The organism is Massilia horti, from assembly GCF_004614195.1.
GTDB classification, from domain to species: domain Bacteria; phylum Pseudomonadota; class Gammaproteobacteria; order Burkholderiales; family Burkholderiaceae_D; genus Telluria; species Telluria horti.
Window position 1 is genome coordinate 1 of the sequence record NZ_SPUM01000137.1, and the last position, 51,655, is coordinate 51,655.

36 protein-coding genes and 1 tRNA gene are annotated in these 51,655 nt (G+C 63.2%); 19 read left to right on the forward strand and 18 right to left on the reverse strand.

What is annotated here, in order from left to right; all coding sequences use genetic code 11:
* Window positions 1-66: 66 nt before the first annotated feature.
* Window positions 67-1,341 (reverse strand): amidohydrolase family protein, encoded by a 1,275-nt coding sequence (locus E4O92_RS21040; RefSeq protein WP_135191625.1) that lies wholly within the window; start codon window positions 1,339-1,341, stop codon window positions 67-69.
* A gap of 199 nt (window positions 1,342-1,540) precedes the next feature.
* Here E4O92_RS21040 and E4O92_RS21045 point away from each other — a divergent pair, with 199 nt between their 5' ends.
* From E4O92_RS21045 to E4O92_RS21060, 4 genes are all read left to right on the forward strand, one after another.
* Window positions 1,541-2,179, forward strand: a complete 639-nt coding sequence (locus E4O92_RS21045; RefSeq protein WP_167759850.1) for a phasin family protein — start codon at window positions 1,541-1,543, stop codon at window positions 2,177-2,179.
* A 186-nt stretch (window positions 2,180-2,365) separates the two neighbouring features.
* On the forward strand, window positions 2,366-4,117 hold the full coding sequence (locus tag E4O92_RS21050; RefSeq protein WP_135191627.1) for an ABC transporter ATP-binding protein: 1,752 nt from the start codon (window positions 2,366-2,368) through the stop codon (window positions 4,115-4,117).
* Window positions 4,107-5,888: an ABC transporter ATP-binding protein gene (locus tag E4O92_RS21055; protein ID WP_135191628.1), complete on the forward strand. Its 1,782-nt coding sequence runs from the start codon at window positions 4,107-4,109 to the stop codon at window positions 5,886-5,888. Before E4O92_RS21050 ends, E4O92_RS21055 begins: the two co-directional genes overlap by 11 nt.
* 145 nt (window positions 5,889-6,033) lie before the next feature.
* A complete protein-coding gene (locus E4O92_RS21060) occupies window positions 6,034-8,100 on the forward strand; it encodes a tetratricopeptide repeat-containing diguanylate cyclase (RefSeq protein ID WP_135191629.1) in 2,067 nt (688 codons plus the stop codon).
* A gap of 186 nt (window positions 8,101-8,286) precedes the next feature.
* On the opposite strand, the gene E4O92_RS21065 is transcribed toward E4O92_RS21060, so the two are convergent.
* The 5 genes from E4O92_RS21065 to E4O92_RS21085 are packed head-to-tail and all read right to left on the reverse strand — an operon-like array spanning window position 8,287 to window position 16,070.
* Window positions 8,287-8,991, reverse strand: coding sequence for a hypothetical protein (locus E4O92_RS21065; RefSeq protein ID WP_135191630.1), 705 nt, complete (start codon window positions 8,989-8,991; stop codon window positions 8,287-8,289).
* An 8-nt stretch (window positions 8,992-8,999) separates the two neighbouring features.
* The gene (locus E4O92_RS21070; RefSeq protein ID WP_135191631.1) at window positions 9,000-12,605 is read right to left on the reverse strand and encodes a tubulin-like doman-containing protein; all 3,606 of its coding nucleotides are present in this window, start codon (window positions 12,603-12,605) and stop codon (window positions 9,000-9,002) included.
* 20 nt (window positions 12,606-12,625) lie between these two features.
* Entirely contained in the window at window positions 12,626-13,087 is a 462-nt protein-coding gene (locus tag E4O92_RS21075) for a hypothetical protein (protein ID WP_135191632.1), read from the reverse strand.
* A 17-nt stretch (window positions 13,088-13,104) separates the two neighbouring features.
* Window positions 13,105-14,595, reverse strand: a complete 1,491-nt coding sequence (locus E4O92_RS21080) for a hypothetical protein (protein ID WP_229483637.1) — start codon at window positions 14,593-14,595, stop codon at window positions 13,105-13,107.
* Window positions 14,592-16,070, reverse strand: coding sequence for a hypothetical protein (locus tag E4O92_RS21085; RefSeq protein ID WP_135191633.1), 1,479 nt, complete (start codon window positions 16,068-16,070; stop codon window positions 14,592-14,594). Before E4O92_RS21085 ends, E4O92_RS21080 begins: the two co-directional genes overlap by 4 nt.
* Window positions 16,071-16,283: 213 nt before the next feature.
* Here E4O92_RS21085 and E4O92_RS21090 point away from each other — a divergent pair, with 213 nt between their 5' ends.
* The 6 genes from E4O92_RS21090 to E4O92_RS21120 all read left to right on the forward strand — a co-directional run bounded on the left by E4O92_RS21090 (window position 16,284) and on the right by E4O92_RS21120 (window position 21,866).
* Window positions 16,284-17,345 carry a M29 family metallopeptidase gene (locus E4O92_RS21090; RefSeq protein WP_135191634.1) on the forward strand — a complete coding sequence of 354 codons (1,062 nt, stop codon included), beginning with the start codon at window positions 16,284-16,286 and terminating at the stop codon, window positions 17,343-17,345.
* 15 nt (window positions 17,346-17,360) lie between these two features.
* Window positions 17,361-18,278, forward strand: coding sequence for a prolipoprotein diacylglyceryl transferase (locus E4O92_RS21095; RefSeq protein WP_135191635.1), 918 nt, complete (start codon window positions 17,361-17,363; stop codon window positions 18,276-18,278).
* A 14-nt stretch (window positions 18,279-18,292) separates the two neighbouring features.
* On the forward strand, window positions 18,293-19,126 hold the full coding sequence (locus E4O92_RS21100) for a phytanoyl-CoA dioxygenase family protein (RefSeq protein WP_135191636.1): 834 nt from the start codon (window positions 18,293-18,295) through the stop codon (window positions 19,124-19,126).
* Between the two features lie 209 nt (window positions 19,127-19,335).
* Window positions 19,336-20,424: a S41 family peptidase gene (locus E4O92_RS21105; protein WP_167759851.1), complete on the forward strand. Its 1,089-nt coding sequence runs from the start codon at window positions 19,336-19,338 to the stop codon at window positions 20,422-20,424.
* A gap of 414 nt (window positions 20,425-20,838) precedes the next feature.
* Complete coding sequence (locus E4O92_RS21115) at window positions 20,839-21,330, forward strand: Hcp family type VI secretion system effector (RefSeq protein ID WP_135191638.1); 492 nt, start codon at window positions 20,839-20,841, stop codon at window positions 21,328-21,330.
* Between the two features lie 11 nt (window positions 21,331-21,341).
* Entirely contained in the window at window positions 21,342-21,866 is a 525-nt protein-coding gene (locus E4O92_RS21120; protein ID WP_135191639.1) for a penicillin-insensitive murein endopeptidase, read from the forward strand.
* A 729-nt stretch (window positions 21,867-22,595) separates the two neighbouring features.
* On the opposite strand, the gene E4O92_RS21130 is transcribed toward E4O92_RS21120, so the two are convergent.
* Both E4O92_RS21130 and E4O92_RS21135 read right to left on the reverse strand, forming a co-directional pair.
* The gene (locus E4O92_RS21130; RefSeq protein WP_167759852.1) at window positions 22,596-22,769 is read right to left on the reverse strand and encodes a DUF2158 domain-containing protein; all 174 of its coding nucleotides are present in this window, start codon (window positions 22,767-22,769) and stop codon (window positions 22,596-22,598) included.
* A 171-nt stretch (window positions 22,770-22,940) separates the two neighbouring features.
* A complete protein-coding gene (locus tag E4O92_RS21135) occupies window positions 22,941-24,116 on the reverse strand; it encodes a Swt1 family HEPN domain-containing protein (protein ID WP_135191641.1) in 1,176 nt (391 codons plus the stop codon).
* A 1,286-nt stretch (window positions 24,117-25,402) separates the two neighbouring features.
* Between E4O92_RS21135 and E4O92_RS21140 the strand changes: the two genes are divergently transcribed.
* The 5 genes from E4O92_RS21140 to E4O92_RS21160 all read left to right on the forward strand — a co-directional run bounded on the left by E4O92_RS21140 (window position 25,403) and on the right by E4O92_RS21160 (window position 33,834).
* Entirely contained in the window at window positions 25,403-27,742 is a 2,340-nt protein-coding gene (locus E4O92_RS21140; protein ID WP_229483639.1) for a M1 family metallopeptidase, read from the forward strand.
* Between the two features lie 137 nt (window positions 27,743-27,879).
* On the forward strand, window positions 27,880-30,270 hold the full coding sequence (locus E4O92_RS21145; RefSeq protein ID WP_135191643.1) for a M1 family metallopeptidase: 2,391 nt from the start codon (window positions 27,880-27,882) through the stop codon (window positions 30,268-30,270).
* On the forward strand, window positions 30,267-30,803 hold the full coding sequence (locus tag E4O92_RS21150; protein ID WP_229483641.1) for a DUF6702 family protein: 537 nt from the start codon (window positions 30,267-30,269) through the stop codon (window positions 30,801-30,803). The genes E4O92_RS21145 and E4O92_RS21150 overlap by 4 nt, the downstream gene beginning before the upstream one ends.
* Window positions 30,804-30,979: 176 nt before the next feature.
* The gene (locus tag E4O92_RS21155) at window positions 30,980-33,025 is read left to right on the forward strand and encodes a TonB-dependent receptor (protein ID WP_135191644.1); all 2,046 of its coding nucleotides are present in this window, start codon (window positions 30,980-30,982) and stop codon (window positions 33,023-33,025) included.
* A gap of 56 nt (window positions 33,026-33,081) precedes the next feature.
* Window positions 33,082-33,834, forward strand: a complete 753-nt coding sequence (locus E4O92_RS21160) for a 2OG-Fe dioxygenase family protein (RefSeq protein WP_135191645.1) — start codon at window positions 33,082-33,084, stop codon at window positions 33,832-33,834.
* 433 nt (window positions 33,835-34,267) lie between these two features.
* Here the strand turns inward: E4O92_RS21160 and E4O92_RS21165 are convergent, their stop codons facing one another.
* Window positions 34,268-35,503, reverse strand: coding sequence for a DUF1501 domain-containing protein (locus E4O92_RS21165; protein WP_135191646.1), 1,236 nt, complete (start codon window positions 35,501-35,503; stop codon window positions 34,268-34,270).
* A gap of 15 nt (window positions 35,504-35,518) precedes the next feature.
* Window positions 35,519-37,132 (reverse strand): DUF1800 domain-containing protein, encoded by a 1,614-nt coding sequence (locus tag E4O92_RS21170; protein ID WP_135191647.1) that lies wholly within the window; start codon window positions 37,130-37,132, stop codon window positions 35,519-35,521.
* Between the two features lie 172 nt (window positions 37,133-37,304).
* On the opposite strand from E4O92_RS21170, the gene E4O92_RS21175 reads away from it, so the two are divergent.
* The 3 genes from E4O92_RS21175 to E4O92_RS21185 are packed head-to-tail and all read left to right on the forward strand — an operon-like array spanning window position 37,305 to window position 41,931.
* Entirely contained in the window at window positions 37,305-37,655 is a 351-nt protein-coding gene (locus E4O92_RS21175) for a DUF3147 family protein (RefSeq protein WP_135191648.1), read from the forward strand.
* A gap of 15 nt (window positions 37,656-37,670) precedes the next feature.
* Complete coding sequence (locus E4O92_RS21180; protein WP_135191649.1) at window positions 37,671-38,804, forward strand: efflux RND transporter periplasmic adaptor subunit; 1,134 nt, start codon at window positions 37,671-37,673, stop codon at window positions 38,802-38,804.
* Between the two features lie 10 nt (window positions 38,805-38,814).
* Window positions 38,815-41,931: an efflux RND transporter permease subunit gene (locus E4O92_RS21185; protein ID WP_135191650.1), complete on the forward strand. Its 3,117-nt coding sequence runs from the start codon at window positions 38,815-38,817 to the stop codon at window positions 41,929-41,931.
* Window positions 41,932-42,133: 202 nt separating this feature from the next.
* Here E4O92_RS21185 and E4O92_RS21190 read toward each other — a convergent pair whose 3' ends face one another.
* The 8 genes from E4O92_RS21190 to pepN all read right to left on the reverse strand — a co-directional run bounded on the left by E4O92_RS21190 (window position 42,134) and on the right by pepN (window position 50,731).
* A complete protein-coding gene (locus E4O92_RS21190) occupies window positions 42,134-42,478 on the reverse strand; it encodes a hypothetical protein (protein ID WP_135191651.1) in 345 nt (114 codons plus the stop codon).
* An 8-nt stretch (window positions 42,479-42,486) separates the two neighbouring features.
* Window positions 42,487-42,825, reverse strand: a complete 339-nt coding sequence (locus E4O92_RS21195; protein ID WP_135191652.1) for a DUF4339 domain-containing protein — start codon at window positions 42,823-42,825, stop codon at window positions 42,487-42,489.
* Window positions 42,826-42,836: 11 nt separating this feature from the next.
* A complete protein-coding gene (locus E4O92_RS21200; protein ID WP_135191653.1) occupies window positions 42,837-44,225 on the reverse strand; it encodes an SPFH domain-containing protein in 1,389 nt (462 codons plus the stop codon).
* Between the two features lie 35 nt (window positions 44,226-44,260).
* Complete coding sequence (locus E4O92_RS21205) at window positions 44,261-45,268, reverse strand: zinc ribbon domain-containing protein (protein ID WP_135191654.1); 1,008 nt, start codon at window positions 45,266-45,268, stop codon at window positions 44,261-44,263.
* 402 nt (window positions 45,269-45,670) lie between these two features.
* Entirely contained in the window at window positions 45,671-46,321 is a 651-nt protein-coding gene (locus E4O92_RS21210; protein WP_135191655.1) for a hypothetical protein, read from the reverse strand.
* Between the two features lie 410 nt (window positions 46,322-46,731).
* Window positions 46,732-46,807 (reverse strand) — tRNA-Thr (locus tag E4O92_RS21215).
* 76 nt (window positions 46,808-46,883) lie between these two features.
* The gene (locus E4O92_RS21220) at window positions 46,884-47,885 is read right to left on the reverse strand and encodes a class 1 fructose-bisphosphatase (RefSeq protein WP_135191656.1); all 1,002 of its coding nucleotides are present in this window, start codon (window positions 47,883-47,885) and stop codon (window positions 46,884-46,886) included.
* A 200-nt stretch (window positions 47,886-48,085) separates the two neighbouring features.
* Window positions 48,086-50,731 (reverse strand): aminopeptidase N, encoded by a 2,646-nt coding sequence (pepN, locus tag E4O92_RS21225; RefSeq protein ID WP_135191657.1) that lies wholly within the window; start codon window positions 50,729-50,731, stop codon window positions 48,086-48,088.
* Between the two features lie 185 nt (window positions 50,732-50,916).
* Between pepN and E4O92_RS21230 the strand changes: the two genes are divergently transcribed.
* A complete protein-coding gene (locus tag E4O92_RS21230) occupies window positions 50,917-51,552 on the forward strand; it encodes a DUF4136 domain-containing protein (RefSeq protein ID WP_135191658.1) in 636 nt (211 codons plus the stop codon).
* The last annotated feature ends 103 nt before the right edge of the window (window positions 51,553-51,655 follow it).

Below are 51,655 nucleotides of genomic sequence, written 5' to 3' on the forward strand. Positions count from 1 at the left end.
ACCGCGTGCGCACAGGTGCGCACCCTACGAATTGCATAAATTTTAGCATCCGCCTCCCGCGCACACTCATCGCCCCAGCCGGAAATCCGTGGCCCCCGGCCGCCCCGGCAATTCGAGCTTGACGCGCATGCGCGGCGACTCGGCCACCACCTTTCCTCGCCGCAGCACCAATCGCCGCGCCGCGCGCAGCCGGATCGCCTCGACCGGATCGGCGGCATCGAGCAGCACCAGATCAGCATGACACCCCGGGGCGATGCCATACCCTGCGAGACCAAGGATGCGCGCAGGGACTTCGGTCACGGCCATGAAGCACTGCCGCATCGCGGCCTGCCCCGTCATCTGCGCCACGTGCAGCGCCATGTGCGCCACCTCCAGCATATCGCCCGAACCCAGGCCATACCACGGATCCATCACGCAGTCGTGGCCGAAGGCGACATCAACGCCCGCCGCGATCAGCTCCGGCACCCGCGTCATGCCGCGCCGCTTGGGGTAGCTGTCGTGCCGCCCCTGCAGGGTGATGTTGATGAGCGGGTTGGCAATCACCGCCACCCCGCTGTCAAAGATCAGCGGCAGCAGCTTGCTGACGTAGTAGTTATCCATCGAGTGCATCGAGGTCAGGTGCGAGCCGGCCACCCTGCCCTGCAGCCCGAGGCGCCGGGTTTCGCAGGCGAGCGTTTCGATGTGGCGTGACAGCGGGTCGTCGCTCTCGTCGCAGTGCATGTCGACCGGCAGGCCACGTTCGGCCGCGTACTCGCACAGCAGGCGTACTGACTGCGCGCCCTGCTCCATGGTGCGCTCGAAATGCGGTATGCCGCCGACCACGTCGACGCCCATCTCGACCGCGCGCCTGAGGTTGGCGAACGCGTTCGGGCTGCGCAGCAGGCCGTCCTGCGGAAACGCGACCAGCTGCAGATCCAGGTAGGGCGCGACGCGGCGCCGCACCTCAAGCAGGGCCTCGACCGCGAGCAGCCGGTCGTCGCAGATGTCGACATGGGTGCGGATCGCGAGCAGGCCGCGCGCAACCGCCCAGTCGCAGTACTGGAGCGCGCGTTCGACGATGGCGTCCTGGGTCAGCTGCGGCTTGAGCTCACCCCACAGCGCGATCCCCTCGAGCAGGGTGCCGGAGCCGTTCACGCGCGGCAGGCCGTAGCTCAAGGTGGCGTCCATGTGGAAGTGGGCGTCGACGAACGGCGGGCTGGCGAGCATGCCGCCGGCGTCGATCTCGCGCCCCGCCGCGACAAGCAGGCGCGCGCCCACCGCGGCGATGCGCCCGCTGGCAATTGCGATATCGATCCCTTGCTGGCCATCGGGCAGGTTGGCATTGCGAATCACGAGGTCCATGCGCGCTCCTCTATTGTGGATGGAGTAATTGTAGTGATTTCACGACATGTCAACGAAGACAATAGTGCAACAAGACAAATAATGTTGCGATGCAAGATTTCCCATGCAAAGCGCGGCAAATAATGCTTTCCAACACTGGCAATCACAGCTACACTCACTTTTATTGCAGCGCGTCATATTCAAACTCCAAGGAAATCCCATGACTTCACTTCCCGAACAGTTTTCCGCAGCACGCAAGACCCAGGTCGAACTCCAGTTCGATTTCTTCCGCGCCGTGACCAGCCAGGCATTCGACAGCGCCGGCAAGCTCATCGCGCTGAACCTGAACACGTCGCGCGCGGCGGTCGAACGCTCGACCAAGACCATCGGGCGGTTGTTCTCGATCACCGATCCGCGCGACCTGTTCGCACTCGGCTTGCAGCCTCAGGAACAATTCCAGAATATGGTCGCCTACGGGCGCGAACTGATCAACATTGCCACGGCCGCCAGCATCGCCGTGCCGCGCGCCGCCGCGCCGGCTCCGGTGCGGACCGAGATGCAGGCACAGCCTGAATCCGCCCCTGCCGCCGTCTTCCCCGAGGAGGCCGCAAGCGGGCAGTTCGCCAAGACCAGCGCAAAGCCCGAGGCCGCAAACGCGGACGAGCCGGTCGCCACGATTACCGAAGCGGTGAGCAAGGTGGTGCCCAAGGCGGAAGTTGCCGAGCATCCGGCTGCGGCGCCACTGATGGTGAGTCCCCAGCACGAGATCGCCCTGCCGTCGATAGCGCCCGAGCAGACGCCGGCACCGGTGCGGCGGACGAAGCAAGCGGCGTCGGCCAAGACCAGCCGACGCAAGTAGACACAGCGGCCTGAGCGCCGCTCGTGCAAAAAAAGTAAACTAGCGGGCTTCGGCCCGCTTTTTGTTTTTACGTCGTTCCCGCCAGGCGGGAATCCATAGGCAGCGTGAAATGACGTTCAGCATGGGTCCACTCCACGGGGACGACGATTGCCTGGGCCAACAGGATTAATTGATGAAGGATTGCGAATGAGTCTGGCAAGGCTGGTAGGCGACTTTGTACGCCGCAATTGGCGCGCCTATGGGTCGTCGGCGGTGATGCTGTTCGGCGTGGCAGCATGCACGGTATGGGTGCCGCGCAAGGTGGGCGAGATGATCGACGGCCTGGCGTCGCACCGCCTGGCCGGCTCCGACCTGCTGCTGCCGCTGGCCGAACTGCTCGCTCTGGGCCTGGCCATCTACGTGCTGCGCGTGGGCTGGCGCATCCGCCTGTATTCAGCATCCTACAAGCTGGGAGTCGAACTGCGCACGCGGCTGTACGCGCGTCTGGCCGCGCAGGGCCCGGCCTTCTACCAGCGCCAGCGCACCGGCGACCTGATGGCGCTGGGCACCAACGACATCGACGCGATCGAGCAGGCGGCCGGGGAAGCGATGCTGGCCGGCTTCGACGGCACGCTGACGCTGGTGATGGTCCTGGCGATCATGTTCCTCGGCGTCGACTGGCGCCTGACCCTGATCGCGCTGCTGCCCTTCCCGTTCATGGCGCTCGCGTTCTGGTACATCTCGCGCCACATCCATGCGGCGGAAGTCGATTCGCTGCAGCGCTTTTCGAAACTGAACGACCATGTGCAGGAGTCGCTGTCGGGCGTACGCACCTTGCGCGCGCTCGGGCTGGAGCAGCGCAGCGCGGCCCAGTTCGCGGAGCTGACCCAGCGCGCGGCCCAGGCCAGCCTGTCGGCCCAGAAGTGGGAGGCGGCCTATGAACCGGCGGTCGGCCTGACCCTGACCGCCGCCAGCGCGCTCACGCTGGGGCTGGGCGGCTACCTGGTCTGGAACGGCCAGCTGACCATCGGCGCGCTGACCAGCTTTACGATGTACCTGGGCCAGCTGATCTGGCCGATGTTCGCGGCCGGCTGGGTGCTGTCGCTGATCGAGCGCGGCCGCGCGGGCCTGGCGCGCCTGCAGCCGCTGCTCGACACCCCGCTCTCGGTGGTCGACGAAGGCACGGTCGAGAAGGTCGGGCACGGCGCGCTGACGTTCTCGAACGTCAGCTTTTCGTACGGCCAGGACGAGCGGCGCGCACTCGACGATGTCTCGCTCACGTTGGGGCCCGGCCAGACGCTCGGCCTGGTCGGCCCGACCGGCGCCGGCAAATCCACCCTGCTGCGGGTGCTGCTGCGCCAGGCCGAGCCGCAGCATGGCGGCGCATCCTGGGGCGGGCATACGCTTGAACAATACCGGCTGGCGGCGCTGCGCGCGGCCATCGCATGGGTGCCGCAGGAGCCGTTCCTGTTCTCGGCAACGGTGGCCGAGAACATCGCACTGGCGCGCCCCGACGCCACCCGCGCCGACATCGAAGACGCCGCGAAGATGGCCGCGATCCACGACGACATCCTGCGCTTCCCGCAGGGCTACGACACCCCGGTGGGTGAACGCGGCATCACGCTGTCCGGCGGCCAGCGCCAGCGCGTGGCCATCGCGCGCGCTCTGCTGGCACACAGTGCGCTGCTGCTGCTCGACGACGCTCTGTCGGCGGTGGACACCGGCACCGAGACGCGCATCCTGGAACACCTGGACCAGCTGCGGCGCACGCGCCCCGAACTGTCGGCCATCATCGCCAGCCACCGCCTGTCGGCCGTGATCAAGGCCGACCTGATCGTGGTGCTCAAGGGCGGCCACATCATCGAACGGGGCACGCACGACGAACTGCTCGCCAGGGACGGCTGGTATGCCAGCCAGTGGCGCTATCAACAACTGGAGGCCAGCCTCGATGCAATCTGAATCGACACCGATCCGCGACCAGGCGAGGCAAGCGATTGCGCTGCTGCGCCGCGCCGCCCACCCCGACCGCATGCACCTGGTCTGGGCCACCGTGTGGCTGGTGGTGGCGGCCGGACTGGAAGTGCTCGGCCCGCTCCTGGGCAAGAAGCTGATCGACGAGCACCTGCTGCCGCACCGCGCCGACTGGCCGCGCATGGCGCTGCTGCTGGCCGGCGTGCTGCTGACCGGCTGGGCCGCGACCTGGCTGCGTTTTCGCCAGCTGATCCGCCTGTCGGGCATGGCGATGCGCGCCGTGCAGCGCCTGCGCGAATGGGTCTACGGCCACGTGCTGCGCCTGCCGATGGCGTTTTTTGATCGCGCCATCACCGGCCAGCTGGTCAGCCGCGTGACCAACGACACCGAGGCCGTCAAGCGGCTATACATCCAGGTGCTGTTCGTGATCCTCGACAGCAGCATCGTCTTGATCGGCACCACGGCAGCCATGGCCTGGCTCGACTGGCGCCTGATGCTGATCGTGCTGACGCTGGTGCCGGCGGTGCTGGGCATCGTGTGGCTGTACCAGCGCCTGTCCAGCCCCGCGGTCACGCGCGCCCGGGCGCTGCGCAGCGAGATCAACGGCCAGATGGCCGAATCGATCGGCGGCATGAGCGTGCTGCAGGCGAATAACGCCGAGTGGCGCTTCGGCGAACGCTTCGACGCCACCAACCAGACCCACTACAAGGCGCGGGTGGCCGAACTGCGCGCCAACGCCTTTTTGCTGCGCCCCGCGCTGGACCTGATCAACGTGGTGCTGCTGGCGGTGGTGATCTTCAGCTTTGGCCAACGCACCATCAGTTCGGTCGAAGTCGGCGTGCTGTACGCGTTCATCAGCTACATCGCGCGGGTGGTCGAGCCGCTGATCCAGATTACGATGCAGTTTTCGAGCCTGCAGCAGGCGGTGGTCGCCACTTCGCGCGTGGCGGCGCTGCTGGAGGAAGCGGGGGCGCCGGAGCATGCGGCAGCGCGCACGCCAGGCGCACGCTTGGCAAGCGCCCACAACCGCCCGGCCGTGCGCGTGCGTGACGTGAGCTTTGGCTATTCTCCGGGGCAGACCGTGCTGCACCACCTGTCGCTCGACGTCCCGAACGGCGCCTTCTTCGGCATCGTCGGCCACACTGGCAGCGGCAAGTCGACCCTGCTCTCGCTCCTGCTGCGCTACTACCCTATCGATACCGGCGCGATCGAGATCGACGGCGAGCCGCTGGCGGCGATCGACAACGAACGCTTCCGCTTTGATATCGGCCTGGTGCCGCAGGACCCGTTCCTGCTGGCGGCGTCGGCGCGCGAGAACATCGACATGGGCCGCGGCCTGCCGCAGGAAAGGATCGAGGCGGCCGCGCGCGCCGCCCACGCGCACGACTTCATAGCAAAGATGGAGAACGGCTACGACACGCCGCTGGGCGAAGGCGGCTCGCGCCTGTCGTCGGGCCAGAAGCAGCTGATCGCAATCGCCCGGGCGCTGGCCGGCCAGCCGCGCATCCTGCTGCTGGACGAGGCCACCTCGCGCATCGACAGCGCGACCGAGCAGATCGTGCAGCAGGCGCTGGACGAGTTGCGCGGCACGGTGACGATCATCGCGATCGCGCACCGGCTGTCGACGATCCGCGATGCCGACCGCATCATCGTGCTCAACCACGGCCGCATCGCCGAAGCCGGCGCGCACGAGGAGCTGATGCAGGTTGAGGGCGGGATCTACCAGCGACTATACCTGCTGCAGCAGCTGGCGGCGTGACCCGGGCAGGCGCGAAATTTGCAACCGTTGCTTCCATGTGACTTTTTAGTAAAAACCAGAAAAAACACAATTTCTTAGTTGCAACAGGGATATAATTCCAAGTCCACGCCCCCCGCAGGGGTTTCCCGACCTTCTTGAGGGACCTATGTTCGCAGCATTGAAGGAGACGTTGCAGCGCCGCCGCCAATTTGGCTTGCTGGTCTCCCTGTGCCTCGCCATTCCCGCCACCTGGGCCGCCGCGCCGTCGCTTTCCGCGAGCCTTGCCGAGGCCCGCGAACTCAATCGTTTCTTTCCCGAGCGCGCGCTGCCGATGCTGCTCGAGATCGAGCCGCAGGCGCGCGCCGCCCCCCCCGCCGAACGGGCCGAATTTTTGGCCCAGCTATGCTCGTCCTATCTGGGGGCAGGCAAGCATGAGCATGCGCTGGCCACCTGCGACGAGCTGATCGAATACGGACGCGCGAACAAGGACAAGGTCGCCCTGGCAAAGGGACTGTTGCGTAAAGGATACGTCGAATTCGCGCTGAACGAGCTGCCCCTGTCGCACAAGCTGATCTGGGAAAGCGAACAGCTGGCCAACACCACCAACGACATCGAACTGCGCGTGCGCGCCATCATCTCGTCCGGCCAATCGTACGCGGAAGACGGCAATTTTCCGCTCGCGCTGGCAAAGTTGCAGGCGGCGGCCCTGCTCGCCCGTGAAAACGGCGATCCGATCCAGATCGTCATGGCCCAGAACGCGCTGGCGAAACTGTATCGCCAACTGCGGGAATACAACAAAGGCTTCGAAGCGCTGGCCGAAGCGCATGCCGCGGCCGAGCGCAGCAGCTCCCCGGGACGCATGTCCACCCTGCTCAACACCGAATACGGGCTGGCAATGGACTCGGGCCAGCAGCAGCGCGCGCTCAAGGCGATGCTCAGCTCGCTCGCCCTCGAACGCAAGATCGGCTCGCCCTCGCGCATCGCGCATGCGCTCGCCAACCTGTCCAACTGCTACCTGAAGCTGCACAATTACACCAACGCCGCCTCCTACGCCCAGCAGACCATTGCCGCCGCCAAGGAAATGAACAACGAGCGGCTGGTGGCAGTCGCGCGCATGAATCTGGGCCTGGCCTACCTTGGCAAGGGCCGGCTGGCCGAAGGAAAACGCAACATCGAGGCCGGCCTGGCGCTCTTCGAAAAGGCTGGCAGCAAACCCGACCTGCAAACGATGCTGGTCGATTATGGCGACGCCCTCGAACGCGCCGGCGACCTGAACGGCGCCCTGACCGCCTACCACCGCGAACGCGCGCTGTCGAACGAGCTGTTCGAAACGCGGCGCCAGAAAGCCATGCTTGAACTGCAGGAAAAGTACGAGGCCGACAAGAAGGAACGCCAGATCGAACTGCTGATGCGCGAAAACCAGGTCAATTCGGCCGAGATCAAGAACCGGCGCCTGCAGCTGCGCGTGTGGGGGCTGGTGGTCGTGGTGTTCGCGCTGACAGCGATCATCGTCTGGTTCCTGTACCGCAAGGTGCGCCATGCGAACGCGAGACTGCACGAAAAGAACCTGGAACTCAAACAGCAGAGCGTGCGCGACCCGCTGACCGGCCTGTACAACCGGCGCCACTTCCAGGAATTCATCCGCAACTACCACCACACGGAAAAACGCGGCAGCGGCACCACCGGCGAAGACGTGGTCGGCGCGCTGTTCCTGCTCGACGTCGACCACTTCAAGAACATCAACGACACCTGGGGCCACGCTGTGGGCGACGTGGTGCTCAACTCGATTGCGCAGAACCTGCGCGACATCCTGCGCGAGACCGACATGATCGTGCGCTGGGGCGGCGAAGAATTCCTCGCCTTCCTGCCCGCCATCCCGAGAAGCGGACTGGATGAAGTGGCACGGCGCCTCTTGAGCGGGATCGCCTCCACCCAGATCGAGGTCCAGGGCGAAAAGCTGGCGGCCCAGGTCTCGATCGGCTTCGCGCCGTTCCCGCTGGCGCTACGCGGAGAAGCGCTGTCGTGGGAGCGCGCGGTCAACCTGGTCGATATGGCGCTGTACCTGGCCAAGGGGCACGGGCGCAACCGGGCTTACGGCGTGCGCGCGTTCTCCAACTTCGAACAGACCTCGCTGGAAGAGATCGAGCAGGACCTGGAGCGTGCGTGGCGCTCGGGGTACGTGGACCTGTCGATCGTGTTGTGCGGGTGGCAGGAACTGAGGGTGATGGCGTAGAAAACCAGCAGCGCTTCCATGCACACGCGGCCGCGCGCATGGGCGTAGGGTGCGCACCTGTGCGCACGCGGTACGTTTGCGTTGAGTTGGCGGTTCGCTCGGCTCACGGTCAACGCCAACGCGGCGCTAACGTCCGCGTGCGCACTGGTGCGCACCCTACGAAACCCGCAGGCGTTCGCACATATTTCACTGTTCCTCGCTACGCCGAGAGCCGCGACGATTCAACTTGACGCGCGGACGGGCCACACCGTCAATCGCCCCCGCCAGCGACCTTGCATCCCCAGCATCACCCGTCGATTTGCCACGCTGCCGCATCCGCCTGCACTCACCCGCAGCCTCGTCGAGTGCCTCCTGCAGCCGCTGGAGCTTCGCCGGCGTCGCCCCCTTTGATCGCAACGCTGCCAGTTCAGATTGCGCTTCCCGTGACTTGCACTGCTCGGCCAACACGATCGCACGTTCAATGCGCGCATCCAGCTTTCGAGTCGAGGAGTGCTTGGCGACGAACCAGGTCATCCACAGGACGAGAAGCGCGAGCAGCCACCAGCGCAGCCGAATCGGCTGACGTTGCGGCAGACGCGGCGCAACAGGAGCGGCCGACTTGCCGGATGTCGCTGCCCAGCGCGTAGGCCCCCGCGATCCATCAGCAGCATTCCTTCCGCGCCCATCGTTGCCCACCTCACCTGCAGCAGCACGCACCCGCTCCTGCGCCAATGCCGGCGGTCGTTCGTCGGCCTTCGCATCCGCCACAGCGTCACCGGGCCCGAAGACGGCTTGCTGACTGTTCGGGCGAGCACGCTGATCCAGACCGCAGTACGGACAAAACTCCACACGCCGCGGCATCGTGCGCGCGCACGAAGGCTCGATGCAGCGGTAAGCAACTTGGTCCGGCACTCAGAGCCTCACTCCGGATCCGGTATTTCGTCTTCAGGATCCGGAACCACGGCATTGAGCAGCGCCACCAGCTCAGGAATCTCGCCCACGGTCTTCCACTTGTCGGCCCTTGGATTCCACTGCATGTTCCAGGCACGCGTGTCCGCATCCACCTCGCCGCGCGCGATCTGCTGCGCGATTTCGCTCATCGAATGCGGCCCACGCTGCACGCCGTTCAGGTACAGCCTGTAGCGCACCGGCGAATCGGGCGTGATCCGACGCTCGAGCACCTGCGCCGCGCGCTCGTCGCTGGCCAGGAATTCGGGCCGCACGACCAGCTTCTCGACCGGCCGCCCCACCTCCCAGCTGTAGGCATCGCCGGCCGAATCGGGCACCGGCTCGCTCCATTGGTCGATGCTCGCCAGCGCCGCATCGACCTGCGCCTGCGAAATCGAAGGGTCGAGCGCACGCGCGCGCTCAAACCAAACCTCGAACAGCCTGCGCGCGGTAATGTTCGGCAGCGAGGGCGACGGCAGCTGGACGCCAGTCTCGTCGACTTCAAGCCGCGGTTCGTACACGCGCAACTGGTAGTACCGCATCAGCGCCGCCAGCAGCACGAACTGGTGCGCGCCGATCTGCGCAAGCCTGCTTCTCGCCGCAGCGATCACCTGATCGCGGTAGTACGGTGGCAGGCCGTTGGAGCGGATCGCGAACTCGTTGCCGATCTGGAGCCATTCGCCCGACCCCGGCTCGACCTCGAACAGGTACTGCCCACGCGGCTGGAATGACGCCTCACGGTCGCCCTGGTCCGGTTTGCGCCGGATGACGCCGAGCGCGTTCGCCGCAAGGAACCATTCGTAGTCGTCGGCCAACCGGTTGAGTTCATCCATTGAAGGCGAGATCGGATGGCGGAACCGGGTCGAGTCGAAGTGCAGGTGCGTGGGAATCTTGGGATTCTCGATCTGGTACGACGCACGCCAGGTCGGCAGGCCGCGCAGCACCGTCATCGGATAGCCGGACAATTCGACATAGCACACCGCCCTGCCGGGAATGCCGGTGTTGACGATCGAAAGCTGGTCCCCGTGGAAGAAGCCGCTCGGTACCGCGGCCCGGATCTCGGCTTCCATCTTGCGCCACGCATTGACATCGCCCACGCCAATGAAGGCCTTGAACTGGTCGGCGGCGGGCGTGAACTCGGCCGAGAAGCGCACGTTAATCCAGGGCATGGCGCTCCGGATCCATTCGCCGAACACGCGATGGCGCTCCGGCTGCGACATCGCCGACAGGCGATCGAGCAGCGGATCGGGCGGCTCCGCACCCGCCTGCCAGTCACCGGAAAGCTGGGTCTGCGCACGCCGGAACAGCTTGAGCAGCAGGTCCGACCGCAGGCGCTCGTCAGCCAGTTGCGGGAACAGCCGCGCCGAGCCGCCGAATTCGAGGAGCACCTCTTCGCTCCATGCGGGGACTATGCCAGCCAGCTTGACCTGCTCGGGCAGCACGTCGCTGGCCAGCTTGACGCAGGTGGCGTGCTCATGGCGCGCATCGGCGCGCAACTGGCCGATGCGCTGGTCGCAAACGGCCAGCATCGCCTGCACGTGGCGCCGCCCTTCCTGGAATTCGCCGGCGATGCCGCTCCATTGGGCCTGGCCATGTTCGTCAGTCGATTGCGGCTCGCCCAGCCAAGCCGACATTGCGCTCATGACCTCGATCGCCTGCCCCGCGGCCACAGCCAGCAGGTGAAAACGCAGGTAGTCGGCCACGTCGCGCTTAAGGTGGTTCATCACTTCGCGCGCCTGCGCCTCCTTGCCGAACAGGCGCCCCGCCGCCTGCGACAGGTTGCTCAGCGATTCCTCCACCTGGCGCGTGCGCAGCGCGTCGCGGATCTCGCGGTAGCGGCGCGCGTTGCGCTCGGCATTGGCCAGGTCGCGCTGCTGCAGGCGCGCCTTGACCTGCTCCAGCAGCGACAGCACGAACTCGAGGCCACCCTGCTTGCGGTCGTCCAGCAGCGCGAACAGGCGATTGCGCACGCGCGCCTGCAGCTGGCTGGTCAGCTCAAGGGTGCGCCGCTTGATGCGGTCCTCGCTCGTTTCGGCCGTGGCGCCGGCCTCGCGGATCGCGTCGCGCTCCAGGTTGGGCAGAAGCTCCGCCACCTTTTCGCGCCACAGCTTCAGATCGTAGCCGGCCAGGATGCGATCGATTTCGAGCTGGACCTTGCTCTCGACCCGTTCCAGCATCGAGCGATGGTCCTTGTCCATCAAAAGCAGGCGGGTCAGGCCATATTCCTGGAACGGCGTCACGTCCACGGTGCCCTTCTTAAGATCGGGGAATTCGCCGAACGGGCGCTCGGTCATGTCGAGAAAATCGCGCATGAAGGCGTCGCGCTCCTGGTCGCCGGCGCGCCGGGCGGCAGCGCCGTCCGTGCCAGCCAACCCGAAGAAGTCCTTGACCATCAGCGCGGCCAGCTCGTAGGCGCGGATGTCGTCGTGCAGGCTTTGCTGGGTGTCGAGCACCGCGTTGCCGAAGGCAGAGTAGACCTTGGAGAACGACAGGCGCATGTCGCCGAAGCGCTGCTCCGGCACCTTCGGGTTGTACGGCCCGAGCTTGTGCTGCTGCTGGTTGACCGCCACTGAGCGCTTGCGGTTGGCGAAGTCGGCGGAGGCGAAGTCCTCGAACAGCGTGTCGGCGACCATCTGGTACACGTCCTTTACGTCGAGCGTGGCCTTGTTGGCGATGTTGGCCGTGTCGACGAAATAGACGTCGTCGAACGGCGCGCCGCGCCCCACCACGCTGTCCGGGTCCATCCAGCGCACCTGCGCGTTCATGTCGCGCATCGTGGTTTCCAGCTCCATCAGCGTTGCGTAGGCGTTCGCTTCGGTGCGCTCCTTGTTCGCCCATGCAAAGCCCGATGGCATGAACAGCACGAGATCGACCTGGCTGTCCGACACTTCCTGGCGCGCGATCGCTTTCGACAGCCAGCCCAGGTCGATCACGCTACCGGCGCCGGTGCCGCCGGCACAGGAAGCGATGACGACGATCCTGAACCGGGACGTGTCGACCTGCAGCCCGAGCCGCTTATCGTTCGCCTTGCGTTCGATGCCTGCGTTACTGCTCAAGAAATTCAGCGCACCCTTGATGCGGCCGCGCAGCTTGGGATATTTGTCGAACAGGTAGAGCCGCCCCAGCGCACGCACCTGGCCCGCGCCCTTGGACGGGTCGATGCCGAGCGAGCGCAGTCTTTTCGGCCGTAGCGGCATCCAGCTTTCGATCAGCGGAAAGCGCGCCAGGCTGTCGTCGGATTCGTGGTACTGCTGCAGGTCGATCGGCTCGACCAGCCGCTCCTCATCCGTGAGCTTGACCAGCTCGTACCACGGGTCGGTCCGCTGCGACTTGCCGTTATCGATGACCGCATCGCCGTCCAGATCGAAGTGCAGGAAGCGTGCCACCGGAAAGTCGGCGATCGATTCAACGCGGGTCGGATGGTGGCGGTTCCACACCGCCGAGAGGATGCGGCGCCGGATGCGCATCATCACTTCCATGCCGGTGCCGCCAGCGCCGATGAACAGCGTCGGCCGCAGGTCGACCTTCAGTTCAGCCGTTTTTTTGCCGAAGCTGGCGGGGGTGGAAAAATCTGCCATGTTCTGCCTTTCGTCGTCGATTATCTGCGTCCGATGAACAGCGCCGCCATCAGCGCCACAATGCCGACCGCGACCAGCGGCGCGGTCACGGCGAAGGTCAAGAATTTGCCGGCGTTGATCATCGCGAGGACCGCCGCCGCCGACATGAAGCCAAGGCCGACGAACAGCAGCCAGCCCGCGCTGCCGGCAGAGGACGGCGACACGCGGCGCACGACCAGGTGGTGTACGTAGGCGTTACGCGCAAAAAAATAAATGACCAGCAGGACCAGGAAGGCCGTCGCGCCGATCGCCAGGTCGCGGGCCGACGTATCGGTGGCCGGGTTGAGCGCCAGGCTTGGCGGGGACGCGACCTCGATCGGCTCATGCGCCGTCGGCGGTGTGGTCTGGGGCAGCGGGTCGTTCGGCTTGGCCGCCTCGGACGGTAGTTTGAAACCGGGATCGGCCGGGCTGCTCGAGGTTGGTGCCTGCGTGGTCTTTTGCATTTTTTATCCCCTTGGGTTCAACGGCCACCAAGGTGCACTTGGGCGCCTTCGCGTAGGTCAGTCAGATGGTGGCCAAACAGTGTGGTTTTGAGCTGGGCGACCTGGTTGCCCGCGTTGTCGAAAATTGGCTGGGTGGTGCCGGGGCGCGCGTGCAGCATGCGCACCTCGTCCCCGACGGTCACCCGCACCTTGCGCGGACGGGCAAACGCGTAGGCCGCGACAGCCGCGGCAAGCAGCGCCAGCAAACTGGCCCCGCCGATCAGCAGCAGCGGCTGGAGCGGGTAATGCATTCGTACTTCGATCGGCAGCATCGCATGGGACTCCTTGATTCGGTCCGGGGGCACAAAAATCTCCGGCAGCGGATCGCCCGGGAACAGCTGCTCCATCCGCTCGCGAAAGGCACGCGACAGTTCGAGCTTCTGGCCGGCCAGGTGCAGTTCGATCCGCCCGGGCAGCACGTAGGCCGAGCCTGCGGACTTGAGCGCTGCAATCGACCACCGCGCAGGAATGTGCGCGACCGGCAGCCGCATGGTGGAAGCCAGCGGTTCGGGCACGCCGGGCGCGAGCGACCTCACCTCGCCGCTGCCGAGGGTGATCGGCAGGCTTTCGCCGGCCAGCAGCGAACGCGCGCTGATCGACGCGCCCGCGATCGTGTACGGGTAAATCGTGTTCTCGAGGTACCAGCCGATCCTCGCCGCAGGTGCGCGCGCCTGTGGATCGACGTCGGCGCGCAACAGGCCGCCCTGCGCCATCGAAAACGACACGCCGGGCGAATCGTCCACGCGGCGCGGGACCAAGCGCACGGTGTCGCGGTCGAGGGGCTTCAACCGGGCCGGCGGTTCGGTGATCACCTGCCCCACGCGGCCCGCCGCCAGCATCTGATCGAGCGCGCGTGCGCCCTGCTGCCCGACCCCGAACGCATACACCATCAGCCCGTTGGCATGGTAGTGCGCGCCCTGCACCGGCATCCTCAAAGGGAACGCGAGCGCCTTGTCGATCGAACCGCCCTGATGGATCAGCTCATAGAATTCGCGATTGCGCGTGGCCGTCGCCTGGTCGTTGTTCGGGCTGTTACGGTTGTTCGTGACCAGCCAGATAATGCCGGGCTTGCCCGCCAGCGCCGTGTTGATCGCCGCGCCGAGCGCCTCACCCAGGTCGGTATCGGCCAGCGCGCTGCTGCCCGGCTTGCGTGCGACTTCCAGTCTGTCCAGCGCTCCCGACACCTGTTGTCGCAGCGCCGGTTCCGCCTTCACCGACAGCAGCCCCCGTGGCGAGGGCGCGCCCGGCAGCGCCTGGTTGAATGCGGCGAGCACCACCGGATCGCCCGGCTGCGCCGCCGCCACCACCAGTTCCGTCACCAGCGGTTTGAACTGCGAACGCGCGTCGCTGTAGAACGGCTCCATCCAGCCAGAGTTCTGGACCAGGAACACCTGCGGGATCGCGAACGTTGACGCTCCAGTGCACAGCAGCGCGGCGCCAGCCACGGTGCGAACGAATGCGCGGATCACGACAGCTCTTCCAGACGCCAGCCGCGGATCTGGTTCCAGTCAGGGTGATGCAGCCACAAGATGCTGTCGTACACGAAAGGGACGCATTCGAGCGGCCGTGACAGGCGCGCGACCTCGTCCAGGATCACGTTGCGCCTGCCGATCCATTCAATTGTGGTGCGGGCGATGACACGGTCGGCCAACGCATCCTCCGCGCGGCCGGTGTATTTGTGAAAGCGCAGCACCAGCCCGCTCGGCTGGCTGCGGTCGCTGTTAAAGCCGCGCAGCAGCGGCTGCACCAGCGATTCGTCCTCTTGCTGGTCCTCGACCTGTTCTCCGGACCACGGCTCGTCGACCACCGGATGCCCACGCCTGTACAACAGATTGGCAAAGCCCAGGCGCGCACCATCGATCGGCTCACGCTGCGGGCGGTCCGCGCCCAGTTCCAGGAACGAATAGGCCAGGCCATCGTGCCCGATGTGCCACAAGCGGCCGTCGCGGCTCTGCGTCGGACCGCCGAACGACAGGCGCGGCTGCCAGCCCTGCGGCCAGGGCATGAAGCGCGGCGCCTCGCCGGGACGCCATACAAGCTGGCCCTGCTCGTGCAGCCAGAACAGGCGGCCGTCGTAGCCGAAAGGTTGCGTCCACCCTGCCGCAGGCACATCGCCACAGTCGTAGCCCTGGCGCTCCGAATCATCGCTGCGCGCACTCCACAACCAAACGCCCTGCCCATCCTGATACAGGCAGGCGATATGGCTGCGCATCTGCCCCGGCGCGGCCACGATCCGGCCCTCGAGCACGGGTTCGGTGCGAAAGCTTTCGTTGACCGGGTTAACCCACAGCCGCCGCAGGCCGCACGCGGTCGGCACGATCGCGACCTCGCCGCGCTGGGGATGGAACGCCGGCAGCCATGCGTAGCCCGACTCGGTGAACACCAGGTCATCGTCCGCGCCTTCGGGCGCCATCACGTGCCACAGCTGCGCCATCGGATCCCAGTACTGCAGCACGCCGCGTGTGAACGCCAGCGCCAGCAGCCGCTGCACGGGAAAGCCGTAACCGGCTGCGGCAAACACGCAGTGAGCATTCGGCGGCACCCGCATCGCAACATCAAAACGGCCCACATGCGGCACGCTCTGGCGTTGTTCGAGGCTGTCGGCAAGTGGCACCGAGGTCACCGGCAGGCCGTGCGGCACGTGGCGCGGCAGGAAAAGATCCGAGTGTGGACCCCACCAGTCGGCCGGAGTGGAATGCGCGGTCATCCGGTCCAGCGGACGACCGCAATTGGGGCAGAACGCAAAACCTTCGGGATAGACCGGCGCGCAATCGCACGACGTGGGCAAGGAAGCGCCGAGCAGGCGGGCGACATCGGGCAGGCGGCCGCGCGCCTGGGCATGCCGGTCAATCCGGCCCAGCCCTTCGCTCGCCAGCAGTTCGAACTGCCCGCTGTGCTCATCCTCCAGCCAGACGCTGGCCGGTGTTTCCCATCGGTATGCCATTGCGCTCCGCCGTTGATGTCGAAAAACGCGACCCAGCCCGTCTCAACAGGGGCCGTGTTGCCAGTCGCATCATAGCGCCGCTGTTTTGCGTATGGCGCGCTGTACAAGAGGTAGCGCAAGGCGAGCCTTCACGGATCAACAGGCGAGCCAATCAAGGGAACTTTCCGGCGCACCTACGTATAATGTCGGGCTCAACGAACGACAAATTTCCCCATGTCATTGCTCGCTCAGCCTGTTCCAGAACTGTCGCCCGACCTGCCCGCGCACGCGGTCGACGAGGCGGAAAAGCACCTGCGCGACGTGCTGAACATCGCGATCGAACATGGTCCGTCTCATGCTGCTCTTGTTGTTTATGACAGCCGCACGGGCTTGTCGCGCGCGCTGACCGAAGCTTACCGGCGCAACCTGCCCGGCGCCGACTTCATCGACTTCGACAGCATGGCGCCGGACGACGTACTGGCCGCGTTCAAGCGCATGGCGCCGAAGGATCTCGTGGTGCTGGTCCAGTCGACCAACTTCCGGCTTGAGGCGTTCCGGATTCGGGTGGAGCTGTTCAAGCTTGGCCTGAAGGTGATCGAACACGTGCACCTGTCGCGCATGCCCGGTGCCCAGTCCGAGCATTACATCGAGGCGCTGTCCTACGATCCCGCCTACTTCCGCGGCGTTGGCAAGGCACTCAAGGCGCGCATCGACGCGGCGCCTTCTGGCCGCGTGTGCGGCGGCGGCGAAGAGCTTGTGTTTGCCTCGCCGTTCGAGCCGGCCAAGCTGAACGTGGGCGACTACAGCGAGATGAACAACGTCGGCGGCCAGTTCCCGATCGGCGAGGTGTTCACCGAGGCGCTGGACCTTGAGGCGGTCAACGGCCGCGTGCAGGTGCATGTGTTCGGCGACACCTCGTACCATACGAACCGGCCCGAAAAACCGGTCACGCTGGTGATCGAGCGCGGGCGCGTGGTGGACGCGATCGACGCCACGCCGGAATTCCAGCAGGTGCTCGACATCATCCGCCGCGACGAAGGCGAGGTGTGGGTGCGCGAACTGGGCCTCGGCATGAACCGCGCCTTCACGCGCGAACGCCGGGTGGACGACATCGGCACCTACGAGCGCATGTGCGGCATTCACCTGTCGCTCGGCGCCAAGCATGGCGTGTATCCCAAGCCAGGCTTCAAGCGCAAGGACGCGCGCTACCACATCGACGTGTTTGCAGTGACGGATGCGGTGTATCTGGGCGATGAACGCGTCTACGAGAACGGGGCCTGGACGGTGACAGACTAAAACGAGCGAGCGGCCATGTCATCCTACCCATACTTGAGCGACGTGATCAAGGGCATTACCGGCTACGATCTTCCCCTGCCCATCGCCATGTTTGGGCTGTTCGTGGGATTTGGGATGCTCGCTGCCGCTGCTTGCCTGCAAATCGAATTACGCCGCCTGCACGCCGCTGGCCGAATCGCCAACGCGCGCAGGCAGGTCAGGAACAAAAACGGCGAGAACATTATCGTGGAGGTGGCGCCGCACCAGATTGTGACCGACCTCGTCTTTGTTGTGATGCTCGCAGGCGTTATCGGCGCCCGCCTGTTCCATATTCTCGAACACCTCGACAGTTTTCTTGCCGATCCGTGGAGCATGATATTCAGCCGCTCGGGGCTCAGTGTGTTCGGCGGACTGATACTGGGGACCGGTGCGGGCATTATCTTCATCAAGCGCTGGAATCTGCCTGCGCGTCTGCTGCTTGACGCAGTCGCTCCGGCCATGATGCTTGGCTACGCAATTGGCCGCATCGGATGCCAGGTTTCCGGCGACGGCGATTGGGGCATCGCATCCAACATGTCGATCAAACCCAACTGGCTTCCGATGTGGGCGTGGGCGCAAACCTACGGCAACAACATTATCGGTGAGGTCATCGCGGCGCCAGGCGTTTATCCAACGCCGATGTACGAAACGCTGCTCGCATTGGCCTGCTTCGCTGCAATCTGGGCGCTGCGCAAGCATCCGTTCAAGGCTGGATGGCTGTTCTCGTTGTATTTGTTATTCGCGGGCCTGGAGCGACTACTGATCGAACAGATTCGCGTCAATCCGATATTCGATCTTGGCTTCGTCCACGCCACCCAGGCCGAAGTGATCGCGGCTGCGTTGATATTTTTCGGATTGGTCGGGCTGGCTTCCTTGAGTGGCCATCGGAATGCCGACCGATTGATCCCGACCTGATTCAGGAAAACCACATGCTCACCAACGAACAGCGCGCGCAGTACGAAAGCGACGGTTACATCGTCCTCCCCGGCTTCAAGAGCCTTGAAGAGATCGCGCTGCTGCGCAAGCGCGCCGGCGAAATCGTTGACGCCTTCGATCCTGACGAATCGCGTTCGATCTTCACTACCAGGGAACAGCAGGCGGACGAGTGGTTCCTCGGCTCGGACAATACGATCCGCTGCTTCTTTGAAGAGGAAGCGTTCGACGAAAAAGGCCAGCTTCGGCAGGCCAAGGCGCTCTCGATCAACAAGATCGGCCACGCGATGCATGACCTCGATCCGGTGTTCGAGCGCTTCACGCGAGACCCGAAACTGGCGGAGGTGGCACGCGACCTCGGCCTGGTGCAGGCGCAGGTGTGGCAGTCGATGTACATCTTCAAGCAGCCTGGCATCGGCGGCGAGGTGCGCTGGCACCAGGACGCCACCTTCTTCGAGACCACGCCGATCAGCGTGACCACGTTCTGGTTCGCGCTCGAGGATGCGACCATCGACAACGGCTGCCTGTGGGTCGAACCGGGCGGGCATCGCGGCCCGCTGCGCGAACGCTTCGTGCGCATTGGTGACCGCATCACGATGGAAAAGCTGGACACGACGCCGTGGCCGGATGACAGCGTCGCTGTGCCGCTGGAATGCAGGGCCGGCAGCCTGGTGTGCTTCCACGGCCTGCTGCCGCATTACAGCGCGCCGAACCGTTCGCCGGTGTCGCGGCATGCGTTCACCTTGCACGCGACTGATGCGCGCACCGAATATTCGCCTCGGAACTGGATCCAGCGCGACGCCGGCTTTCCAGCACGCGGCTTCGACTAATACTTCCCGTCTTCCTCTCGACCCGCAGGTTGCCTTCCATAGGCGGCCTTTGCACGCCCGTCGCATCGCCACTTTGGCAATAAAATTGCTATGCCATAGCAATTGATGTGCTATTCTCAATCCAATCTATTACCTCCGCAAGGAGGTAGTCGATTCGGATGAATTCACCACACACCAAGAACCCGCGTGCCGCAATCAGAGGAAAAGAAATGAAAAAGAAATGGATTGTCATACCGTCTTTGCTGGTGCTGACCGTGATCGGAGCATATGCCACCATGCCCGTGTGGTGGCCTTTTTGGGATGAATATAGGCCGCGGCAAAAGGTTGTCGTCGACAGCGCGATGCGGGTGGAGGCGGTCGATACGCTGGTGGCGAAGCTGAACGATCACTATGTCTTCCCCGACAAGGCCAAGCAGATTGAAGCAGTCCTGCGTCAGCGCCATCACGAGGGCAAGTACGATGGCATGACGGACGGCGAACAGCTGGCAAAACAGCTCACGGACGACCTTCACGGCGTAGCCCATGACCTGCATATGAAGGTGAGGTTCAGCCGCGGGCTGGTTCCGCCCGACGATGCAGTCGGGCCTCCACCGGCGTCGCAAGCGGAGTGGGAACAGCGCACCAACTTCGGCATGCGCCTGTTCTTCGGCGTTTACCGCCGCCTGTCAAACCTTGGCGTGGAAAAGGTCGATCACCTGAGCCCCAACATCGGCTACCTGCAGGTTTCCGGCTTCCCTCCACCTTTCTTCGTGGCCGAAAAGTACGCCGCAGCGATGGATAAACTCGCTGACACCGACGGCCTCATCGTGGACCTGCGCGAAAACCGCGGCGGCGGGCCGCAAACGGTGGCCTTACTGGTCAGCTATTTTGTCGACCAGCGTACCCGCCTCAACGACATCTGGGATCGCGATACCGGCATCTCTATCCAGCAGTGGACGGAAGATAAGCTCGACGGCAAACGCTATGGTGGCAAGAAGCCGGTCGTCATCCTGGCCGGCCCGGGCACGAGGTCCGCCGGCGAAGACTTCACCTACACGATGCAGGCACTGAAACGCGCCACGGTGATCGGTGAGAGGACCTGGGGCGGAGCCCACCCCACGCGCCCTTATCGCCTTGGCGACCATTTTTTTGCCGTGATACCCAGCCGGCGCACCATCAGTCCAATTACCCATACCAACTGGGAAGGAGTGGGCGTTATGCCAGATGTTGCGGCGGCGCCGGACAAAGCGCTTGAGGCGGCAAAGGAACTGCTGCAGCGTCAAATCCACGGGGCTGCTCCCCTTAGCGCTGCGAAGTGATTCAAGCTGGCGACACGCCGGTACGTTTCGGCACGAACGCGCTTGTCGCCAGCTTCTTCACTTCCGTTTTAGGCGGCGGCCGATACCGGTAGCCGTCAAATCAACTTGGTGTGCTTTCACGGCCTGCTGCCGCATTACAGCGCGCCGAATCGGTCGCCGGTATCGCGGCACGCATTCACGCTGCATGCCACCTATGCGGGAACGGTCTACTCGGCGGGCTGGATTCAACGCGATCCGGGCTTTCCGTTTCGTGGTTTCGGTTGAACTAGCCAGCCCGGCCTACCTAAACATCGTTCAGAAAACACTCTTCACACTGCTTGATCTTCCGCTTCACGTAGCTTGACGGTCGCCAACGCCCCTCTGCTAGGGCCAAGGAACAATGTTCGCTGGGTTCAACTTGGCATGGAGGAAGACATGGCGACGGACATTTATCTGAGCATCGATGGTATTAAGGGCGAGTCAGCCGACTCCACTCACCAAGGGTGGATCGAGCTTACTTCAGCACAGTGGGGCGTGAATCAGCCACGGAGCGCAACTGTGTCGACAGGAGGCGGGCACACCGCCGAACGCTGCGAACACCGAACCCTTGCGATCAGCAAGCTCGCGGACCTCGCCTCGCCAATCCTGATGCAGACCTGCTCGATGGGCAAGACAATACCGAAGGTCAAACTGGAGTTCATGCGCGCAGACGGGGATGGCAAGCGCGTGAAGTATTACCAAGTCGAACTGGAAAACGTCATGATCGCCAACATGGAGCAGATGGTTCATGGCGGAGGCATCCTGCACGACGAAATCGGGTTGCGATTCTCCAAGATCAAATGGACCTATACTCAGCAAAAAATCGGCGGCGGAGCTGGCGGATCGACTATGGGCGGATGGGACCTCGCCTGCAATAAGTGCGCCTGACGGAGGCTCCCATGTCAACCGAATGGGCAATCGAAGACGACGACAAGTGCCCCGATCCGCTCCGTCCTCGCCCGACTAAGGATTCGCGTGGCTTCTTCATGCTCCCGCAGGCCCCGATGGATTCTGGGTACTATGTCTACGGCGATCTCTACAAGAAACCGGCCAAAGGTGCATACCAGTACGCGCACCCAGCCATGATGACGGCGATTTTTCGCGTTGCGCTCGAGTGGCAAGCCCGCGACAACCGACGGATCGGGATTGGGGACATAAGCCTTCCGGGAGGCAGGGAGACTCCGGATCACGACTCTCACAGGAGTGGGCTGGAAGTGGATGTGCGGCCGTTGCGTAAAGACGGCCTCGAACTTCCGGTATTCTGGTGGGACGCGGAGTATGACAAGGAAGGAACCGAGAAGCTAATCGAGTTGTTCAGGACATTCGCTCCAGTCGTCTACATCTTGTTTAACGGCCCCGATATTCCGTTTGTAAGGAAAGCGAAGAAGCACGACCACCATTTTCATGTGAAGCTTCGAGGCTGAGATGCATAAATCTACCCTTCTGACTCTGGGCGCAGTTGCAATCGTGATTTCACTTGCGCATGCCGCCGATCCTTCGTCCGACCCTTATGGACTATGGAAACCACTCCAGGGTGCGATCTACAAAATCCATTCCGGCATAGTCGCAGATCGGACACCGCCAACCGGCACCGACCGAAAGCTGACTGTCCTTGTCGACGGCAAAACTGCGAAAGACATATTCGACTCGATAGGCCCTGACCTACCTGAAACGTGCAGCGGGGAGACAGGTGACCGGATGCGGGACAAGCAGGGCATTCATTGCAGCTATACCGCCGAACACAAGGGTACGAAGGACGGCCCTTATCGATGCTGGATCGGACTCGATCTTCGTACTGGTGAGAGCGTTGGGACCGTCAGTTGCTGAATCGCGCGGGAAAACGGGGGGCCGTTCCTGCAATCCGTCAAATCATAACTGACCCCGTGCCTCGGACGTGCCTCGACGGCGTTTCTCCGTAACTCTGATGGCGTTATGCCGGAATCGCGTCCCATGCGGCCTTGCCGATGACTCCCCAGTTGTAGAAGCCATCTGAGATAGCCTAGCTAAGGCCCTGCTTCTCTATCCATTCGATAGACAGATCAGGACGTAGCGATGAGAATTTGGAATGATGTTAGAGCCGATCTCATCATAGAACAACTGAACAGGAAACCCACTGTCGAGCGTTCGACAGCGGGGCCTGAGGCGCTATACAGTTACCAAGCCGGGGTGAACTTTTCGAGCGTAGCCCGCACAAACGTGTCCCGCATCACCTTCTTCTCTTGCATCCACACGCAAGTAACGGTTTCACTTTCCATCTTCTCAACCGTCATCACGTCGCCGCCGCTTTTCAGTTGCACCGTATCACCAACTTCGAACTCGCCTGCCATGACATTCTCCTTTGATGTTGCCTGAAAGACATTTTTCGGGTGCAGCATATATAGTTATTAACTACTGCAATTCAAGACCCTTCGTAACTAACTATTTACTGAGTCTTCTGTCTGGACAATGTGGTGTTTTCCCATAAAAGAGCTAGCCATCCTACCATCGAATGTGCTCCCTTAAAAACCCCAAGATGGATTCGAAACCGACGATGGCATCCAGGGATAATGAGCCGTCGCACTGACGAAATCGTGTGCGTATTGCGTACGCTCGCCCCAAAACTCAACCTCATCAACATCGGTCAAAGTTGTTTGCAACTGTTGCAATTGGACACTCCAATATCCTTGCCCATTCTGGGCCCGTTTGTACATTGCTGTGGCAGATTTTACTTCTACGAGATCTCCCCTCGCCAAACTATCCTGTGATACGAGTTCCGTTTCATTATCTATTTTTAAGGAAGCATCGCGGATTTCATTCGCGATTTCATTTAAGGCCGCTGTCAAGGTGGCGCGTGGAAAGATAAGACTTATCCGTTTTTTTGTAACAATATTATTCTGTTCATCAAGAGTGCCGTGAGTAGGTGCCTCGCATACATAGACACAGTTTTCTCTAATCGCTTTGCACGTGGCGAGAATTTGCGATGTTCTTATATTGCCAACAGAGTAGCTGAAATACTCCTCACCATACTGTGTTCTCTTGAGCACAGGCACCTTGTAGCCCAACTCCACTCTGATCCAGTTTTGATCCCTACTAAAAAACAAAGAAGTACTAAGATGCTCGTTCCCGATCGATTTTAACTCCTTGTACCACCCCTCGTCCGAATTTGACGGAACAACTTGGGAGAGCGAAGTTAGTTGCGTTAGGCAGTCCTCTATTTGAAGCAATACATGCTTAGAGTTTTGCTTGATCAAATCAATATCGTCCTCCTTCAACGGACGGAAATGTGCGAGGGAGTTCCTTACTGTACCAATCTCTTGCAGTTTTGTTAGTATGATCGACTTACTAGCTTTAAAATACGGTCCAAAATACTTCCAATAAGCTTCTGAAGTGATGATTTGTGTCAGCTCCCCGCTATTTAAGTAAAGCATCGGCGACGACACCTCATAGCCAAGGTAGCCATGCTCCCGTGCTTGCGCAATGCGTTTTTTCGTCTCCGTTCGTATCGTGGCACCTTCTGAAATAGCGGCTGAGTCCCATTTGCCCTGCAACTCTTTTTTAAGAATTACGTAGACAAAGATCCGTAGCGCGTTTTCAAAACGAAAAAGGATATTTAGCGCTTCGTAATAATATAGATGCAACCACCTATCAGGTATTTTCGTTGCACCCTCGTTGACTGTCGCACTCTTCCAGTCCATATTCGTTATGCTCCTTGTTCGCTCAAACAGTTCCTATTACCTGCGTTGCTTCTCGGCATCTCAACTGTTGCCGCATGCTTGTCGGAAATCCTTTGTATTTGAACAAGTTTAACAGAAAGATAAGACTGCCACGACGAAAAGTAAAAGTACCTTGCAGAAGACTTCGGCCCGCTGTGATGGGCTTAGGAGATGTGACTCATAGTTTCGCACTGAACGACTGGCAAAAGCGATTTTCGTGGCGTATTCCAACAGACGATCTACATCTTCAAGCAGCCGGGCATCGGCGGCGAGGTGCGCCGGCACCACGACGCGACCGATGCGCGGACGGTCTACTCGGCGGGCAACTGGCTTCAGCGCGATTCGAGCTTTCCGGTTCGTGGTTTTGGTTGAATTCGCCAGCCGGACGAGTACGAAGCGCGCCGCTTGTCTACTTGGTGGCCAGCGAAACCTGGCAAAGTGAATAGCGCCGCGCTCAGCAACTCACCAGCCCAAGGCTCGCGCCGGTCTTAATGTCGAGTCCTATCCAACACCGATACGGGCCGTCCTTCGTCCCCTTGTGGTGCGAGTGATATGAACAGAAAATGCCGCCCCTGTCCCTCGCCCGATCGCCTTTCTCGCCGCTGCACGTCATCGGGAGATCTGGACCGATCGAATCAAACACTTCCTTTGCCGCTTGACCGTCGAACAAGATCGAGAGTCTGTGATTCTTTGCTGTCACAGGCTGCTTGTCTGCAAGTGTGCCGCCGTGGATTAGATACACCGCACCTTTAAGTGATTCCCACCCTCCGAACGGTTCAGCAGAATGCACATATGCAAGCGAAAGTGAGCCAGCCGCTACAAGTAACCAAGTGATAGCGCGCATGTCAACCTCGCATGTTGAGTTGTACGTTGAACGGAGATTCTTGCTCGGCTGTGCGGCAACAACGTTGGCTGAGGTCAAGGGACAGGTCAACAGGCAAATTCCTACGACGCACGATCAGCCATTTTGACGCTGAGGGAGCTAATTGCAGCGTACGCTTCAGCGGTTGCAGCTCGCTCGACCTCAATTCGGTACTCGCTATTAGAACAAGAAATAGGGGTTTTTCCGTAACTATTAGTAGTGACACGCCAGTCATTCGGTTCGAAGACCCGCGCAGTCAACACATATGCCCCTTGTAACAACCCTGTTACAAATCTAACGAACACTTACAGAAGAGGTGCGTCTAGAATATTTTCTTCTTTTCAACCTCAAACTCAGGGTAAATATGATACGTTTGCCTCTCGGGCTAGCGACGTTGTGCCTCGCGATGTCCGCAATCGCCGCCGAACCGCCTCGTACCAACTTCGACGACAAGTTCCGCCAGCTCGAAGAACTGCTGCCCACTCCGAACACGATCCGCACCGCCTCCGGCGCGCCGGGTCACGCCTATTGGCAGCAGCGTGCCGATTACACGATCCGCGCCACGCTCGACGAGGCAAACCGCGCGATCACCGGCGCCGAGACCATCACGTATCACAACAACTCACCTGATACGCTGACCTATCTGTGGGTCCAGCTCGACCAGAACATCTACAAGTCCAATTCGGACTCGCGCACCAGCGCAACCATCAGGTCGAAGGATGCGTGGAGCCAGCCGCGCGGCCCGGAAGAAGGCATGAAGTTCGATGCGATGCGCACGTTGATGGAAGCGCGCACTTTTGACGGCGGCTTTAACATCAAGAGCGTCAAGGATGCCAACGGCCGCCCGCTCAACTACGTCATCAACCGCACGATGATGCGCATCGACTTGCCGCAGCCGCTCAAGCCCGGCTCGCGCGTGGCATTCTCGATCGAGTGGCACCACAACATCAACGAGCAGAAGGTGCTCGGCGGCCGCTCGGGCTATGAAAAATTCGACGACAAGAACGACCTGTTCGAGATCGCCCAGTGGTTCCCGCGCATGGCCGCGTACTACGACGTGTACGGCTGGCAGCACAAGCAGTTCCTCGGCACCGGCGAATTCACGCTCGAATTCGGCGACTATGACGTGCAGGTCACCGTCCCGGCCGACCACATCGTCGCCTCCACTGGCGAGCTGCAAAATCCAGACGCGGTGCTCACGCCAACCCAGCGCCAGCGCCTGCAGCAGGCGCGCACCGCGACCAAGCCGGTCGTGATCGTGACCCAGGACGAAGCGGAAGCAAAGGAAAAGACCCGCGCCGCCGGCACCAAGACCTGGCACTTCAAGGCCAAGAACGTGCGCGACTTCGCGTTTGCGTCGAGCCGCAAGTTCATCTGGGATGCGCAGGGCTACAAGAAGGACTCGACCAACGTACTGGCGATGTCCTACTACCCGAAGGAAGGCAATCCGCTGTGGGAGAAGTATTCGACCCAGGCCATCATCCATACCATCGACCAGTACAACAAGTACTCGTTCGACTATCCGTACCCGGTTGCGATTTCTGTGAACGGCCCGGTCGGCGGCATGGAATACCCGATGATCTCGTTTAACGGCCCGCGTCCGACCAAGGACAAGAAGACGGGCGAGATCACCTACTCCAAGCGCTCCAAGTACGGCCTGATCGGCGTGATCATCCACGAGGTGGGCCACAACTACTTCCCGATGATCGTCAACTCGGACGAGCGCCAGTGGACCTGGATGGACGAAGGCCTGAACAGCTTCGTGCAGTACCTGGCCGAGCAGGCGTGGGAAGAGAACTACCCGCTGTCGCGTGGCGAACCGCGCGCAATCGTCGACTACATGAAGAGCGCCAACCAGCAGCCGATCATGACCAACTCGGAATCGATCTCCGCGCTCGGTCCGAACGCCTATGCCAAGCCGACTGCCGCGCTGATCGTGCTGCGCGAGACGGTGCTGGGCCGCGAGCTGTTCGACTTCGCGTTCCGCGAATATGCTCAGCGCTGGAAGTTCAAGCGTCCGACCCCGGCCGACTTCTTCCGCACGATGGAAGACGCCTCCGGTACGGACCTGGACTGGTTCTGGCGCGGCTGGTTCTACACCACCGATCGCGTTGACGTGAGCGTGGACGGTATCAGCGAATACCAGATCAGCAGCAAGGATCCGGAGATCGAGAAGAAGTGGAAAAAGGCCCAGCGCGATGCCGAGCCGATTTCGATCACCGACCAGCGCAACAAGGGTACCTTGCCGCGCCGCGTGGATGCGCATCCTGAGCTGAAGGACTTCTACAACGAGCATGACGACTTCACGGTCACGAACAAGGACCGCAACAAGTACAACGAGGCGGTGGACGGCCTCGAAGACTGGGAGAAGGCGCTGCTCAAGGAAGGCAAGCACCTGTACCTGGTCGACTTTTCGAACGTGGGCGGGCTGGTGACGCCGCTGGTTCTGGAGATCCAGCTCGCGAGCGGCAAGAAGTACATCGAGCGCATTCCGGCCGAGGTATGGCGCTACTCGCCGCAGAAGATCACCAAGCTGATCATCACCGACGAGCCGATGGTGAGCCTGACCCAGGATCCGTTCTGGGAGACCGCCGACACGGACGTGAGCAACAACTCGTGGCCGCGCAAGGCAATGCCGTCGCGCCTGGAACTGTTCAAGACTCAGCGCGAACAAAGCGACATGATGAAGGACTTTAACGAGAAGCTCAAAGTCAAGGAAGTCAAAGAAGCCAAGAAGGCTGAGTAACCACCGTAGGGTGCGCACCAGTGCGCACGCGGTACGTTCGCATGCAGATGACTCGTGTATGCAAAGGTACCGCGTGCGCACAGGTGCGCACCCTACGTTTTTTTAAAGTCAGTATTACACTCCGCACCAACACCAAGATGAACCTCAAACGCCTGCCATCCAGCCTCGCCGCCCTGTCCCTGCTGGCCGCCGTCACCGCTTCCAGCTTTGCCGCTGAACCTTTTGACGATAAGTTCCGCCAACTCGAAGAGCTGCTGCCAACGCCGACGAGCGTGCGCACCGCCTCGGGTGCGCCGGGCCACGCGTACTGGCAGCAGCGCGCCGACTACAAGCTGCGCGCCACGCTCGACGAGGCCAATCGTTCGGTGACTGGCGCGGGCACCATCACCTATTACAACAACTCGCCGGACACGCTGAACTACCTGTGGATCCAGCTCGACCAGAACATGTTCCGGGCCGATTCCGACAACCGCAACATTTCGACCATCCCCTCGCGCGACGCATGGCGCACTGGCGCCGACGGCAAGGGCGGCATGCAGTTCGACGCTGCGCGCTTCCTGTTTGCCAGCCGCGATTTCGATGGCGGGTTCAAGATCAAGAGCGTGAAGGACGCCGACGGTCGCCCTTTGAAGCACGTGATCAACAAGACCATGATGCGCATCGACCTGCCGCAGCCGATGAAGCCGGGCACGCGCGTTTCGTTCAGCATGGAGTGGAGCTTCAACGTGCCCGAGACGAAGGTGCTGGGCCGCCGCATGGGCTTCGAGCGCTTCGACAAGGAAGACAGGAACGACCTGTTCGAGATCGCGCAGTGGTTCCCGCGGATGGCCGCTTACTACGACGTGGCCGGCTGGCAGAACAAGCAGTACCTGGGCGACGGCGAGTTCACCCTCGAATTCGGCGACTACGACGTGGAGCTGACCGTCCCGTCCGACCACATCGTGGCGGCCACCGGCGTGCTGCAGAACCCGAACGACGTGCTCACCGCTGCCCAGCGCGACCGCCTCAAGCAGGCGCGCACGGCAACCAAGCCGGTGGTCATCGTCACCCAGGCCGAGGCCGAAGCAGCCGAAAAGGCACGCGCCAACACGACCAAGACCTGGCGCTTCAAGGCCGCCAACGTGCGCGACTTTGCGTGGGCCACGAGCCGCAAGTTTATCTGGGACGCGCAGGGCTTCAAGAAGGGCAGCACCGACGTGCTGGCGATGTCGTACTACCCCAAGGAAGGCAATCCTCTGTGGGAGAAGTATTCGACCCAGGCGATCATCCACACCATCGACAGCTACAATAAGTACTCGTTCGACTACCCCTACCCGGTCGCGATTTCAGTGAACGGCCCGGTGGGCGGCATGGAGTACCCGATGATCTCGTTTAACGGGGGACGTCCGACCAAGGACAAGAAGACCGGCGAGCTGACGTATTCCAAGGCCACCAAGTATGGCCTGATCAGCGTGATCATCCACGAGGTGGGCCACAACTACTTCCCGATGATCGTCAATTCCGACGAGCGCCAGTGGACCTGGATGGATGAAGGCATCAACAGCTTCATGCAGTTCCTGGCCGAGCAGTCGTGGGAAGAGAACTACCCATCCAAGCGTGGCGAGGCGCGCGCGATCGTCGACTACATGCGCAGCAAGAACCAGGTGCCGATCATGACCAACTCGGAGTCGGTGCTCCAGCGCGGGAACAACGCCTATGGCAAGCCGGCCACCGCGCTCAACGTGCTGCGCGAGACGGTGCTGGGCCGCGAGCTGTTCGACTTCGCGTTTCGCGAGTACGCGCAGCGCTGGAAGTTCAAGCGCCCTACCCCGGCGGACTTCTTCCGCACGATGGAAGACGCCTCCGGCACGGACCTGGACTGGTTCTGGCGCGGCTGGTTCTACACCACCGATGCGGTCGACGTAAGCGTGGACGGCATCACCGAATACCAGATCAGCAGTAAGGATCCCGAGATCGAGAAAAAGTGGAAGAAGGCCCAGCACGACGCCGAACCGATTTCGATCACGGACCAGCGCAACAAGGGCACCTTGGCGCGCCGCGTGGACGCACATCCAGAACTGAAGGATTTCTACAACGAGCACGACGACTTCACCGTGACCAACCGCGACCGCAACAAGTACAATGAGGCGGTCGACGGCCTGGAGGATTGGGAAAAGGCGCTGCTCAAGGAAGGCAAGCACCTGTACCTGGTCGACTTTTCGAACCTCGGTGGGCTGGTCACGCCGCTGGTGCTGGAGATCCAGCTCGCGAGCGGCAAGAAGTACATCGAGCGCGTGCCGGCCGAGGTGTGGCGCTACTCGCCGAAGAAGATCACCAAGCTGATCATCACCGACGAGCCGATGGTGAGCCTGACCCAGGACCCGTATCTGGAGACTGCCGACATTGACGTCAGCAATAACTCCTGGCCGCGCAAGGTGAACCCGTCGCGCCTTGAACTGTTCAAGACCCAGAGCGAGCAAGGCGACATGATGAAGGACTTTAATATGCCGCTCAAGAAGACCGGCGACAAGGAGAAGGCAGCACAATGAAGACAGGCCGTAGGGTGAGCAAGGCGGTATTGGGGCGCGCGCATCTGCGCGCCCTGCGGGCAACCGTCTGCGCAACCTTGTTTTCGCTGGCCGGCGCAGCGTGGGGGCACAACTTCCACGCCGGGATCACGGACATTACGTTTAACGAGAAAACCGGCAGCACCGAAGTCGTGCACACCTACATGGCGCATGACGTCGAGGCGCTGCTGATGAATGCCTACCAGCGCCAGTTCGACCTGACCCAGCCGGAGGACCAGGACATACTGCGCCGGTACGTCGAAAAGCAGTTCTGGCTGCAGGGGACGGACAAGGCCAGGCTGCCGCTGCGCTGGGTTGGCATGACGATCGATGCGCAAAGCGTGATGATCTATCAGGAGGCCGAGAAGACGCCATTGGCGAAGACCGCGGCCATCCATGACGCGGTACTGATCGACTTCCTGGTCGATCAGGTCAACACCGTCAATTTCAGCGAGGCTGGTAAGGTCCGCACCTTTACCTTTGATAGTAAAACCGCTGACCAGCCGGTCCGTTAGACTCGGCTCACGCATCGCGTAGGGTGGGCGGGTTTCCCGCCCACGCGTTCAACGAACACGGAACCCGTTCGGGTATGGCCGGCTATCGCTGAACGCGTGGGCGTTCGGCCGGGCACTGCCCAGCCTCACCCTGCCCACCCTTCGAAACTACGAAACCCACACGACCTCCAGGAGAGATGTCTATGCTTCGCCCACTCCCCTGCGCGCTTGCAGCGCTGTTTGTCCACGCTTCGGCACAAGCCGACGACTTCGTGATCCAGCGCGTGCTGATCGAAGGCGCGCGAGCCAGCCAGCTTGGCATCGCGGAATCGGCAAGCGCCGGCAGCGTGAGCCAGAAGGACTTGGCGCTGCGCGCGATGTACAGCCCGGGCGAGCTACTGGAAGCGGCACCGGGCGTGATCGTCAGCCAGCATAGCGGCCAGGGCAAGGCCAACCAGTTCTACCTGCGCGGCTTTAACCTCGACCACGGCACCGACCTGGCCACCTGGATCGACGGCATGCCGGTCAACCAGCGCAGCCATGCGCACGGCCAGGGCTGGACCGACCTGAACTTCTTGTTCCCGGAACTGACCGCGCGCCTCGATTACGCCAAGGGGCCTTACTCGGCACGCCAGGGCGACTTTGCGTCAGCCGGCAGCGCCACCATCACCTACGCCAACCGCTTGGTTCAGAACGTGGCCACCGTCGGCATCGGACAGGACGGCTTTGTGCGCACTGCGTTGGCCGGGTCGCCGGAGCTTGCCGGCGGCAGCCTGCTGTATGCGCTCGAAGTGCTGCACAACGACGGCCCGTTCACCCGCCCGGACGACTACCGCAAGTTCAACGGCGTGCTGCGCTACAGCCGTGGCTACGCCAATAACGGCTGGAGCGTGACCGCCATGGCCTACCGCGGGAGCTGGAACTCGACAGACCAGATCCCGCAGCGCGCAGTCGATACTGGCCTGCTGGACCACTTCGATGCGCTCGATCCGACCGATGGCGGCATGGCAGGGCGCTACAGCCTATCCGGCATCTGGCGCCGCACAACGGCCGACTCGGCGTCGAAAGTGAGCGCTTACCTGATCCGCAACCAGCTCGACCTGTATTCGAACTTCACCTACTTTCTGGAGGACCCGGTGGGCGGCGACCAGTTCAGCCAGCCGGACCGGCGCGTGACCACGGGCGCGGACGCGTCGCACACCTGGCACATGCATCGCGGCGACCAGATGGCGTCCGACCTGACCGTCGGTGCCCAGCTGCAGAGCGATAACGTGTTCAACGGCCTGTACGACACCCGCGCGCGCCGGCGCCTGGCGACCACGCGGGAGGATCACGTGGTCGAATCCAGCCTCGGCCTGTTTGTCGAGAACGCGACGCGCTGGAGCGAGGTGCTGCGTACCGTCGCAGGGGTTCGCGCCGACAGCTATCGATTCAAGGTCGCCAGCGACCGCCCTGAGAACTCGGGGCGCTCGTCCGCGCGGCTGGTCAGCCCGTCGCTCAGCGTTATATTCGGACCGTGGGCGCAGACCGAGTTCTACGCGAACGTCGGCAACGGCTTTCACAGCAATGACGCACGCGGGACTGTCGCCACCGTCGACCCCAAGTCGGGCGAGGCGATCAGACAGACGCCGGGCCTGGTGCGCTCGCACGGGCTGGAATTCGGCGTGCGGACCGAAGCGATCCCCAAGAACCAGACCACGTTCTCGCTGTACCGGCTCGACTTCGATTCGGAGCTGACCTTTGTGGGCGACGCCGGCACCACCGAGGCCGGGGCGCCGAGCCGCCGCTACGGGATCGAATTCTCGAACTACTACAAGCCGCTCAAGTGGCTGTCGGTCGACTTTGACGCCGCCTTCGCGCGGGCACGCTGGCGCGGGGACGCGCCTGAAGGCAGCTATATCCCCGGCGCGGTCGAGGGCGTGGCACAGTTTGCGCTCACTATCGACAGGCTTGGCCCGTGGTCGGGGGCGCTGCGGCTGCGCTACTTCGGGCCGCGGCCGCTCGTCGAGGACAACAGCGTGCGCTCGAAGGCGAGCGTTACGCTGGGCGGACGGGTCGGCTACCGGATCGCCAAGGACGTTCGGCTTGAGCTTGAAGGGTTCAACCTGGCCAACCGGCGCGACGCGTCCGTGTCGTACTACTATGCGTCGCGCATGCAGGACGAAAGCGTGGCGCATGAGGACGTGCATTTCCATCCGATCGAGCCGCGCACCTTCCGTCTTACGCTGGTCAAGAACTGGTAGCTGCCCGCGGGGGCCCCGCCGCACGGTGAGCAGCAAAAGGTGCTACGCTAGCAAGCATGACTAGCTCTGAACCACCCTACACCGATCCATCGCGCGTGGCCGACGCGCTGCGCACCGAAGGCTATGCACTGCTGCGCCCCGCCGACGTGGCGCGCCTGGCCGGCTGCACCCTCGACGAACTGAAGACGCTGGCGCCAAGCTGGGATCGGCTCGAACTCGACAACTACCTCAAGGACGGCGGCCGCTACCGGCGCCGCCGCCACTCCTGCTTTATCGACAGCGGTGGCCAGCTCACGCAGACGGCGCACCGCGCGCACTGGCAACCGATCGAATACAACGCCCTGCACGGCGGCATGCACAGGCTGTTCGAGCCGATCGAGCCGTCGACCATCGCCGAGCCTGCGTGGGACCGCTTGCTTAAGGCGCTCGGCGAAATCTGTGCACAGGCAAAGGACGCGCGGCCGTGGTACGTGGAGGCGCACCAGTTCCGCATCGATACCGCGGGCGGCATCGGCCGTCCCACGCCGGAAGGCGCGCACCGCGACGGGGTCGACTTTGTGGCGGTGATCCTGGTCGATCGCGAGAACGTCAAGGGCGGCGAGACGCGGGTGTTCGAGGCCAACGGGCCGCAGGGTAAGCGCTTTACCATGTATGAACCGTGGACTTTGCTGCTGCTCGACGACGCGGCGGTGATCCATGAGACCACGCCGATCCAGCCGGACGGCGCGGATGGCCATCGCGATACCCTGGTGCTGACGTGGCGGGCCGGGGCGTTCCAGGGTGAGGATGGCGGGCAAGGCTCCGAATAGGGGGTAGGTGGTGGTGGACGCCGGCGGTATGCAAGCGTACTGCCGAAGCCCATAGCCGTGCCACATCGTAGGGTGCGCACCTGTGCGCACGCGGTTCGCGAACGCAGCGTTGTGAAGCGACAGCCGCGAGTCGGTATGCCGTGACCGCGTGCGCACTGGTGCGCACCCAACGATCTGCCCAAGCCCGTGTCCCTCATTCGACCCTACGGCAGCAGGCGTAGGGTGCGCACCTGTGCGCACGCGGTTCGCGAAAGCAGCGTAGCCGCCATGGTTCAGCACCGCACACAAAAAAACGCCCGCGGGCCTTGCGGCGGGCGGGCGGCAATCCAAGTTTTCGGAGAAAACTGGAGGAGACAGCTTCAATATAGTCCCATTTATTGTGCAGTGCAATACCGTAGAACTACTATAGCGTCTCTCCTACAAACATTTCGGATCAAACGCCATACAGCTGGAATCCCGGATTCTTTTGCGGCATTGCGGGAAAGACCTTTTCCAGCTGCTTGTCCGACAGCCGCAGGTGCCGTTCGGCCACCTGCGCCAGCACCGAACGGAAGTCGGTCGTCACCTGCAGGTCGCGCCCTTCATTGAGCGCGCGGTCGTCCACGCCCGGCCAGTCGCCGTAGACCTTGCCGCCATTGACGCGCCCGCCCAATACCCACATCACATTGCCGTGGCCGTGGTCGGTGCCGCCGTTGCCGTTCTCGCGCGCGGTGCGGCCGAACTCGGACATGACCAGCACCGTGGTGTCGTTGAACAGGGAACCCAGGCGCTGCGCCAGCACCGCCAGCCCCTGCCCCAGCGGGGCCAGCCGGTTGGCCAGCTGGCCGGTGCCGGCGCCCTCGTTGACGTGCGTGTCCCAGCCGCCCAGCGCGACGAAGGCGAGCTGGATCTTGGGGTCGTTGCGCATCAGCGTCGCCAGGCGCGCGGCGTCATCCGGAAAACCGTTGGGCAGCGGGGCGCCACGGTCAGCCGCCCGCATCTCGGGGCTTTCGGCGGCCGCTTCCAGCACTTCCCGGTGCGCGTTCCTGCCGTCGACGTAGGCGCGGCCGAAGCGCTCGTGGTTTTCATAGAGCTGGTCGAAGGCCTTGCTGATGTTCGGCCGGTCGAGAAGGTCGGCCCTGGTGGCGGCCGGCCCGTTGGGCAGTGTGATCGCCGCCGCGCTGCCGGACAGGATGCGCGGCATGAGCGGTCCGATGCCCAGCAGGCGGCTCGGGGTCGAGGTGCCGGGTAGCTGCGCCACCAGCCGGTTCATCCAGCCGTCGGCCGTGCTCTTGCGGCCCGGGGTGCCCGATTCCATGTAATCCTGGGCGTCGAAGTGCGAGCGCGTGGCGTCGGGCGAGCCGCTGGCGTGCACAAAAGCGAGCTTCTTCTCCTGCCACAGCGGCTGCAGGCTGGCCAGCGCCGGGTGCAGGCCAAAGTAGCCGTCCAGGTCGATGGCGCCGTCCGGTTTGCCGGGCGCAGCCAGGCCGATGTTCGGGCGCAGGCGCAAATAGTTTTGGTCGGCGACCGGCGCCACCACGTTCAAGCCGTCGACTGCGCCGCGCAGCATCACCACGACCAGCTTCTGTTTGGTCGGGTTGTCGGTGGTGGCGGCCCAGGCGCTGCGCCCTACCGGCACGATCAGGCTGGCGCCCATGCCCAGCGCGTTCAGAAAGTCCCTGCGTTTCATGTTCTCGTTCCCAGGTTAGTGCAGCATGAAGTCCGGGCTACCGAGCAGCATCGCTGCCCGTAGCTCACCCGCGTTTTGCGCCACGATGTCCGCCGTGCGTTTCGAGATCGCCTCGCCCAGTGCAGCCTGCAGTGTGGCCGGGTCGAGCGGTTTCGCGTTTTTCACGGCGGCCATCGCCGCGGCAGAGACGGGGGCGCTCATCATGGGAGCGCCAGGCGCCGTCGTCGCGGCCATGCCCGGCGGGGCGCTCGAGGCCATGGTCGCTGCCATCTGCAGTTCCGACTGCGGCATTGAAATCCCCGTGCGGCCGGAGGCGAGCGAGGTGGCGAACGTGATGCGGCGGCTCAGCGAGTCGGGCGCGAGCCATGCGTCCTGGGTGTTCTTGTAACCGTCCGGCGTGACGCAGCCATACAGCGGCATACCCAGCTGGTTCAGGGTATTGACGATGGGCCCGATGTTCAGGACCGGGGTGCCGCTCGCGCGCACGGCGGAAATGACGAACTGGTACGGGGTCTTGAACTTGGCGCCGACCGTGTCCGCCGCCATGAATTCCTCGCTCTCGAACAGGGTCTTGAGCACGGAACGGATATCGCCGCCGGTCTGCCGCCAGGTTTTGGTCATGCTCTCGACTAGGGTCGCGGGCGGCGTGTCGCTGACGAAGTACTGCGCCAGCTGGTAGCTGATGTGGCGCGCCGTGGACGGATGGGCGGCCAGCACGTCCAGTGCCATCTCGCCTTCCTGCTGGCCGCGCGGCTGCACCTCTACGCCGAGCCAGTTCTTGGTGCCGTTATCGTGGCGCTTCGCATCGAAGTAGAAGGTCTCGTTCATGGTCACCAGCCGGCGCTGGTCGAAGGTCCAGCCGGTGAGCATGCGCGCAAGTTCGGTCACATCCTTCTGGGTGTAGCCCGCGTCCACGCCGAGCGTGTGCAGCTCCATCAGCTCGCGCGCGTAGTTTTCGTTCAGGCCGCGCACCTTGGGGTTCGGGTTGCCCCTCTGCCCGCGCGGTACGAAGCCGTTCGCGGTCGACTGGAAGTTATCGAGGTAGAACAGCATCGCCGGGTGGTGGGCGGTCGCGCGCAGCAGGTTGCGGAACGAACCGAGCGCGTTTGGCCGGATCGCGTCGCGCTCGTAGCTGGCGATCAGCGCGCGGTCGATTCCCTTGCCGGAGAAGACGTTGAAGTGGTTGAACCAGAAGTCGACCATCACCTCTTCGAGCTGGCGCGGGCTGTCGATGGCGCGCAGCAGCCGCGCCTCGGCGGTCTCGCGGGCGATCCGCTGCTGCGCCAGGCGACGCTTTTCGCGCACGCTGTCGTCGTCGTCGCGCTTTTGCATCTGCAGCTGCGCGTATTCGCCCACCAGATCGCCAGCGCGCGCATTCGCCTTCTCAAGCCCGGCCAGGCGCGCGGCGAGCGCTTCCGGGTACGGGATCGATTCAGGATGCAGCTGGCTTTCGATGTAGCGCTGTACGCCCATCTGGGTGACGCGCTCGATGTCGCCTGGCTTGGGGCCGTAGCCCAGGCGGTTCAGGACATGCACGGCCTGCTGCTCGGCCGTAAGCGTGGCCGCGTGCAATGGCAGCCCGACGGCGAGTACCGTGGCTGCCAGGATGAGGCGGATTGAAGTTTTCATGATCGCCGTTCTGTTGTTGTTGTGGTTGTTCAGTTATACCCCCGCTGCAACGCACCGAGATGCGTTCCTGGTATCAACTGTAAGCAATTGTAACCGAGCACCAATTCAATCAATGTATTGATCTAATCCAGCCTTTGGTACACTGGCGAGCTCAACCTTCGCTACCCGCAAAATGCCCTGGCTCATCACCAAATACCTGATTACCGCCGCCGTGGTTGTCCTGGTCTCCGAAGCGGCCAGGCGCAGCGACAGGCTGGGCGGCTTCATCGGCGCGCTGCCGATCGTGACCCTGCTGACCCTGGTCTGGCTGCACCTGGAAAAGCAGCCGGAATCGAAGGTGGCCAACCACGCCTGGTACACCTTGTGGTACGTGATCCCCACCCTGCCGATGTTCGCCGCCTTCCCGTTTTTGCTGGCGCGCCTTGGGTTCTGGCCGACGATGCTGGCCTCGGTGCTGATTACGGTAACTTGCTTTGGCCTGTTCGCGCTGGCGATGAAGCGCTTCGGAATCCAACTCCTGTAAGGCACTGGACTAACAATGACCCGTACCCTCAAGAAGCCCGCCCCCCTGCTCCTTGGCGCCGCCGGCGCCGCCCTGCTGCTGACGCTTGCCGCCACGCGCCGCGCCGATGCGCTCGACAAGGCGGCACCGGCCCCCAAGCCAGCGCTGACTGTCACCACCACGCGCCCGGCCAGCGCCAGCCTGCCGATCCGGCTTGCCGCGAACGGCAACGTGGCGGCATGGCAGGAAGCGGTGATCGGCAGCGAATCGGCCGGGCTGCGCCTCGACGAGGTGCGGGTGAACGTGGGCGACATCGTGAAGAAGGGCCAGGTGCTGGCGGTCTTCTCGTCCGATAGCGTGAACGCCGACCTGGCGCAGGCACGCGCCGCGCTGCAGGAGGCCCAGGCCAATGCGGCCGCGGCAGCGGCCGACGCGGCGCGCGTCAAGAAGCTGGACAGTTCCGGCGCGCTGAGCGAACAGCAGATCGCGCAGTACATGACGCTTGACCGCATCGCGGTGGCGCGGGTCGAAGCGGCCCGGGCGGCGCTGGCGCAGCAGCAGCTGCGCCTGAAATACACCCAGGTGGTGGCGCCGGACAGCGGTGTGATCTCGGCCCGCAGCGCGACCGTGGGCGCGGTGGTCGGCGTGGGTACGGAACTGTTCCGCCTGATCCGCCAGGGCCGTCTCGAATGGCGTGCCGAAGTGACGGCGGCGGAACTGGCGCGCATCAAGCCCGGCGCCACGGCCATGGTCACCGCGGCCAGCGGCAGCGAAGTGACCGGGCGCGTGCGGATGGTCGGACCGACCGTGGACGCGCAGACGCGCAACGCACTGGTGTATGTCGACCTGCCGGTGGCGCTGGCGCCCAACGCGCCGTTCAAGGCCGGCATGTTCGCCAGCGGCCGGTTCGAGCTGGGCGAGTCCAGCGCGCTGACCGTGCCGCAGCAGGCGGTGGCCGTGCGCGACGGCTTTTCGTACGTGTTCCGCCTGAACGCGGATAGCCGGGTAAGCCAGCTCAAGGTCACCACCGGCCGGCGCATCGGCGATCGGATCGAAGTGGTGGCGGGCCTTGCGCCCGATGCGCTGGTGGTGGCCAGCGGCGCCGGCTTCCTCAACGACGGCGACCTGGTGCGCAACGTGCCGGCGCCGCAAATCGCGTCCGCACGCTGAAGGAGCCAGGGTGAACTTCTCCGCGTTCTCGATCAGGAATCCGATCCCGGCGATCATGCTGTTCGCCCTGCTCACGCTGGCGGGCCTGTTGGCCTACAAAGCCAACAAGGTGCAGGACTTCCCCGACATCGAGCTGCCGCTCGTGACCGTCACCGCCTCGCTCGACGGCGCCGCACCGGCACAGCTGGAAACCGAAGTCGCGCGCAAGATCGAGGATTCGATTGCGACGCTGCAAGGCGTCAAGAATATCTTCACCACGGTGCTGGACGGCGTTGCCACCATCACCGTCGAGTTCGTCCTGGACAAGGACCTGTCGGAGGCGGTCAACGACGTGCGTGACGCTGTCTCGCGCGTGCGCGCCGACCTGCCGGCCGAGATGCGCGACCCGAGCGTGACCAAGACCGCCATCGCCGGCCGCGTGGTGAGCACTTTCGCGCTTGAAGCCAACCCGAAGAGCGGCGCGCGCGTGGACGACCAGGACCTGAGCTGGTTCGTCGACAATACGGTGACCAAGCGCCTGCTGGCGGTGCCGGGCCTTGGCGCGGTCAAGCGCGTGGGCGGCGTGTACCGCGAAATCCGCGTGGAGCTGGACGACGCGCGGATGGCGGCGCTGCAGGTGTCGGCGTTCGACGTGTCGCGCCAGTTGCGCAGCGTGCAGCGCGAATCGCCCGGCGGGCGCGGCGACGTCGGCGGCGCCGAGCAGTCGGTGCGCACCATCGCCACCGTGCAGACCGCCCAACAGCTGGCGCAGCTGGACATTCCGCTGCCTGACGGGCGCCATGTGCGGCTGGACCAGGTGGCCAAGGTGCAGGACACGGTGGCCGAACCGCGCGCCATCGCCGAGCAGGACGGGCGCAAGGTGGTCGGCGTGGAGGTGTTCCGCACACGCGGCGCGAGCGAACTGGATGTCGCGAGCGGGGCGCGCGCGGCGATGTCGCAACTGCAGAAAGAGCACCCGAACGTCGTACTGCGCGAGGTGATCGACAATGCCGCGCCGGTGCAGGACGACTTCGAGGCCTCGATGGAGATGCTGTACGAAGGCGCGCTGCTGGCGGTGCTGGTGGTCTGGTGGTTCCTGCGCGACTGGCGCTCGACGCTGGTGGCCGCGGCCGCGCTGCCGTTGTCCGCGATTCCGGCCTTCCTCGGCCAGTACCTGTTCGGCTACACCCTCAACGGCGTCACCCTGCTCTCGCTCGCGCTGGTGGTCGGGGTGCTGGTGGACGACGCGATCGTCGAAATCGAGAACATCGCGCGCCACCTGCGGATGGGGAAAACGCCGATGCAGGCCGCTCTGGACGCCGCCGACGAGATCGGCATGGCGGTGATCGCCACCACCTTCTCGCTGGTGGCGGTGTTCCTGCCCACCGCCTTCATGAGCGGCATCGTTGGCAAGTTCTTCAAGCAGTTCGGCTGGACCGCGACGCTCGCGATCCTCGCCTCGCTGCTGGTGGCGCGGCTGCTCACACCGATGATGGCGGCCTACCTGCTCAAGCCGGCCAAGCAGCGCGAGGAAAAAGACGGCCCTTTGATGCGCCGCTACCTGGACGCGATGCGCTGGTGCCTGCACCACCGGTGGCTGACCACCGCCGGCGCGGCCGCGTTCTTCGCCGCCTCGATCGCGCTGACATTCCTGCTGCAGACCGGCTTCGTGCCGCCGGGGGACCGCTCGCAAACCCAAATCAGCGTCGAGCTGCCGCCGGGTTCCACGCTCGCCCAGACGCACGCCCTGGCGGAGCAAACGCGCCTGGCCGCAATGAAGGTCAAGGGCGTCAAGAGCATCTTCAGCTCGATCGGCGGCGGCTCGAGCGGCGACGCCTTCGCTCCCGGCGCCGCGGCCGAAGCGCGCCGCGCGGTGCTGACGGTGATCACTGTCCCGCGCAAGCAACGCAAGGAGAGCATAGCGGACATCGAATCCCAAATCCGCACAATGCTCGACCCTATTCCCGGCGCGCGTTTTTCGGTCGGCGCGGCCGACACCACCGTAAAGATGCAGCTGGTGCTGCGCAGCGATGACCCGGTGGCGCTCGAAACGGCGGCCCGGCAAGTCGAGCGCGAACTGCGCACGCTGCGCGGGATTGGCAACATCCGCTCGAGCGCGGCGCTGGTGCGGCCCGAGATCATCGTGCGCCCGGACTATGCGCGCGCCGCCGACCTTGGCGTGACCGCTGCCGCGATCGGCGAGACCGTGCGCGTGGCAACCGCCGGCGACTATGATGTCGCGCTCACCAAGATGAACCTGTCCGAGCGCCAGGTGCCGATCCGCGTCAAGCTGCCCGACGCCGTGCGCGCCGACCTCGACGCCATCGGCCGCCTGCTGGTGCCCGGCGCGCGTGGACCGGTCATGCTGGCCAACGTCGCCACCATCAGCATGGAAAGCGGCCCGGCACAGATCGATCGCCTCAACCGCAGCCGCAATGTGACCTTTGAAGTGGAACTATCAAGCCGCTCGCTGGGCGAAGCGAACGAGGAAGCGCACGCGCTGCCGGCGATCAAGAACCTGCCGGCGTCGGTGCAGGTGGCCGAGCTTGGCGACGCGCAGGAGATGCAGAACCTGTTCGCCAGCTTCATCATTGCGATGCTGATCGGGGTGATCTGCATCTACTGCGTGCTGGTGCTGCTGTTCACCGACTTCATGCAGCCGGTGACGATCCTGGCCGCGCTGCCGCTGTCGATCGGCGGCGCGTTCGTGGCGCTGCTCATTACGGGGAGCGCGCTGTCGATGCCGTCGATGATCGGCCTGATCATGCTGATGGGGATCGTGACCAAGAACTCGATCCTGCTGGTGGACTACGCGATCCTGGCGCGCAAGGCGGGCATGCGCCGCTTCGACGCGCTGGTCGACGCCTGCCACAAGCGCAGCCGGCCGATCGTGATGACCACCATCGCGATGGGCGCGGGCATGCTGCCGCTGGCGCTTGGCCTGGCGGGCGACCCGAGCTTCCGCTCGCCGATGGCGATCGCGGTGATCGGCGGCCTGATCACCTCCACGCTACTGAGCCTGTTGGTGGTGCCGGTGGTGTACAGCATCGTGGACGATTTGCAGGACTGGCTGCGCGCGAAGGTGCGCGGCACTCGTCGCACGCCGCGTCCGCGCATGGACAAGCCGGTGGAAACGTCGGTCGAATGACCCGGCGCGTCAGCTCGATCGAAAATGCTGGCCTAGCGTCGTAGGGAGCGCGGGGCCGCCGAGGACCTGTGCGCACGCGGTTCGCAAACGTAGCGCAGAGAAGCGGCAGCCGCCAGTCGGGATGCGATGACCGCGTGCGCACTGGTGCGCACCCTACGCTGGAAAAAGTGCGCCGGGCGGCGCACTTTGGAAGAGGCAGGGCTTACTGCTTCGCCCCAAATACCGCGTTCGCGGTTAAGATGAAAGTCAGGAACACCACGCCATCGGTGATGACGTAGCTGGTTTGCGAAAACATTCCGAAAGAAAAAACCAGCTGGATCGCCAGGCCGACGACGAAAAATGTTCCGGACAGCACCTTGAGGTTGACCGCCGTGCGCGGCTGTTCAACCTGACAGCCCAGTGCGGTCCCGAGGGTGCAGCCGAGAAACAGGAAGCTGCCCACGGCCATCGTGCCTTTGATGGTGTTCGCGTCCGCGCTCACCAGCCCGAACGTGATCAGGCCACTGACGAGCAGGGCGATTAAAAGATTCAACGCATGCACGCGCATATTCGTTCCTAGGAAGTGAAAGGTGGCGGGGTGAGCGCGACCAGGCGCAGCACTTCGGGCGTGTTTTCCACGGTCTGCCACTGGGCCATGCCCGGCTTCCAGACATAACTTGCCCTGGTCACGCGCGCGGTCATGATCAGCTTGAGCAGTTCAGCCTCGTCAAATGGCCCTGCGCTCTTACCGTCGAAGACGACCCAGAAGCCCGGCGCGCATACCTGCTTGTTGTAGCCCGGCATTGCCTGCTGGCTCAAGGCGGCATTCATCGATTCGACCATTTGGCGGGCGACCGCCGTGCACAGTCCAAACTCGACAAGGCGGTCGATCGAATAGAAGTTGTTGTCATCCATCAGCTTCCCTTTCAGGCTGCGCCGGGCATAGGCGGCGGTGGCGGCGGCGGTGGCGGCGGCGCCAGGCTGAAGATAGGCGCCAGCTCGGCAATGCTTCCGGCTGCTTCCCAGCCGCTCATGCCCGGCTTCCACGCATAGGTAGTCGGCAGCAGCTGGCCGGTGCGCGCCATGTCTTGCAGTTGGGGCAACGGGAACGGCCCGACGGTCTGCCCGTTGATGTTCAGGTTGTACTGGGCCTGTAGCAACGGCGGCGGTGGTGGCGGCGGCGACATCATCGGCGGCGACATCGGCGGCTGGGCGATATTGCTGCCGGCAACGTTCATCATGTTGGCCATCTGCCCACCCATGACGCCACCGACGGCCAGGCCAGTCATCATGCCGACCGGATTGAAGCCTCCCCCGCCCGTGCCCAGGTCCATTGCCGTCATCTGCCCGAGATTGCTGGCTGCGTCGCGCAGCACCGAGGTCTGCTGGTCGAGCTGATGCGCGGCCAGGTGCTGGGTCTCGGTCTGCAGGCGCTGGAAGCGCTGGGATTCCTCGCGCTGGATGCGCAGCGACTCGCTCATGTTCTCGGCATTAATCAACTGAGTCATGTCGATGTTGCGCATCCCCACCTCATTCTGCTTTTGGCGCATCGCGATTTCGAGATCGGCGGTCACCGAACGCAGCTGGGCATATTCTTCCGTGGTCTTGTCGACCTCGATCGTGTCGACGTCCAGGCGCAACATGTTCACCCTGAAATCCTCGGCGAACGCCTGCGCCACGCGCGGCCTGACCAGGTCATTCACGTCCAGCAGCTTGCGTTCGATCTGCAGGACGGGGATGCCGTGGTCGGACGGCGCGTTGCTGACAATGCCCTTGACGTTCTTGATCAGCGCGTCGCGCACCAGCAGGCGGAAGCGCTCGAGGTCAAAGTCGATCAGCCGATGCTGCTTGATGAAGGCACGGTAATCGGTGATGTTGAAGATCAGCGAGCCGCGCACCGCCACCTTGACCGGGAAGTCCAGGAAGCGCGGATCGAAGACATCGAAATACGGCACGCCGAACGGAATCTTGATGTTGCCGGCCAAATTGATGAAATAGACCTCGGCCTGGAACGGCGACTGGCCGGCGTAAGGCAGCCCGAGAATGCTGCTGATGACCGGGAAGTTCGCGGTCTTGATGGTCTCGTCGAACGGCCCCTCGATGAAATCCTGGTGCTGCCCGTCCGCCTGCTGGTAGACGAACACCGCCACCTCGCCGTCCTTGACGCGCAGGCTGCTGCCCCAGCGGATCGCGTTTTCCTTGGTGGTGCTGTTGGCCGAGCCGCTGGGCCGCCACTTCCAGACCAGGTAATCGGTCTGGTCGCAGCGGATCACGTCCATCGCGCCGCCTTCTGCCTTGTTCGAAAAGAGTCCCATGGATCGATTTTTTCTTTCTTATGAAGGATCGGCGGTTACCACTGCTGTTCGGTGGCTGCCTCGCGTTTATCGGTAGCGGCCTTCGCTGCGGCCGCCTTCTCCCTGGCGGACTCGATGCCCTGCAGTTCCGCCGTCTTCTCCTCTTCGGCGACATGCTCCGCTGTCTGGCGGTAGGCCACCGCCTCTTTCTCGGCCACCTGGCGATTGGCTCGGCCCTGCGCCAAGGCGATTTCGCGTTCGAACTCGCTGCGAATCAGGCCGGCGACCTGCTCGGCCGTCTCCTGCCAAACCACTTTCATCTTCGCGTTCTGGTCCTCCTTGCAGCTTGTTTCAAGCTCCCAGCGTAACTTGCCGGCTTTGACCTTGGCGCCTATAAAGTCCTTCCCGCGCACGTCCTGTTCGATCGCCGCGTAGAGATTTTCCAGGCGCGACTTCTCCGCGGACGCGTCCTTGGCATAGGCCTGCTCGCATTCCTTCAGCTCTGGGGACCCCATGATGTAGAGGATGAACAGGACCCCCAACACCGAGAAGAAAATGAACTTGCGCTTGGCCTTGATCTTCTTTTCCTCGGACAGCTTGTGTTGTAGGCTCGCCTCGATCTGCGCGAACTCGGCCAGCGCCGCCGCCTCGTCCTTGTAGGCATGCTTGGCGAGGTTGAGTACCTCGATGAACTTGGCTCGCCAGTCTTCGACGTTCGGGTCCGGCTTGACGCTCGCGACTATCCTCGGCTGAATGTAGTAGATCAGCTGCTGCAGGTCTTCGCGTGAATTGGGCACGGCGAAGTCCCGTATCACGCGCCCCTTTTTCTCGATAATGGCCTGATCGCGGGCATAGCCCTTGTAGCCGAGCGCGTCGACATCGCGCTCGATTTGCGCGAAACGTTCGGCCAGGGATGTGATCGTCCGGTTTGCCTCGACATCGAGTAACTCGTGCCCGCAAGAAGCGCAAGTCGACACGAAGGCGCCAAGCGAGGCGCCGCAACTGGGACACTTGTGGATACTGCCCTGCTTCTGCTGGACAGGCGTTTCTACTACTTCACTCATGGTTTCACCTCTTGCGCGCTGTACGGGAAGAGCTGCTCCCGATTACTGGAATCGCCCGAGAATGCGAACCCGGCATAGACCAGGGGAGCTTCGGTCTGCGCTGCCTGTGCTGGTGCTGGCAGGAGGAATACCAGTTGGCGCTGCAAACTCATTATCAATTATTTCCGCATACCAATATTGAAAGTTTGGCATGCTAGCACAGCGCGTCCGGATTGTGCGAAAAATAAGGGGCGCCGCCCCCCTGGCCGACAGGGACGAAAAAAACCCGTGATCTCACGGGGAGTATCACGGGTTGTCGAACACCCTTGGACGTCGAAACAAGCAATCGTCAGTACTTGTTCAGAGAAAAGTAACTGTTACGCCATCAGTGTTCGCGTTCACAATCTTGAGACCGAAAAGCAATCAATACTCGCGGCGGTTCCCGCCCAGGAGTTTAGCCAGCACGTAGCCTGCGCTAAGCGCGATCACCAGCGCGGTGGCCGGCTTCTGGCGGACATATTCCCTGGTCGATGCCATCCACTGAGTGGCGGCGTCGGAAAGCTGCTGCTGGCGCTGGCCGAGGCCCTGGCTGGCGCCGTTGATCATGTCGGTCATCTTGTCCACGCCCGCATGGGCACTGCTGGCCAGGCGGTCGACCATTGGCTGCGCGGCTTGTGCCGCCTTGTCGATCGTCCGGTGCATCTGCTCCGGATTGACTACCGAAGCGATCCCGCTTTGGCTGGATTCCTGCGACCTTTGGCTGGAATCCTGCGACATGCGGCTGCCGCCCATGCTGACACCGCTATGGGTGGTGGCGGCGGTCCCGCTCATGGTGCCGGTTCCGCTCGATCCGACGGTGCTGTTGCCCATGCTGCCGCTGCTACCCGCGCCGCTGGAACCCATCGAGCTGGTCGAGGCATTGCTCACGCCGCCGGTCGAGCTGGTACCTCCCTTGCTGCCGCCCGCCATCTGGTCCTTGCCCTGGTTGCCTGCGGTCTGGTCCTTGCCCATGCTGGTGCCCAAGCCCTGTCCCAAATTGCGTGCGCTTCCCTCGTTCGACTTCTGATTATCCATGATGTATCCCTCGTAAAAATGTAGACCAACGCGGAGTAGACCGATAACTGACCATCACCACATTCTTGCCTGATTTCGCTGCAAACAAAACGAAGGCGCGAAAATGGGCTGTTCTACATCAATGGTTTTTAAGAGTGCTGCCTTGGGTCAATTCACTGATCTTCGCGACACCAATTCAGGTCAAAAGTTCCACAGATAGGAGACCATCCCCGCCGTTCGCAGTGTTGCGCGCCCGCCTTCCGGCGCCTGGTCGGACGCGGATCATGGATTCGCGTCTCGATGGATAAAAATATAACGAATAGCTGGGATGCACTGTGCGCTGGCTAACAGAGCACTGTTACGGCTCGGACAGCGAAGGGGCTGAAAACACAAAACCCGCGCCTCTTGCGAGAACGCGGGTTGTGATGTTCTGGTGCCGGAGATAGGAGTCGAACCTACGACCTTCGCATTACGAATGCGCTGCTCTACCAACTGAGCTACACCGGCATAGAACGCAATTGTAGCAGACGAATTAGGAAACTTGCTAGTCCCGAAGTTGAGTCACCGGCAAGGCCCGGCCGGCTTACTCCACGTGGTAGCCGGTCACCTGCTCGACCTCGCTCTTCGAGCCGAGGAAGACCGGCACGCGCTGGTGCAGCGAGGTCGGGGTGATGTCGAGGATGCGCTGGCGGCCGTCGGTCGCGGCGCCGCCGGCCTGTTCGACGATCATCGCCATCGGGTTCGCTTCGTACATCAGGCGCAGCTTGCCGGGTTTGGACGGGTCGCGCGCGTCGGCCGGGTACATGAAGACGCCGCCGCGGTTCAGGATGCGGTGCACGTCCGCCACCATCGAGGCGATCCAGCGCATGTTGAAGTCCTTGCCGCGCGGTCCGGTTTTACCGGCCAGCAGTTCGTCGATGTAGCGCTGCACCGGCGGATACCAGTGGCGCTGGTTCGACATGTTGATCGCGAATTCCTTCGTCTGCTCCGGAATGCGCATGTCGCGCTGGGTCAGCACCCACGAGCCCATCTCGCGGTCCAGCGTGAAGCAGTTCACGCCATGGCCGGTGGTGAGGACCAGCATGGTCTGCGGGCCGTACACGGCGTAGCCGGCCGCCACCTGCTGCGCGCCCGGCTGCAGGAAGGCCTGCTCGGTTGGCGCGCCCATGCCTTCGGGCGCCTTGAGTACCGAGAAGATGGTGCCGATCGAGACGTTCACGTCGATGTTCGAGGAGCCGTCCAGCGGGTCGAACATCAGCAGGTATTCGCCCATTGGGTAGCGGTTCGGGATCGGGTGGATGGTTTCCATTTCTTCCGATGCCATGGCAGCCAGGTGGCCGCCCCATTCGTTCGCTTCCAGCAGGATCTCGTTCGAGATCACGTCGAGCTTTTTCTGGACTTCGCCCTGGATGTTTTCGGTGTCGGCGCTGCCCAGGATGCCGCCCAGGGCGCCCTTGCCCACCGAGTGGCTGATGGTCTTGCAGGCGCGAGCCACAACTTCGATCAGCAGGCGCAGTTCGGCTGTGATGGCGTTGTTGAGGCGCTGTTCCTCAACCAGGTGTTGCGTGAGACTGACGCGTTTCATTTGGGTCCTTTGGTTTGTGGGGATTCGGTTTCGGGCAAGGCGTGCGCGGGGAGCGGGCGCTGCAGCGGCGGCGCCAGCGGTGTGTTCAATCCGCGTGGGCACGGAGTGCCCACCCTACGGGAAGCGTCACGGGCCTGGTTGGACAGGGCACGGGATGCGTCGCGGGCCAAGTTGGACAGGGCACGGGAAGCGTCACGGGCCTAGTTGGACAGGGCTTTGCTGACGACTTCGCGCACGTCGTTGGAGAGCTTGGTTTGGCCAGCCACTTTTTCCAGCGCCTGCTTCATGTACGCCTGCAGCTCGGGCGTGTAGCGGCGCCAGCGGTCCATCGCGCGCGACAGGCGGCTCGCAATTTGCGGATTGAGCGCGTCCAGCGCAATTACCTGCTCGGCCCAGAACGCGTAGCCGCTGCCGTCCGCGGCGTGGAACTGTACCGGGTTCGCGGCGCAGAACGACGAGATGAGGCTGCGCACGCGGTTCGGGTTGCGCATGTTGAACGCCGGATGCTTCATCAGTTTGCGCACCTTGGCCACGTCTGTGGTCGCGGCGGTGGCCTGCATCGCGAACCATTTGTCGATCACCAGCGCTTCGTCTTCGAACTCGTCGTAGAAGCGGTTCAGCGCGTCCGGCGCCGCTGGGGCGTTGGCGTGGATCAGGGCGCCAAGCGCGGCGACGCGGTCGGTCATGTTGGTCGCATTCGAGAACTGCTCTTGTGCGAGCGCGAGCGCTTGCTCGGCCGGCGTCGCGCCAAGATAGGCCAGCGCCAGGTTCTTGAGCGCGCGGCGGCCGATCGATTCGGCGTCCGCGCTGTATTCGCCGGGAGTCTGTTGCGAGCGGTACGTGGCCAGCAGTTCGTTGTGCAAGCGCGCGCCGATCTCGGCCCGCATGAATTGGCGCGCCGTGTGGATCGGCAGCGGCTGCACCACGTCCATCTGGTCCGCGATCATGCTTTCCGACGGCAGCAGCAGCGCCTGTTCGCGGAACGCCGGGTCGAGCGTGTCGTCGGTCAGGATCTTGCGCATCGCCTCGACAAAGGTGTCGTCCAGGCTAAGCTCGCCGCCGGCAGCGGCCACCTCGGTCAGCTTGAGCAGGCGCTCCATCGACAGGCGCTGGCCGGCTTCCCAGCGGTTGACCGGGTCGCTGTCATGGCTGAACAGGTGCAGCAGTTCGGCATCGCTGTAGCCGTACTTGAGCACCACCGGCGCCGAAAAGTCACGCAGCAGCGAAGGCGTCGGCGATTCGGCCACCCCGCTAAAGACAAAGTTCTGTTCGCTTTCCGTCAGCTCCAGCACCGCGGTGGTGCCCAGTTCCTTGCCGTCGATGGTGAGCGGCAGGTCGCGGCCGCTTGCTCCGAGCAGGCCCACAGCGACCGGGATGTGGAACGGGAGCTTGTCCGGCTGGCCGGGGGTCGGCGGGCACGATTGCGAAAGCTTGAGCGTGTAGGTCCTGGCCGATTCGTCGTAGCGTCCTTCGGCCTGCACCACCGGCGTGCCGGACTGGCTGTACCAGCGTTCGAACTGGTCCAGGTTGCGGCCATTGGCGTCGGCCATGGCCGAGCGGAAGTCGTCGCATTCGACGGCCTGGCCGTCATGCCGTTCGAAGTACAGGTCCATGCCCTTGCGGAAGCCTTCGCGGCCGAGCAGGGTCTGGTACATGCGCACGACCTCGGCGCCCTTCTCATAGACAGTGACGGTGTAGAAGTTGTTGATCTCGACGAAGGAGTCGGGACGTACCGGATGCGCCATCGGGCCGGCGTCTTCCGGGAACTGCACCTGGCGCAGCGTGCGGACCTGGTCGATGCGGTTGACCGCGCGGCCGCTGCTTGTTCCGATCATGTCGCCCGAAAATTCCTGGTCGCGGAATACGGTCAGGCCTTCCTTGAGCGACAGCTGGAACCAGTCGCGGCAGGTCACGCGGTTGCCGGTCCAGTTGTGGAAGTATTCGTGGCCGACCACCGCCTCGATGCCCTGGAAGTCGACATCGGTGGCCACGCGCGGGTTGGCCAGCACGTACTTGGTGTTGAAGATGTTCAAGCCCTTGTTTTCCATCGCGCCCATGTTGAAGTCGCCGGTGGCGACGATCATGAAGCGGTCCAGGTCGAGCTCGAGACCGTAACGCTCTTCGTCCCAGCGGATACTGCGCTTGAGCGACTGCATCGCATGGTCGGTCTTGTCGAGGTTGCCCTCTTCCACCCACACCTGGAGCAGCGCCTCGCGGCCGTCGGCCAGCTGGAACTTTTCTTCCTGGCAGACCAGCTTGGCGGCGACCAGCGCGAACAGGTAGGACGGCTTGGGGAACGGGTCTTCCCACTTGGCGTAATGGCGGCCGTCGCCGAGCTCGCCCTCTTCGACCAGGTTACCGTTCGACAGCAGCACCGGGAACCGTTCCTTGTCGGCGCGCAGCATCACGGTGTACCTGGCCATCACGTCCGGACGGTCCGGGAAATAGGTGATGCGGCGAAAGCCTTCGGCCTCGCACTGGGTAATGAAGTTGCCATTGGAGACGTACAGGCCGGAGAGCGCCGTGTTCTTTTCCGGCGCGCACAGCGTTTCGATCTCGAGCGTGACCTCTTCCGGCGCGTGCGCAATGCGCAGCAGGTTGCCCTCGATGCGGTAGTCGCGCTTGCCGAGGGTTTTGCCGTTCAGTCGCAGCGCCACCAGTTCAAGTTCCTCGCCATACAGCTCGATTTCGCGCTGAGCGCTGGCGGGGTTGCGCCGCATCGTCAGCCGGTTGGCCACGATGGTGCGGGCAGGGTCGAGGTCGAAGCCGAGTTCCACGGTGTCCACCAGGTAGCTCGGCGGCGTGTAGTCCTTCCGGTAAATGGTCTGGGGCGTGTCAGTGCGCATGGAAAGTGTCCGCTCTATACAGTGGGTGAAGTCCGCCTATTTTACCAACATGAGTTCGGGCGGTTCCGTTCCATTTCTTGTATCGGACTGTGGGGACAGTAACTGTCTGTAAATTAATCTGCGAAAATTGAACGATAAGGTATCCTATGAAGTGAGAAAGGCCGCAAGAACAAATGGAGAGAATTATGAAACGCCTGTTTACCGCCGCCGGAGTAACGCTGACCCTGCTGCTGACCGGCTGCGCGAGCACGATACGCAGCGACGTGACCACCTTCCAGCAATGGCCCGCCCAGCTGGACGACAAGAGTTATGCCTTCGAGGCGCCGCCGGCGGCCGACGACACGCTGGAAATGCGCAGCTACCAGGAATTGGTGCGGGCGCAACTGGCCAAGCTGGGCTTTCATGATTCAGGCGTGAACAAGCCGGCGCTGCTGGTGTCGATGCGCTTTACCACCACCGATGTGCCGGTTCGGGTAGTACATCAGAGCAATCCGATGCTCTACAGGTATATGTTCTACAGCCCCTACACCTACATGTACCGCGGGCGGACCCGGTTCATTGGCACCGGGTTCTATGATCCGTTCTGGGACCCGTTCCCGTCGTACCAAGTCATTACGCATCACAACTACCATCGCGAACTGAAAGTTGGCATCCGTTCGGCAAAAGACGGCAAGCGCCTGTTCGACGTAACCGTGCGCAACGATAGCCGCGAGTTCGCGACACCCAAGGTGATGCCGGCGCTGGTGCAGAGCGCGTTCGTGGACTTTCCGGGGCCCAATGGCGTGGCCCGGGTGGTGACGTTGGAAGAAAAGAACGGCTGAATTAAGCAGCCGGGATACAAAACCGGGATGGCTGTGCGCTGCCATGCCGGTTTTTTTATACGTGAAGCTCGCAGGGCGGCGTAGGGTGCGCACCTGTGCGCAC

Coding starts and splice junctions, on each gene's coding strand:
- E4O92_RS21105 (WP_167759851.1), top strand. CDS start 19,336: ATGAAAAAGAAATGGATTGTCATACCGTCTTTGCTGGTGCTGACCGTG.
- E4O92_RS21205 (WP_135191654.1), bottom strand. CDS start 45,268: ATGAGTGAAGTAGTAGAAACGCCTGTCCAGCAGAAGCAGGGCAGTATC.
- E4O92_RS21195 (WP_135191652.1), bottom strand. CDS start 42,825: ATGGATGACAACAACTTCTATTCGATCGACCGCCTTGTCGAGTTTGGA.
- E4O92_RS21145 (WP_135191643.1), top strand. CDS start 27,880: ATGAACCTCAAACGCCTGCCATCCAGCCTCGCCGCCCTGTCCCTGCTG.
- E4O92_RS21150 (WP_229483641.1), top strand. CDS start 30,267: ATGAAGACAGGCCGTAGGGTGAGCAAGGCGGTATTGGGGCGCGCGCAT.
- E4O92_RS21135 (WP_135191641.1), bottom strand. CDS start 24,116: ATGGACTGGAAGAGTGCGACAGTCAACGAGGGTGCAACGAAAATACCT.
- E4O92_RS21115 (WP_135191638.1), top strand. CDS start 20,839: ATGGCGACGGACATTTATCTGAGCATCGATGGTATTAAGGGCGAGTCA.
- E4O92_RS21040 (WP_135191625.1), bottom strand. CDS start 1,341: ATGGACCTCGTGATTCGCAATGCCAACCTGCCCGATGGCCAGCAAGGG.
- pepN (WP_135191657.1), bottom strand. CDS start 50,731: ATGCGCACTGACACGCCCCAGACCATTTACCGGAAGGACTACACGCCG.
- E4O92_RS21220 (WP_135191656.1), bottom strand. CDS start 47,885: ATGAAACGCGTCAGTCTCACGCAACACCTGGTTGAGGAACAGCGCCTC.
- E4O92_RS21120 (WP_135191639.1), top strand. CDS start 21,342: ATGTCAACCGAATGGGCAATCGAAGACGACGACAAGTGCCCCGATCCG.
- E4O92_RS21165 (WP_135191646.1), bottom strand. CDS start 35,503: ATGAAACGCAGGGACTTTCTGAACGCGCTGGGCATGGGCGCCAGCCTG.
- E4O92_RS21140 (WP_229483639.1), top strand. CDS start 25,403: ATGTCCGCAATCGCCGCCGAACCGCCTCGTACCAACTTCGACGACAAG.
- E4O92_RS21160 (WP_135191645.1), top strand. CDS start 33,082: ATGACTAGCTCTGAACCACCCTACACCGATCCATCGCGCGTGGCCGAC.
- E4O92_RS21100 (WP_135191636.1), top strand. CDS start 18,293: ATGCTCACCAACGAACAGCGCGCGCAGTACGAAAGCGACGGTTACATC.
- E4O92_RS21060 (WP_135191629.1), top strand. CDS start 6,034: ATGTTCGCAGCATTGAAGGAGACGTTGCAGCGCCGCCGCCAATTTGGC.
- E4O92_RS21210 (WP_135191655.1), bottom strand. CDS start 46,321: ATGGATAATCAGAAGTCGAACGAGGGAAGCGCACGCAATTTGGGACAG.
- E4O92_RS21180 (WP_135191649.1), top strand. CDS start 37,671: ATGACCCGTACCCTCAAGAAGCCCGCCCCCCTGCTCCTTGGCGCCGCC.
- E4O92_RS21070 (WP_135191631.1), bottom strand. CDS start 12,605: ATGGCAGATTTTTCCACCCCCGCCAGCTTCGGCAAAAAAACGGCTGAA.
- E4O92_RS21045 (WP_167759850.1), top strand. CDS start 1,541: ATGACTTCACTTCCCGAACAGTTTTCCGCAGCACGCAAGACCCAGGTC.
- E4O92_RS21200 (WP_135191653.1), bottom strand. CDS start 44,225: ATGGGACTCTTTTCGAACAAGGCAGAAGGCGGCGCGATGGACGTGATC.
- E4O92_RS21170 (WP_135191647.1), bottom strand. CDS start 37,132: ATGAAAACTTCAATCCGCCTCATCCTGGCAGCCACGGTACTCGCCGTC.
- E4O92_RS21190 (WP_135191651.1), bottom strand. CDS start 42,478: ATGCGCGTGCATGCGTTGAATCTTTTAATCGCCCTGCTCGTCAGTGGC.
- E4O92_RS21130 (WP_167759852.1), bottom strand. CDS start 22,769: ATGGCAGGCGAGTTCGAAGTTGGTGATACGGTGCAACTGAAAAGCGGC.
- E4O92_RS21085 (WP_135191633.1), bottom strand. CDS start 16,070: ATGGCATACCGATGGGAAACACCGGCCAGCGTCTGGCTGGAGGATGAG.
- E4O92_RS21095 (WP_135191635.1), top strand. CDS start 17,361: ATGTCATCCTACCCATACTTGAGCGACGTGATCAAGGGCATTACCGGC.
- E4O92_RS21155 (WP_135191644.1), top strand. CDS start 30,980: ATGTCTATGCTTCGCCCACTCCCCTGCGCGCTTGCAGCGCTGTTTGTC.
- E4O92_RS21090 (WP_135191634.1), top strand. CDS start 16,284: ATGTCATTGCTCGCTCAGCCTGTTCCAGAACTGTCGCCCGACCTGCCC.
- E4O92_RS21055 (WP_135191628.1), top strand. CDS start 4,107: ATGCAATCTGAATCGACACCGATCCGCGACCAGGCGAGGCAAGCGATT.
- E4O92_RS21175 (WP_135191648.1), top strand. CDS start 37,305: ATGCCCTGGCTCATCACCAAATACCTGATTACCGCCGCCGTGGTTGTC.
- E4O92_RS21075 (WP_135191632.1), bottom strand. CDS start 13,087: ATGCAAAAGACCACGCAGGCACCAACCTCGAGCAGCCCGGCCGATCCC.
- E4O92_RS21050 (WP_135191627.1), top strand. CDS start 2,366: ATGAGTCTGGCAAGGCTGGTAGGCGACTTTGTACGCCGCAATTGGCGC.
- E4O92_RS21230 (WP_135191658.1), top strand. CDS start 50,917: ATGAAACGCCTGTTTACCGCCGCCGGAGTAACGCTGACCCTGCTGCTG.